Source organism: Streptomyces antnestii (assembly GCF_004005495.1).
GTDB lineage: Bacteria > Actinomycetota > Actinomycetes > Streptomycetales > Streptomycetaceae > Streptomyces > Streptomyces antnestii.
On record NZ_RZYA01000016.1, the window covers coordinates 55819 to 111305 of the forward strand.

Here is a 55487-nt window from a genome sequence, read left to right on the forward strand (position 1 = left end):
CGGCGGCTTTCCGAGGGCGATCCGGGACATTGACCGGCTCGCCGCGGAGGAGGTGGATGTGGCGGCTCGCCGTGTCGGGGAAGCGACGCGTGAACGGAAGGCCGCGCAGCGGACGGTGGACGCGACGTCCCGTGCCGTACGGCGGCTTTCCGAGGGCGATCCGGAACACTGACCGGCTCGCCGCCGAGGAGACGGACGCGGCGGCCCGCCGTGTCAGGGAGGCGACCCGAGAACGGAAGGCCGCACAGCGCACGGCGGACGCGGCGTCCCGTGCCGTACGGCGGCTTTCCGAGGGCGATCCGGAACACTGACCGGCTCGCCACGCGCCGCCCGTGCTCACAACACCGCGATGCCCAGCGGCCGGTGGCCCGCCGGCAGCCGGTGGGTCTTCCCGCTGTCCAGGTCCACGACGGTGATCCCGTCCCAGTACCCGTCCCGGGTGAAGCCTCCGGTGACGTAGGCGGTGCGGCCGTCGCGCGACACGGCGACGTCCTCGTGCGGGCCGTCGAGGGGGACGACCCGCTCCTTCCCGTCGGCGGTCCGGATCGTCAGCGACGCGTCGTGGTCGTCGGAGCCGATCGGACCCGTGCCCACCACGAGCAGGGTGCCGTCGGGGGTGAGTTGCGCGCCGTGCTGGTGCGTGTCGGCGGTCATCGGTTCGACGGCGACCTTGCCGGTCCGCGGGTCGAGGACGGCCAGCTTCTCGCCCTCGAAAGGCAGCAGGAGCTTTCCGTCGTCGCGTACGGCGGCGTAGTGCGGCTTGAGCCAGGAACCGAGCCCGCCCTCCGTGCCGTACGGGGCGACCTCGAACCGGCGCGCGGTGAGGTCGTCGGTGCGCACCGCGGTCACGTCGAAGGAGTCGTGGGCGGTGGCGTACACCTCGCCGCCGTCACGGGAGACGTCGACGTCGAAGGGGCGGCGGCCGACCGGAACGGTGTCCGTGACCTTCCGCGTCTCCGTGTCGATGATCTCCAACACCCCCTTCGCGTCAGGGACGTTGACACCCACGTACACATGCTCGCCGTCGGGCGCGAGGGCGATGCCCATGCCGCCGCCCCGGTACTCGCCGGTCGTGGCGGGGCCCGTCTTCGTGGTGTACGGGATACGGCTGAGGCTCGTGCGGGTCTTCGTGTCGACGACGGCGACCCCTTCGGCCGTCGCCACCCAGGCCCTGCCGTCCTTGCCGACGACGAGTCCGTACGGTGCGGTGCCCACCTTCACGGAGTCGAGAGGGCCGCGCTCCGGGTCGACGAACGTGACCGTGTCACCGCCGAAGTCCGCGACCAGCAGGGTGCCTTGGGCGGTACGGGCGGGGGCCGGGGCGGAGGAGGCGACCTCGCCGGCCTCCGGCGCGGGGGTGGTGGAGCCCGACGCGGAGGTCGAGGTGCACCCCGCCGCAAGAAGGACGAGGGCGACCGCTCCGAGGACGCCGCGTGCGCGCGCCGTCATGCCGCACCCGCCCCGACCAGGACGCGCGCGGCCTCGACGTGATCGTCGAGCGCCGCGAGCAGCAGGGGGGAGCGCAGTTCCTCGTCGCGGGCCTCCACCGAGGCCCCGGCGTCCAGGGCCGCGCGCACATCGTCGGCGGCACCCCTGCGGGCGGCGTCAAGGAGTCGGCGGTCGCGGTCGTGCATCTCGGTGCTCCATGTCCGTAGGGGAGGAGCGGTGGCGCATCCGGGTCCCCGCTCCGCCGTCCATTCTCGTGGCGCGGTACGGGCCGGCCGGTCGCCCTGAAGGCTGCTGTGCGGGGGTCCGACGGATGACACCGGGGTCGACCGATCGGCTGATGCACGCCTGGCCGGACGAGGTGGCCCGCGGGCCGGACGGGAGGAGAGGAGAGGCCGGAGGAGAGGCCCCCTCCGCGCCGGATGGGGAGCGGAGGGGGCCCGTGATGGAGGCCTGCCCTCAGGGTGTGCACCGGTTGCCGTCGCCACGACAGGAACCCGAAGACGTCCTCGGGTAGGTCAACGAGCCCGCAAGTGCCATGTTCTGCCATGGCCGCGAGGGACACCCGCACGGAGCTGTCCGGCGTGTCATGTTGACGGGCTCCATCGGATCACGTGGATTCCCGACCGTTCGGGGCGCGTAATCGATAGGTTGTTCCCCTACATCGGCTGCGTCGGTCCCGTGGGGAGCCGATGCCCTGAGGGGTGCGGCGTGGGAGGTCGGATGCGTTCGCGGGTCTCGGCGTATGCGATCGCCGTCACGCAGGAGCAGCTGCTGCTGACTCAACTCACGGACAGCTCACCGGTCTTCGAGCCGGGCCTGTGGCACCTGCCCGGCGGAGGGATCGACCCGCGGGAGCAGCCGCGCGATGCGCTGGAGCGTGAGCTGTACGAGGAGACGGGACGGGAGCTCGTCGACGCCCGGCTCGTCGACGCGCGGACGTACACCGCGCACCGGCTGGGGGTGGACCGGCATCTGGTGGGGCTCTTCTACCTCGTCGACCTCAAGCCGGGTCCTCTCGCGGTGACCAAGGCGGGCGACTCCACCGGCGCCGTCACCTGGATGCCCCTGTCCGGCTTGCGCGAATCCCGGCTCTCCCCAGCCGCCGTGGACGGCCTGGGACTGATCCGCGACCGGTGGAAGCGAACATGACCTTCCCCGGGAAAGGGGCATAAAATGCCGTGGGGAGCCTGGAGGCACTATGGCCGAGAAGCTTGTCCGCACCACACACCGGAGTTCCGGCTGACCGCCGACTCGTCCTCGACGGAATCGACGACATCCCGAAGGAGGCTGACCTTGTTCAGCCGTCCCTCGGACCCCGGCCGAACGGGGGAGGTGTCTGGATGGATGCGATCGGTTCGTCGCGGGGCGCAGCAGCGGCGGTGAACAGGGAATCCGAGCCGAGCGGCCTCCTGGACGCCCTCGCCGTGGCCGCGGTGATGCTGGACGCCGAGGGCCGGATCAGACTGTGGAGCCCCCAGGCCGAGGAACTGTTCGGCTGGAGCGCCCAGGAGGCGCTGGGCCGGTCCGCCGCACGCCTGCTGGTCGCCCCGGAGAACGTGGACCTCGTGGTCGAGCTGTTCGCCCAGGTCATGGCGAGCGGCGAGACATGGGCGGGGGTGTTCCCCGTCCGGGGCAAGGACGGCAGCACCCGGCTGGTGGAGTTCCGCAACATGCGCCTCCTTGACAAGCACGGAGCCGTCTACGCGCTGGGTATCGCCACCGACCAGACCCTCCTGCGCGAGGTGGAGCGGGACCTCGCCCTGTCCGTCCGCCTCGTGGCCCAGTCACCGATCGGCCTGGCGGTCCTGAACACCGACCTGCGCTACGTGATGGTCAACCCGGCGCTCGAACAGATCAACGCCCTGCCCGCCGAGCAGCACATCGGCCGCAGCGTCGGTGAGGCCCTGCCGTTCCTGGACGGCGACGCCATCGCGGTCACGATGCGCCAGGTTCTCTCCACGGGCATCCCGGTCCTCAACGAGTTCACCATCGGCCGCCCCGGCGGCGCCACCGACACGGAACACGCCTGGTCGGTGTCCTACTACCGCCTTGAGGACCCGTCCGGCCGGGTCCTCGGGCTCGCGATCTCCGTGGTCGACGTGAGCGAACAGCACCAGGCCTCGCAGGAGGCCGCCCGCGCCCGCCGCCGCCTCGCCCTCATCGCCGACGCGTCGACGACCGTGGGCACCACCCTCGACGTCGAGCAGACCGCCCACGAGCTGGCGGAGGTCGTCGTTCCCGGCCTCGCGGACCTGGCGGCGGTCGACATCCTCGACGCCGTGCTGCAAGGCCGGCGCCAGACCAACCACCTGGCCGGCGGACCGGCCCTGTTCCGTGCGCTCGCGGTGCGGGCGGCGTACTCCACCAACGCCCTCCACGCGGCCGACACACCAGGGCAGATCGCCAGCTACGCGGCCGACCGGTACATCACCCAGTGCGTGACCTCCGGGCGCCCGGTGCTGGTCGAGCACGTCAGCGAGGAAGACCTCCAGCGCATCGCCCCGGACCCGGAATCCGCCCGGCTCCTGGCCCGCGCGGGGCTGCACTCCTACATGGCGGTGCCGCTGATCGCCCGCGGTGAGGTGCTCGGCGCGCTGGACCTGGGCCGCGCGCGGAACATGGCCCCCTTCAGCCGGGACGACGTCGTACTCGCCGGTGAACTGGCGGCCCGCGCCGCGGTGTCCATCGACAACGCCCGCTCGTACCAGAGCGAGCGCCGCACGGCTCTCACGCTCCAGCGCCACCTGCTGCCGCCCAGGCCACCGCGGCGGCCCGGCCTGGAGATCGCCTACCGCTACGAGCCCGCGCAGTCGGCCAGCGAGATCGGCGGCGACTGGTTCGACACCATCCCGGTGGCCGGGGACAAGACCGCCCTCGTGATCGGTGACGTCATGGGCAGCGGCATCAACGCCGCCGCGACCATGGGCCAACTCCGCACCGCCACCCGTACGTTGGCCGACCTCGACCTCGCGCCCGCGGAGGTGCTGCGCCACCTCGACCACACCGCCGCCGAGCTCGACCCCGGGTTCGCCACATGCATCTACGCCGTGTACGACCCGTACCGCAGCGAGTGCCGGATCGCCGTCGCGGGTCATCTGCCGCCCATCCTCGTGCGGGCCGGCCTGCGGCCCGAACTGCTCGACCTGCCCTCGGGGACACCCCTCGGCGTCGGTGACGTGGCCTTCACGGAGACGACCGTGAAGCTGGAGACCGGTGACCAACTGGTGCTCTACACCGACGGGTTGATCGAGACACGCTCGGACGCCATCGACACCCGCATCAACACCCTGCTCGGCCTGCTCGCCGAGCCGAGGGTGTCCCTGGACGACACCTGCGACCATCTCCTCGCCGCGCTGCGGGACCGGGAGGACCATGACGACGTGGCGCTCCTGATCTTCAGGACCCGGCCGCCGGAGGCCGAGGAGTAGCGTCAGGTACCCGGTGGCGTAGCGGGACGTGGCCTCACGCGGCTTCGTAATGGTGGGCGCGTCCGCCGCGCCACTTCACCCACGCCGGGTCGTCGAGCACCAGCTCCGCGTCCGGCAGCCCGGCCTGGCGCAGGAACTCGACGACCTCCGCGTCGGAGTGCGCGAGACCGAGGATCTGTCCGCGCGCCGTCACCCTGCGCCCACCCGTGGGCGAGGGGCGGTGCACGACTATCGGCACGTCCATATCTCCAGGGTCATCCGAATGCCGGGCGCGTGCATCCGCTGGCCAGGAGCTTTTCCGGGATGATGGACACAGAGCCCCGCTCGGCCCACCCCCCCCCGGCCGGGCGGGGCTCGCTCCGTCCCCGGCCGCCGTCGGCCGTGTGTGACCCCCGGTTTCAGTCGAGCACTCCGAGTGCCGCGTCCGGGCTGCAGTGGGGGCAGCTGGGCACCTGCTCCCACAGGGCGCGTCGCGCCTGGTCCCGGGTGGCGCCCTGGGACCGTTTGCCCGCCATGTGGCAACCGCCCACGTGCACGTACACGGGGGCGCGGCCGCCGAGGCCCATCTCGATCAGCCAGTCCGGGGCCGGTGGCCGGTCGCGTTCGCCGCGCTGCTTCTCGGTCTCCTGCCGCTCCGCCTCCGCGATCTTGCGGCGGACCCTGTCCAGGGACAGCACGAGCCAGGTCTCCAGAGTGCGGAGACGTGGCAGGTCAGGCGGCAGTTCGGACATGTGTTCGAGTCTACGACGGTTTCCGGTCAGGTCGATACGCGGCGGCTGCGCGGTAGCTGCGTGGCAGGTCGGTACGCGGTGGTCAGGTGCCTCGAAGTGGCCCAATCATCAGGCCGGGAATTGCCCCAGAGGTGTGGGCCGATGCTCGCGTACTGTCCATGTCATGTCACAGCTGCTGCCGCCCGCCGGCCCCCAACGCACGCTCGCCCTGGCCCAGTTGAGCAATTCGCTGGGTGACGGCGCCTACTACGTGACCTCGGCGCTCTACTTCACCCACGTGGTCGGCCTCCCGCCCGCCCGGATCGGCCTCGGTCTCACGGTGGCCTGGGCGGTCGGCTCCGTCGTCGGCGTTCCGCTCGGCCGGATCGCGGACCGCCGGGGCCCGCGCGGCACGGCGGTCCTGCTCGCCCTCGCGACCGCCGCCGCGGTCGCCTCCTTCCTCGTCGTACGCGGTTTCCTCCCCTTTCTCGTGGCCGCCTGCCTCTATGCGACCGCGCAGTCCGGACTCGCGGCGGCACGCCAGGCGCTGCTCGCCGGCCTGGTGACCAAGGAGGAGCGCACGGGCGCGCTGGCCCACCTGCAGTCGACACTCAACGCCGGACTCGCCGTGGGAGCGGCCCTCGGCGGAGTCGCGCTGTCCGCCGGGACCAGGGCGGCCTATCTCGCGGTCTTCGCGGTCGACGCGCTGAGCTTCGTCCTCTGCGCCCTCGTCCTGCTGCGGCTGCCGCGCGTCGCACCGGCGCCGGCCGTGCGGGGCGCGCGGCTCGAAGTCCTGCGGGACCGCCCCTACGCCGCCGTGGCGCTCCTCAACACGGTCCTGCTCCTGCGGATGCCCCTGCTCAGCCTCGGACTTCCGCTGTGGATCAACGAGCGCACCGACGCCCCCGAGTGGCTGGTCTCCGCGCTCTTCATCCTCAACACCGGCGCCGTGATGCTCTTCCAGGTCCGCACCGCCCGCTCGGTCTCCGGCCTCTCGACGGCGGCCCGCGCCATCCGCCGCTCGGGCGCCCTGATGCTGCTCGCCTGCGGCGTCTTCGCCGCCTCGGCCACCGGACCCGTCTGGGCCGAGGCCGCAGCGCTGGTCGGGGGATCGGTGCTCCTGGTCGCCGCCGAGATGCTCCAGTCGGCCGGCTCCTGGCAGCTGGGCTTCGATCTCGCCCCGCCCGGACGCATCGGCGAGTACCAGGGCTTCTTCGGTACGGGCGTCACGGTCGCCCGCACGCTGGGCCCGCTGCTGCTGACCGCGCTGCTGCTGGGGATGGGCGTGCCGGGCTGGCTGCTGCTCGGCGGCCTGGTCCTCGCCGCGTCGTACGCGTTGGGGCCGGTGGCGCGGTGGGCGGCACGTACGCGCCGGGAACCGGCCCCCGAGCGGGTCGCGGCATCGACGGTCTGACGCCCGCTACGCGGCGTCGCCACCCGCCTTCGCCTTCACGTCCGCCTCGACGTCGTTCCTGGCGAGGCCCTCGTCCTTGGCGTACTCGGTGACGGCGGCCTGCACGTCACGGGCCAGGTCGCGCCACGCGCGCCAGGCAGTCTCGTAGGTCTGGGTCTGCGCCTCGCTCCACGGCTCGAGGCCCGGTGGACCGTAGGTGTCGCGCAGTCGCAGGACCTCGTGGTGTGCCGCGTTCGCGGCCTGCTGTCTCTCGACGAGCTCGTCGAAGGTGTGTGCCACGCAGCGGATCCTAGGTGGACGTCGTGACGATCGCGGTGACCGCTCGCCCGGGTGACTCGAATGCCGGAGAGGGGTGAGCGAAACGGGTGTCGGGGGCGGCACCGGACGGCACCGCCCCCGGGATCGGGCGGGGGCCCTCAGGACTGGGGACGCTTGCCGTGGTTCGCCGCGTGCTTGCGGCGGGCCTTCTTCTTACGGCGTCGTTTCGAGGACATCGCTACCTCCGAGGTGTCGCTGTTGGTTGTTCGTGACGTCGCCCATGCCACCACTCCCGCGGGGGATCGATGGGGCGGCGCGCCGCTGTGACCGTCGCACCCGCGCCCGGCCCGGCCTCCACGGTAGGTCCCGGACCCGCGCCTAATGCAGTCGTCTATTTGCCTATAGGTATTAGGCAGATGCATAATCGAGTTCGCTGATCGGGGAGAGAGTCATGGTGCGCGTAGGGCTGACGACGGAACGTCTCATCCGGGCGGGAGCCGAACTGGCCGATGAGGCCGGGTTCGACCATGTGACCGTCGCGGCGCTCGCCAGACGGTTCGACGTCAAGACCGCGAGCCTCTACTCGCACCTGAAGAGCTCCCAGGACCTCAAGACCGGCATCGCGCTGCTCGCACTGGAGGAACTCGCCGACCGGGGCGCCGCCGCCCTGGCCGGCCGGGCGGGCAAGGACGCCCTCGCCGCCCTCGCGAACGTCTACCGCGACTACGCCAGGGAACACCCCGGCCGCTACGCCGCGGCCCAGCTGCGGCTCGACCCGGAGACCGCCGCCGCGAGCGCGGGCGTGCGGCACGCGCAGATGACGCGGGCGATCCTGCGCGGGTACGACCTCACGGAACCGGACCAGACCCACGCCGTACGGCTCCTGGGCAGCGTCTTCCACGGCTACGTGAGCCTGGAGATGGGCGGCGGGTTCAGCCACAGCGCCCCCGACTCGCAGGAGACCTGGACACGGATCCTCGACGCCCTCGACGCCACCCTGCGGAACTGGCCCGCACCCTGACCACACTCCGGCCGACCGGGCCCATCGATCAACCGGCCCCATCGGCCAACCGGACCTATCGCTCAACAGGTTGAGGCATCACATGGCACCGCACACGGACGACAACTGGACCACCACCCCCGTCACCGCCGCCCTCGTGCGCGGCGCGTGCGAGCTGGAGCGCACCGAGTACGGCGTGCTGCCGCACCGGCTGCCCGCCAGGGCCCGGGCGCAGGTCTCCGACGGCCAGCTGGCCATGGCGGAGGCCCAGCCGTCCGGCGTGCGCCTGGTCTTCCGCACCAGCGCCACCGTCGTCGAACTGGACGCGCTGCGGACCAAGATGGCGTACGTGGGCGCGCCGCCCCGGCCGGACGGCGTGTACGACCTGCTGATCGACGGCGCTCTGGCGGCGCAGGCCCATGTCACCGGCGGCAACGTCATGACGGTGGACATGGCGACCGGCACCCGGGAGACCCGGCCGGGGCCCGTCGGCACCGTGCGGTTCGCCGGACTGCCCGACCGGCTGAAGGACGTCGAGATCTGGCTGCCGTACAACGAGATCACCCAGCTCGTCGCCCTGCGGACGGACGCACCCGTCGCGTGCGTGCCGGAGGGCGGGCGCAAGGTGTGGCTGCACCACGGCAGTTCGATCAGTCACGGATCGGACGCCGCGGGCCCGAGCTCGACCTGGCCCGCCCTCGCCGCCGGCCTCGGCGGGGTGGACCTGGTCAACCTCGGCCTGGGAGGCGGCGCCCTGCTCGATCCGTTCACCGCGCGCGCCATGCGGGACACCGCCGCGGACCTGATCAGCGTCAAGATCGGCATCAATGTCGTCAACGCCGACCTGATGCGTCTGCGGGCCTTCACCCCGGCGGTGCACGGGTTCCTCGACACCATCCGTGAGGGACATCCGACCGTGCCCCTGCTCGTCGTGTCGCCCATCCACTGCCCCATTCACGAGGACACGCCGGGCCCCAGCGCCCCGGACTTCGGCAACCTCATCGAGGGCAGGCTCCAGTTCCGGGCCGCCGGTGACCCCGCGGAACGGGCGGCCGGGAAGCTGACGCTGAACGTCATCAGGGACGAGCTGGCGGGTGTCGTCGAGCAGCGGGCGGCGGACGACCCGAACCTGTACTACCTCGACGGCCGCGACCTCTACGGCGAGGCCGACTTCGCCGAACTGCCGCTGCCCGACCAGCTCCACCCGGACGCCGCCACCCACCGCCGCATCGGCGAGCGCTTCCACGCACGGGCCTTCGGCACGGACGGGGCGTTCCGTTCTTAGCGTCACCGGTGGCGCGCGGGGGAGCGGCTGCTGGGGTCACGTCTTGGGGAACTCGGTCACGATCGCCTCGCAGAACGCCTTGAGGTCGTCCGGCCTGCGGCTCGTGATCAGCTTGCCGGAGGCGCGGTCGCAGACGCGGACCTGCTCGTCGACCCAGGTGCCGCCCGCGTTGAGGATGTCCGTCCGCAGGCTGGGGAACGAGGTGAGCACCCGGCCCGCGACGACGCCCGCCTCGATCAGGGTCCACGGCGCGTGGCAGATCGCGGCCACCGGGCGGCCGGCGTCGAAGAAGTCGCGGACGAAGGAGACGGCCCGCTCGTCCATGCGCAGCGCGTCGGGGTTCGCAAGGCCGCCGGGCAGGACGAGCCCGTCGAAGGACGCGGCCGACGTGTCGCCGACCGCCACGTCGATGGGGAACGTGTCGGCCCTGTCGAGATGGCGGAAGGCCTGGATCCGCCCCGGCCGCGTCGATACGAGGACGGGTTCGTCGCCCGCGTCGGCCACGGCCTGCCAGGGACGGGTGAGTTCGACCTGCTCGACGCCCCGGGGCGCCATCAGGAACGCGATACGCATCGCTGTCCGGGCTCCTCTCGGCTCCTAGCCGGGCTCCTGCCCGGGATTCTGCCTGGGCTCCTGTCCGGGATTCGTGCGGACCTTGGCGACCGTGGCGGCCAGCAGCTCCTGGAAGTCCTCCGGGAGCGGGTCACCCGTGACGGCGCCGACCAGTCCGCCGGCCACCCGGTGGAGCTTGGTGTTTGTATTCTGGGAAACGGAGACCAGTACCTGCCAGGCGTCCTCGGCGCTCAAGCCGAAGGACGCCATCAGGACACCGCGGGCCAGGTCGATCACAGGACGCGTCCGCATCGCCCGCCGCAGCTGGGCGAGTTCGGTGTACGGATCCTGCGCACTGCCGCTCTCGCTCCCGGCGGTGAAGAGGGGGAGCGTGCCCGTCTCCGAGAGGAGCGTGCTCATGTCCGCGCCCGGGGTCAGGATCGTGACGGTCTTGCCGTGGTCCATGGCGTGCCGGCGGACCCGGAGCAGGGCGTCGAGCGCGTGGGCGTCGCAATGGCCGACGGCGCCGAGATCAAGTTCGATGCCGCGAGGCGACTGCCGTACAGCTTCGTAGAGCCGGCCGCGCAAGGCCTGCGCGCTCGTCACGTCGACCGCTCCCGACACCGTCACCACGGTCCGGTCGTCGACGGTCCGCACCTGGACGACCAACGGTGATCGCGCGATTCCGGGCGGGCTGTAGCCCGACGCCGCCGGAGCGGCGTCGTCGTCCATGATCAGACGTGCGGAAAGGGTGCGTTTCGACATGGCGTGCTCCCGGGGCGCGTCCACCGCGCCTCTACCTCCTCCAGCCTCGCCCCGGCGTGCTTCACGCGTCAAGTGATACGGGAAATGCTATTCACCCTTTTGGATACGCGAATCGAAGCTCGTACTCTGGAGGGCATGGGTGGAGTACCTGAACCGCATACCGGTTGGACCTTTCTCACCAACCACGCCCGCGTGCTGGCCGCCGTCGCCGACGACCCCGCGACGCGCATCCGTGACATCGCCGCGCGCTGCCGGCTCACCGAACGGGCGGTCCAGAAGATCGTTTCCGATCTCGAAGAGGGCGGCTACCTCACCCGCACGCGGCAGGGGCGTTCGAACGCGTACCGCATCGAGGAAGGGACCATCCTGCGGCACCCGGCCGAGTCGGGGCTCACCGTCGCGCAGTTGCTGTCCCTGCTGGTCAGGCACGATGTCGAACGCGGCGACGCGGAGCGGCAGTTGCGGCTGACACCGCCGCCGCCGCGTGCGCGGGACCCGAAGCCCGCTCTGTGACGACGGGGTGTGTGTGGTTACACCGATTCGGCAACCGATGCCCATGGTTTGACGGTCCGTATGCATAATGCTCGGCATGAAGATGTTGATCTCCGCGTCTGGGACCCTGTCGGTTCGGACGTGTCCTGATCCGGGCTCGTGACGAGACTGACCGACTCCGGCCGAACGACCGGCGAGCCACGGGGGGCTCGCGACTTCCGAAGACGTGGAGAGAGTTAAACGATGCGCCCCCGGACGCTGTTGCGGGCCTTGCTGACGGAGCGGGGCTGCGGCCACTTCGCTACGTTCGAAGAAGAGTTCACCCGGTCCGCCCAGCTCGCAGCCGCGAAACTGAACCGTCCCGACCTGGCGACGGTCACCGCCTCCCAGGCCACCTGGAAACGCTGGCTCTCCGGCGACCAGATACCGCGCAGCGACGCCGGCGCCGTCCTGGAGTTCATGCTCGGCGTCGACGTCGAGACGCTTCTGCGGCCCGCGGCGGAACGCGGCGTCGTACTGCCGCAGATCTCGCCCAGCGCCGCGCGGGACGCGGCCCGGCTCCTCAACGCCATGTTCGACACGTCCTACCTGGACCCGATGGGCCGTGCCTCGGGCATGGAGGGCGTCTGGCACTTGGACGGCCAGGGGTTCTTCGACGGGACGTCCGTCGCCGTCCAGCTCTACGAGGCCGCCGAGGAGGGCGGCCGCGTCGTCATCGGAGCCCACCACCACGCCCACGTCCGGGCCTTCACTCGGGCAACCCGCCGCGCCCTGCTCCTGGGCACGCTCGGGGACGACGGTCTGTATGCGCTGGACGCCGCCCATGCCCGCCGTCAGTTAGCGGTCACGGCCGAGACGCTGCCGATCTCGACCCCGTACAAGATCGACGATCTGACGTACGGCCTGCTGTGGGCGATGCTCAACCTCGACGACAGCCTGCTGGCCAACGACCACGTGCTGCACGCCGAACAGCAGACCCTGGAACCCCTGTGGGCGCAGCGCCGCTCGGCTGTCGCGCGCTCCGCCGTCCCCGAACTCACCAACGTGGGCAGCGCCTGGCTCGGCATGTACTTCTGCGCCGAGCACATCATCCGGCGCCTCGACGAGGTGAGCCCGGCGCCCGTCTTCTGGACCCCGGTGCGGACGGGGGAGGAGGCTGCGGTCTGGCTGTTCTTCGCCTCCTGGACGCAGTTCCGCCACGCCCTCCACAAGCGCCTCGCCGAAGGGGAGGCCGCCACCGAGCGGGTGTTCTGCATCCCCGCGGGAGACTCCCGGGAGAGCCAGCCCTACGAGCGGATCCTGCTCTGGCTGGCCGTGGCGATGATGGAACGCGACGGGCAGACGATCTGGGTGTGCGCCGAGCCCGAGTACCGCGGCATAGACGGCTTCGTGCTGGTCCCCGGACGCCGCGTCATCTCCGCGAACTGGCTCGGGTCCGAAGGCATCTGGCACGTCGACACCACCGACAGCCTGGCCGACGTCAGCGCGTACGCCCAGGTCGTCGAGCACGCCCGCAGCCAGAGCGTCACCAAGGGCGACACCTCGGAGGAGCGGCTGAGCTCCCTCGCCGTCCATCTCGACCTCGACCGGAGCTGGCTGGTGCGGCGCTGCCGTGAGCTGGGCGCGTACGGCATCGCGGGGATGCTGCGCCCGCGCAGCCGCCTCATGGACGTCGAGGAACTCGAGCGAGTGCTGCGCTACGTGGGCGAGTTCGAGGACTGAGACAGGGCTGGGAAGGTGGCGCCGGGGTCGTTTGCGGGTCGTTGGGGGGTGCCGTCGGACTCCGGACCGGCAGTAACACCTTCCCGGAAACCGGACGGCGGGGATCCGGCAGGACGGGATCTCACACCTCTTCGAGGGAAACGACCCCGGAACGACCCTCCCCAGCCGTAGCTCCGCCCGGGTCGGACCGACAGAGTTGATGTTCGTCGCCGAGGCCGTTTTGCCACGCGACAGTCACCCTGGACAAGATGCACGCGAGTCACAACGGACCTCCGTCACAAGGAGGTTCGCACGACCGCGGGCGCGGCCGACCGTATGTCGGCGCGCGTGCGCAGCCCCTCCGCTCGTCTTGAGGACGCCTATGTCTCACAACTCGTCGGACGCCACCGCATCCGGCGCCCACCGCAGCAGCCGGAGAGCCGGCAAGGCCGCCGGTGCCGACCTGAGGACCGAGAGCGGTCTGCGCAAACGGGCCACGGTGCTCGGGATGGCTCCCGCCGGCACGGTCGCCGTCCTCGCGGGCGGCGCGTTCGCCGTCTCCGCGGCGGGAGCCTCCGGACCGTTCGTGTGGGGCGCGGGCGTGTCGGCCGGAGTGTGCTGCGCGGCCGTCCTGGCCGCGGCGCGGCGGGCCGCCCACAGCACCGCGGACGTGCTCACCCGGCAGCGCGCCGAGAACGACGCGGCGGTCGGCGAGTGGATCAGGCACCTGACGGCGCTCGCCGCCGAAGGGCACCAGAGCGTCGCTCACATCGCGGAGCAACTGCGCACCGGCGACCGCCCCGACAACCCCGCCCCGGTCCCCGAGACGGCCGCCGCGACCCACGCGTTCGGCGCCCTCGAACAGCACCTGCGGCACTTCCAGTACACGGCGCAGACCGCGGTGATCAAGGCGGGCACGCGCCAGCAGGTGGACGCCTTCGTCAACATCGCCCGGCGGCTGCAGCTCCTCGTGACGCGCTCGCTGAAGCAACTCGACGACGCCGAGCGGGTCGTGGAGGACCCCGAGCACCTCGACCGGCTCTACACGATCGACCACCTCGTCACCCGGGTCCACCGCTCCGTGGAGAGCCTCGCGGTCCTCGGCGGCGCCGTGCCCCGCCACTTCAGCTCCCCGGTGCCGCTGGCCACCGTGCTGCGCCAGGCCGTCGCCGAGATCGAGCACTACCCCCGCGTCCGTGTGCTGCCGCCGCCCTCCGGCTACGAGGTCCTCGGCCACTCCGCCGTCGAGATCATCCACCTGATCGCCGAACTCGCCGAGAACGCCACCAAGTTCTCGCCGCCCCACACCCAGGTGATGATCCGCGCCCAGATGGCCGCGTCCGGCATGGTCGTCGAGATCGAGGACCGGGGCCTCGGCATGCCCGCCGAGGTGCGCGACGAGATGAACCGCCTGCTCGCCCAGCCCGAGCTCTTCGACGTCGACCAGCAGCTGCAGGACGGCCGCACCGGCCTGTTCGTCGTCGCGAAGATAGCCAGGCGCCGCGGACTCGTGGTGCAGCTCCAGGAGAACCTCTACGGAGGCGTCCAGGCCGTCGTCGTCCTGTCGCACTCGGTCCTCACCGAGACCCGCGCCCCCCAGTCCTCGGCGCAGAAGGCCGCTCAGAAGGCCGCCCAGAAAGCCGCTCAGAAGGCGGCCGAGCAGAACGCCCAGCAGACCGCCCAGCAGACCGCCCAGCAGGCGGCCCCGGCTCCGGCGGCGCAGGCCCCCGCGGCGCCGGAGCCCCACCGGGCCCCCGCGCCGGTCGTGAACCGACAGGCGCAGCCGCTGCCCGCAGCCGTGGACCCCGCACGGCCCCACGCGGCACGGGAGGCCACGGCCGTGACCAACCCGCCCCTTCCCCAGCGGCAGGTCCCCGCCGCATCCGCCGCATCCGCCGCCGCGCCGTCCGAGGACCCCACCGGGCGCCCGGCCCTGGCCCAGCGGAACAAGGAACGCCGCACACATCTCTCCCCCCAACTGCGCGAGCAGGGGCCGGCCGCCGACGTCGGCGACGGCGAGTCGATCGACGCCGGCCTGCTCGCCCGCTTCACCGCGGGACTCGAACGGGCCGAGCACGACGACGGGGCCACCCCCGGATCTGCGGTGGCACCCACTCAGCGCTATGACTCCCAGGAGTACCGATGACCCAGCCATCATTCGACCAGGACCTGGACTGGCTGCTCGCCGACCTCGCCGCCAGGGTGCCCGCCGTGACGGGCGCGGTCCTCGCGTCCAGCGACGGCGTGATGCGCCACAGCCACGGTCTCGGCTTCGACGACGCGGACCGGCTGAGCGCCATCACCACCGGCATGTGCTCGCTCGGCGGCGGACTCGGCACCATCCAGCGGTCGTTCGGCGGGGTCGAGCAGGTCATCGTGCAGGGCGACGGCGGCTATCTGTTCGTCTCCCGGGCCGGCGTCAACGGCGTACTCGGCGTCCTGACGGACAAGAGCGCGGACGTCGGAGTGGTCGGCTACGAGATCGCGATGCTCGTGAAGAGCGTCAGGGGCCACCTCGGCACGCCCGCGCGCACCGCACCGGGGCCCTCCGGCGCGCTGGTCGACTAGCGGTGCAGGACTTCACCGACGAGCCCTGGATGGCCGAGGACACGGCCCACCTGCGGCTCTACGCACTCACCGGGGGCCGCACCCGCCCCGCCCGTGCCCTGGGCCTCGTGTCCCGGGTACGGGCGACTCCCGGCCTCGCGCCCTCGACCGTGGACCGGCTCGGCCCCGAGAGCGCCCAGGTGCTCGAACTGTGCGGCCGGGAACCGTGTTCGGTCGCCGAGATCGCCGGCCGCCTCGGGATCCCCGTACAGGTGACCAAGATCCTGCTGTCCGACCTGCTCGACGCCCACGTACTCGTTCCCGCGCTTCCCCCGCGAGAGGCGGACGGAAGCGACCCACTCCTCCTGGAGGCGGCACTTGAAGGCCTTCGAAGCCTCTGACGACATCCCCCTGACCGCGCTGAAGATCGTCATCGCCGGCGGGTTCGGGGTGGGCAAGACGACCATGGTCGCCACGGTCAGCGAGATCGAACCGCTGACCACGGAGGAGATCCTCACCACCGCCAGCGCGGCCACCGACAGCCTCGCCGGCGTGGAGAACAAGACCACCACGACCGTGAGCATGGACTTCGGCCGCATCACCCTGTGGCGCCAGCAGTTGCAGCTCCTGCTGTTCGGCACACCCGGCCAGGACCGCTTCTGGTTCATGTGGGACGACCTCGCGCTCGGCTCCATCGGCGCGGTCGTGCTCGCCGACACCCGACGCCTCGACGACTGCTTCAGCGCCGTCGAGTTCTTCGAGGACCGGGGCGTGCCCTTCGTCGTGGCCGTCAACGAGTTCGACACCGCCCACCGCTACACGGCGGAGGAGGTGCAGGCCGCCATCGAGCTGAACCCCGACGTCCCCGTCATCATGTTCGACGCGCGCGCCCCGTACTCCACCCAGCAGGTCCTGATCCGGCTCGTCGAGTACGCGCTCACGCTGTCGCTTCGCTCGTCCCCGGAGTCCGAGCCCGTGCTCGCCCCGCCCACACCCACTTCGCCCACCACCACCTTCGACGGGAACCCTCACCGTGCCCTTTGACGCAGAGACGGGTCTGCACATCGCAGCCCCCGACACCGAACTCGACGCGCGCGTCGCACGCCTCGCCCAGCTCGGCCTGGGCAAGGCGGACGCCGGCCTCGACGCACTCGCCGCCGAACTCGCGGACGCGGCGGGCACGCCGTACGCGATGGTCAACCTCATCACCGACCAGCAGTTCTTCGCCGGTCTGCACACCCCGCAGGGCCTGCCCAGCAATCTCGGCCCGCAGGACGCGATGGCAGGACCCGAGGTCGGCCGCGTCATGGCCCGCGACCACGGCTACTGCCCCGAGGTCATCAGCCGCCGCATCCCGCTCGTGCTGCCGGACGTGTACGCGGCGCCCCGGTTCGCCGGCAACCCGGTCGTCGACGAACTGGGCATACGCGTGTACCTCGGGGCGCCGCTCATCGACGAGCAGACCGGCATCGCCCTCGGCACCGTCTGCGCGGTGGGCACCGAGCCCCGCGGCCTGGCGACGGCGCGCGGCTCCCTCGAACTGATCAAGAGGTTCCGCGACCTGGCCATGGAGCGCATCTACGAGCGTGCCGGGCAGCCCCGCCCGTGACGTCCTACACGGCCGCCGCTTCGGGCACGCGCGGAGCGGCGAGCCGGCTCGACCAGTCGCTCAGGGACGTACCGAGCGCGACCTCGGCGAGCCGGTACAGCTGGATGTCGGACGTGCCGGCCGGGGCGTAGATGTGCGAGGCGTCCCGGACGAACCGCTCGACGGGCCGGTCGGGGAACAGGCCGCACGCTGCGTGGATCTCCATCGCGGCCCGCGCCGAGTCGATCGCCGACTCGACGTTGAGGTACTTCGCGTTCATCAGCTCCGCGTCGCAGGCGATCCCGGAGTCCAGCAGATGCACGGCGTGATAGGCGGCCAGCCGGGCCGTCATCAGACGTGACTGCATCTGGCCCAGCTTCTGACGGATCGTGGGCAGCGCGCTGAGGGGCTTGCCGTAGCGCAGCTGCTCCGACGTGTAACGGGTCGTCTCCTCCAGGAGCGCCTGGTGGATGCCGAGCGACACGGCGGTCAGGTTCGGCCGGCCGTAGAGCACGCTGGACGAGTACGCCACGTCGAGGCCCTGGCCCTCCACGCCGAGCAGGTTCTCGGCGGGGACCCGGCACTCGTCGTAACGGATCTCGCCGAAGCTGAACCCGTGCAGGCCCATCGCGGGCCGGTGCGGGGCCAGCGAGAAACCGGGGCGGTCGGACTCCACGAGGAAGGCGGACAGACCGTTCGATCCCTCACCGGTGCGCACCACCACGCCGTGCAGGTCACCGACATGGCTGTTGCCGACGAACACCTTGCGGCCGTTGAGGACGTACTCGTCGCCCTCGCGCCGCGCCGTCGACTCCATGCCGAGGACGTGTCCGCCGGACTGGGGCTCGGTCACCGCGATCGTCGGCAGGCAGTCGCCGGCCGCGACCGCGGGCAGCCACTTCAGCTTCTGCTCCTCGCTCCCGAAGTGGATGATCTTGGCCACGCCCAGCTGGGAGGCCTGGACCATGGCGCCCATCGCGCCACTGACCCGGGACAGCTCCTCGATGATGATCGTCTTCGCCAGGTGGCCCATGCCCATGCCGCCGTAGCCCTGGTCGATCGTGACGCCGAGCCAGCCCTCCTTGGCGATGAGCCGGGACAGTTCGTGCTCGACGTCGCGTGACGCCTCCATGTCCGCGACGCGGGGCGCCACCTTCGCCTCGGCGAAAGCGCGTACCTCCGCCCGCAGTATCTCGTGACGATCCGTCATGAAGTAGCCGTCCATCTGTAACCCTTCTTTGCGCGCAGGCCGTTGGATCCCGGTCCGGCACCTGATCGGTGCGCGGCCGGGCGGCCGTCTGGTGGACATACGAAATCGAGGAACAGGAAGACGTGTGGTTCGCGCACGGCCGGCCTCGGTCCGGCGCGCCGCACCGTGCGGCGGAACCGTCCGACGGCCCGTCGGTCAGGGGGTGAACTGCGCGTTCACCGGCGAGTGGCGGATCGGGGCCGTCCGCCGGGAGCTCTTCATCCGGAGGGCCTCCGCGACAGGAGGGACCGGTCGGGCGCGGGCGGGGGCGTGCCTGTGCGCTCGGCGCGGACATTCGCGTCGACGGCGCGCACCTGGATCACGTTTCGCCTCACACTCGCTCCCGTTGTCGGACCGGCACATGCTGAGGGTCACGGGGCGTGACCACTGCCGGAACTGTCCTGCGGACCCCCTCCCGGACGCGTTTTCGCACCTCGGGGGAGGGCCTGCCTCTACGGTGACCATCCGGCGGCCGGTTTTCACTACATGCCCGGGGTCGTTTGAGGGTCGTTCTGCCGAGGCGGGGGCGTACGCGGACCTCGCGGGGGGTGTGCGCGTGTGCGACCGTCCGCGACCTCGCCGCGAGCCGCAGATGCGAGACCGGTGGCCGGTCTTACCTCGCATCAGCCGCTCGGAAGCCGCTCATTGCTACGCAGGTGTGTTTGCCCGGGGGTGCCGTCCGGGTAGCGTGCTGCGGGAGGTGGTGGCCCATGAGCCGGCCCGTCGTGGACGCCGATCAGACGGCGAAGGTGACCCTGAGCGGAGATCTCGCACGCCCGGCCCGGCTGTCGGTGCCCGATCTGCTCGCCTGGCCGCAGCACCGGGTGCGCGTCAGCTTCGACTGCGCCACCAGCGGGGTGCAGCACCACCGGTTCGCCGGGCCGCTCCTGCACGACGTCCTCGGCGACGCGGGACCCGGCTTCGACCCGGCCCGCCGCAAGGACCGGCTGCGCTTCCTCGTCGCGCTGACGGGGGCGGACGGGCATCACGTCCTGCTGTCCTGGGCCGAGATCGACCCCGACTTCGGCGCCGCACCCGTCCTGCTCGCCACCACGATCGACGACACCCCGCTCGACCGGGCCGACCTCAGCTCGTCCTGCCCCAGGACCGGTGCGGCGCCCGGCACATCAGCGGGATCAACGCGATCCGCGTGGACGGCCGTTACGGCCCGTGGACGTGACCTGCCCGAGAACGTCCGGGGCACGCCGAGCGGGCTCCTCGCGCGGTCGGTCGGCTACGTCCTGACGCCGACGGGACGCACCGTGCCCGTTCGCCGTCGTCTCCGCGGCTTTCCGCGGCCGACGGCGTGAGCGAGGCGCTGACGGGTGTGTGGCCGCTGCTCGCGGTGGGGGAGCCAGGCGACCCGCTGCACGCGGGCGTCGGCTCCCCGGCGCCCGCGCCCGCCGACCTGAACGGGGCGCTGTCCGAGGCCCGTTATGCGCTCTGCTCGGCCCGCGCGACCGCACCCCATGCCTCGCACCTGACCGACACGTCCGCGCTCACCGGCCTCGAACGCTGCTGACCGGCGTGCCCGCCGACGTGCACGTCAACACCGTCCACCACCGCATCCGACGCATCGAGCACTTCACCGGCCGCGACCGCGACCTGTCCCGGCTCCACGACAGCACCGACCTCCGGGCCGCGCTGCTCAGCCGCGAGGACCCGGTTACGCGCGATCGACGTGCACGCTCGTCGACTTCACGCGCGCGGTGACGGTGACCCCGACCTCGAGCCCCAGCTCCTCGACGGCCTCCCGCGTCACCATCGACACCACCCGGTGCGGGCCTGACTGGATCTCGACCTGGGCCACCACGTCGTCGGTCCTGACCGCCGTGACGATCCCCGTGAACGCGTTGCGGGCCGACGTGTGCGACGGCCCGTCCTGGCCCTGGCCGGCGTCCCTGGCCCGGCGTGCGGCGAACTCCGCGAGTCCGGCGCCGTCGATCACACGGTTCCCCGACCCGTCCCGCCCCATCGCGAGCCGGCCGCTGTCGGCCCACCGGCGCACGGTCTCCCCACTCACCCCGAGCAGGCGCGCGGCCTGGCCAATGCTGTACGACGACACATCGGCACTCTAGCCGCGCCGACCGCGCGGACCTCCCGGCGACGGCTACGAGGGATCGACGCGCGGCTTGGCGCGGACGTGCATCCGTTCTCCCTGCCGCCCGAAGAGGCTGAGAAGCTCGACGGGCCGGCCGTCCGCACTCGTGAACCAGTGGGGGACCCGCGTGTCGAACTCGGCGGCCTCGCCGGGGCCCAGCACCAGGTCGTGCTCGGCGAGGACGAGCCGCAGCCGCCCGTCCAGCACGTACAGCCACTCGTAGCCCTCGTGCGTCCGCAGATCGGGCTCGTGTCCCCGGTCCGTGATGACGAGCTTGTACGCCTGGAGCGGGCCGGGTGTCCGGGTGAGCGGGACGAACGTGCCGCCGTTCGGCATGGGCCGGGGCGACAGCCGGACCCGGGGGTCGCCCACTTCGGGCGCCCCGACCAGCTCGTCCAGGGGCACCCCGTACGCGCCGGCCAGGGGCAGCAGCAGTTCGAGGCTCGGGCGGCGCTGGCCCGATTCGAGGCGGGACAGGGTGCTCTTGGAGATGCCGGTGGCGTCCGCGAGCGCGGCCAGGGTGAGGCCGCGCCGGTCGCGCAGCCGTCTCAGCCGCGGGCCGACCTCGTCGAGGACCGCTCGGTAGGGGGCTTGTTCGTCCATGTCGTCGTCCACGCGGGCATTTCACCCCGCTGTCCCGGAAACGGCAACACAGATTGCCATCGTCTCCCGGCGGGTGCACGCTCCTGGCCATGAGCGCACACACCAGTTCCGAGCAGAGCCACGGCCACGGGTCCGGACAGGGACACGGGCACGACCACGGGCACGACAAGGGTCACGGGCACGACCACACCGACATCGACTGGGAGGCCATGGCGGACACCCTGGAGGACAACGGCGAGCTCCACCTCCCGGCCCTGCGCCGGGTGGCGACCCGGCTCGGCGAACTGTTCACCCCCGGCAAGGAGGTCCGCCGCGTCCTCGACATCGGCAGCGGACCGGGCGTGATGACGTGCGCGCTGGCCGAGGCCTTCCCGGACGCCGAGGCCGTCGCCGTGGACGGCGCGCCCGCGCTCCTCGACCGCGCCCTGGCGCGCGCGGACCGGGCCGGACTCGGCGGCAGGGTGACGGCCCTGCACGCGGAACTGCCCGGCGGCCTGGAGGGCGACGGGCATGGGGGAGGAGGCCTCGGCGAGGCCGACCTGATCTGGAGCAGCAAGGCCGTCCACCACCTCGGCGACCAGCAGGGAGCGCTCGACGCGCTCGCCGGTGTGCTGCGGCCGGGCGGCCTGCTCGCCGTGGCGGAGGGCGGGCTGCCGATGCGCTTCCTGCCGCGGGACATCGGCATCGGCAGGCCGGGCCTGCAGTCGCGCCTCGACGCCGTGCAGGATCACTGGTTCGAGATCATGCGGTCCGAACTGCCGGGCAGCGTCAGCACGGTCGAGGACTGGCCCGCGATGATGGAGCGCGCCGGACTCACCCGCGTCACCAGCTTCACGTACCTCGTCGACCTGCCGGCCCCGCTGGACGGGACGGCCCGCTCCTTCCTGCACCACCATCTGACCCGGCTGCGCGACGCGATGAGCGAGACCCTGGACGCCGACGACGTCAAGACGCTGGACGCGCTGCTCGACCCCACGGCGCCGGAGGGCATCCTGCGACGCCAGGACGCCTTCCTGCTCTCGGCGACCACCGTCGTGGCGGGTGTGCGCCCGGAGTCCTGAGGTCCGCCGGGGCACGTGCTCCGTCCGCGTGGAACGTGGGGGCTCGTTTGTGTGATGCGCCTGTGTGGCTGTCACGTTCCACGTTCCCGGCTGTGCTTACCGTGGACGCTCGTCGAGGGTTGGGAGCACGCATGCCCGAGCAGGAATGTGAGTCGGAGCCGCGGCGGGAGCTGTCCGTGCCGTTGGGCGTCGGGGTGCGGCGGGCCACGTTGGACGACGGTCGCGTGGTGACCATCGTGTGCGAGGCGGGGCTGCCTCAGAACGAGGTGAACGCCATCGCCGCCCGCCTGGCCGAGTCGAGCCTGCCGGGCTGACGGCTGTGCTCCCGGCGGGCGTTCAGTGCCGGAGCAGGGCGCAGACCAGCTGGTCCACTGGTCCAGCTGACGCTGGAGGGCCTTGTCGCGAGGCGGCGGTGAGGGAGTCCCCGCCGCCTGCGCGGGCACGACCAGGCCACCGAGGGCGGCGACGGCGAGTCGTCGACCCGACCGGGAACGGCGGCGGGTCCGATGGGGTGCCAACACAGATTCCTCCTGAGGGTCGTCGGGCGTCGAGGCCCGAACCGGCTGACCCAGCATCAGATGTCCCCGTGGCACCCGTCTTCGCGGTGCGCCATCCGGCCCAAGCGACGACCGGCGGCCCGGCGCCACCGCCACCGCCGCCTCCGCGTCAACCCAGCAGGGCCGTGGGACGCGACGTCAGCCAGCGGCGGACGGCGAGGGCGACCGTGTCGTCGAGGGCGCTGAGCGCGTCGATGGCCCTCATGTCGTCGGGGTGGGGCGGGATCCCGGCGGTGGTGAGCGTGGCGTTCAGGCTGAGCCGGTGCTGGTCGCGCGACGTCAGCGGCGCGCGGGCCGGCGGCGCCATGTCCAGGCGCTGCGCCGGGTCGGGCAGGGGGAGCAGGAAGTCGGCGCCCGCGGCGCGGTCGGTGGTCGGCAGGACGGTGGCAGGAGAAGTCATGGCACTTCCTCACGACGGTCGGGTGATGTCTGTGTGTCGGTGTGTGTCTGAGTGTTTCTGTGTCTGCCTGTCTGTGGAGCTATGTCGGACAGGAGGCGTGAGGAGGTTCCTTCGGTTGCGTTCTTCGCGGGACGACACCCGAACGCCGTAACAGTTGCGCCGTGAGGGATATCAACTGCCTTTTCCCAGCGGCCCCGTCACCTCGGGATTCGAGAATTTCCAGCCATCGCGCCCTATGTTCTGTGATCTTGCGGTGAAGCTCTCCTTCAGCAGTACGAAGTGTCGTTCGCGCACCTGTCGTATTGGCCAAACGGCCCCGCCGCTCTTGTACGGATCCGACGTTGAGTGCGCGCCCCCGGTGCCGCAGCATCCCCCGCAGCCCCTCGCGATCTGCCGCGGGGCGCGGACACCCAGGAGGACGTATGCGCGTGACGGCCCGTCAACTCTGCCGCCGCAAACCGCTGGAGAGCTGATCGCCGAGGCGGAGGGCGAGGCGTCGGGGCCGGGCGGTCTGCGGCGCAGTATGGGGCTGACACAGCTGACCCTCCTGGGGATCAGCTCCGTCGTGGGCACCGGCATCTTCTTCGTCCTCGGCACCGCCGTCCCCAAGGCGGGCCCGGGCGTCGTGCTCTCCTTCGTGGTGGCCGCGGTCGTCGCGGGACTCGCGGCGCTCTGTTACGTCGAACTGGCCGGCGCGATACCGGTGGCCGGCAGCACGTACTCGTACACGTACGCGTCCCTCGGCGAGGGGGCGGCCTACCTGGTCGCCTGGTGTCTGATCCTCGAGTACGGCGTCGCCGTCTCCACCGTGGCGGTGAGCTGGGGGCAGTACCTCAGTGAACTCACCGACGCGCTCTTCGGGTTCACCCTGCCCGACGGGATCAGCCAGCCGCCCGGCGCCGGGGGCCTGGTGAACGTCCCCGCGCTCGTGGTGGTGCTGCTCTGTTCCCTGCTCCTCGCGCGCGGCACGCGTGAGTCCGCCCGGCTCAACGCCGTCATGGTCTGCGTCAAGCTGGGCGTCCTCGTGCTGTTCCTGGCCGTGGCGTTCACCGCCTTCCGCTCCGGCAACTTCGCCGACTTCGCCCCGCACGGCGCGTCCGGCATCGGTGCGGCGGCCTCCGCCGTCTTCTTCTCCTACGTCGGCTTCGACACCGTCGCCACCGCGAGCGAGGAGGTCGAGAACCCCCGGCGCACCATCCCCCTGGCGCTGCTCCTGACCCTCGGCGCGGTCACGGTCCTGTACATCCTGGTGTCGCTCGCGGCCGTCGGCGCACAGCCCACCGGCCGGTTCGGCGCCCAGGCGAACGCGGGCGAGGCGGTCCTCGCCGAGATCCTGCGCGACGTCACCGGCGCCGGGTGGCCCGTCGTGCTCCTTTCGGCCGGCGCCGTGGTGTCCATCTTCAGCGTCGTCCTCGTGACCCTGTACGGGCAGACCCGCATCCTGTTCTCGATGGCGCGCGACGGGCTCGTCCCGGAGGTCTTCCGCCGCGTCGACCGCAAGCGGCACACGCCGGTCGGCAACACCTGGATCGTGGGCGCCGCCGTGGGAGCCCTGGCCGCGTTCGTGCCGCTCCAGTACCTGGCCGACCTGACCAGCATGGGAACCCTCGTCGCCTTCGTGGCCGTCGCCGCGGCGGTCGTCGTCCTGCGCCGGATCGCCCCCGACGCGCCACGCCCTTACAAGGTGCCGCTGTACCCGGTGGTCCCGGTCGTGTCCGCGCTGTCCTGCCTCTACCTCGCCTGGCTGCTGCCGGGTGTCACCTGGCTGCTCTTCGGCGGGTGGCTGGTCGTCGCGGCGGTGCTCTACCTGACGTTCGGCCGCCGGCACTCGGCCCTGCGCGAGCGAACCGGCGCGGACGAGCCCGAGCGGGCGGAAGCCGACCTCGCAACTACCCCTGTGCGAGCCTGAGTTCGAGCCTTCGCTGTGCGCCCCGGCCGTCGGCGACCTTCTCGCCGTGCCGGTCACGGCGAGGCGCGCGCGGTGGTCCGCCGTGAGACGTACGAGGACCTGCTGCGCCACGACATGTGACGCCGCGCCCCGTTCCTACGCCGGCCGTGCCACCGCCGCCACCACCTCGGCGGTGGCACGGCCGACGGCGCGGACGGCGGCGTCGGCCGCCTGCACGCAACGGCCCGCCCCCGGGTCGTACACGCAGCCGAGCACCCCGGCGTGATCGGTGACCGGTTCGCTGAGCGAGGCGTCCCAGCCCCGCGCGAGCAGCGCCTCGTGCAGTTCCCTCGACGACTCGACGGGGACGGCGGCATCCCGTGTCCCGTGCACGAGCCGGACGGGCACGCGCGCCGTGGTGCCCCCCAGAGCGTCGAGGGGTACGACGCCCGTGGTGCGGGCCGGGCGCCGGTAGCCGCCCGCGATGCCCACGACCGCGGCGGGCGGCGGGCCGTCGCAGAAGCCTGGGTCCAGGGCCACTCCCAGCGCGGCGCCCGCGCCCGCCGACCAGCCGGCGACGACCAGGCGCCCGGACGCTCCGGCGAACTCGCGGGCGAACCGCAGCGAGTCGGTGAGGTGCGCACGGCCCACGTCGGGGGTGTCCGAACGCCAGTCGGGCACGAGGACGGTGGGACCCGACGCGGCGATGTCGCGGGCCAGCGGGGAGACCTCGCCGCGCTCGTCCGGTCCGACGCCGTGCCACAGGAGCACGTAAACCCCGTCACCCCGAGGGGAGTTGTAGACGTCGAGAGACTTGTGCTCCCCGCCGGTGGGATAGGACACGGTGCGGACCGTCGCGCTCAAAACTGTTCCTCCGGGCCGAGAGAGTGCTGCGTCACGCCCCCATCCTCGCCGCACATTCGCCGCCTTGTCCGCCCGAGCATCCGGAACGGACGCCCGAGTGTCCGGAACGGTCACCCCGGGTCCCGCCGCAACCGGACAAAGTACGCTGGATACGCGAATCCGAAGGAAGACGTGGCGGGGCCATGAGACGGACCGGACCGGACGGCGACGGTGTGCGGGAGCGGCTGGGCAAGAGCCTCTTCGCCCGAGTCGCGGGCCCGGAGGGGCCGCGGAACCGTGCCCTCATCCACGACACCCCGGGACCCCGCTGGTTCGGTCCCGAAAGCCCCATCCGCACGGTGCACGGAGACGCGTCCATGTTCATCGGCGGCATCTCGGCCCTCCTGCTCCAGTCGCTCCACCCGGTCGCCATGGCCGCCGTGTCCGCCCACTCGGGCTTCCGTGGCGACCCCTGGGGCAGGCTGCAGCGCACGAGCACCTTCCTGGCGATGACGACGTACGGGCCCGCGACCGGCGCGCAGGAGGCCTGCGACCAGGTGCGGGCCGTCCACGCGCGCGTGCGCGGAGTGACCGCGGAGGGAGAGCCGTACCGCGCCGCGGACCCCCGTCTGCTCGGCTGGGTCCACATCGCCGAGGTCGACAGCTTCCTGCGGGCTCATCAGCGGTACGGCGCCCACCCGCTGACCGGGGACGAGTACGACGGGTACGTCGCGGACACGGCGCGCGTCGCCCTCGCCCTCGGCGTCCTTGACCCGCCGGCGAACCGCGCCGAACTCGCCGCGCAGCTCACCGCCTACCGTCGCGAGCTGCGCGCGACCCCGGAGGCGCGCGGCGCGGCGCGCTTCCTCCTCCTCAACCCGCCCCTGCCGCCGGCCGCCCGGCTTCCCTACAGCGTTCTCGCGGCGAACGCGGTCTCCCTGCTCCCGCCCTGGGCAGCGGCCGAACTGCGCCTGCCCCGGCTGCCGTTGCTCGACACCGTCGCCGTGCGGCCGCTCGGCCGAGGCGTCACCTCGGCGGTCCGCTGGGCCATGGCACCCGCCCACCGCGCCTAGGGCCTCTCGTCCTGACCAGGACCGACTGAGCGACCGGCTCGCCATTCGCCGAAGGGTTTTGCCCCGTACACTCGCGCATGTCCGCTTGAACCCGCGCCCCGCCGCCCCCAGCATGGTCGGGCCGACGAAGCTCGAGGATGCGGCGGCAGGCCGCGAGGAGGGGTTCCCATTTCTGGAGCGGGCGAGAACCGGAATCCCCGGGAGCGGCGCCGTGTGCGGCGGAGGCTCACGTACCTCGGTGCCCTGAGCGGACTGCTGGCCGGTTACGCGGCCCTGGCCGCCGCCGCGTTGGTGGCCTCCCTCACCCGCCCCGAGGCGGGCCCCGTGATCGCCGTCGGGGGCGCGGCCATCGACCGCACGCCGGGCGCGGTCAAGGACTGGGCGATCCGGTACTTCGGGACGAACGACAAACTGGTGCTGCAGTTCGGCATTCTCGTCGTCCTGGCGCTCCTCGCGGTGATCCTGGGCGTCGTGGCGTCGCGCCGCCGCCGCGCCGGGTCCGCCGGTGTCCTGCTGTTCGGGGTGATCGGCGCGCTCGCGGCCACCACGCGTCCCGACTCCACGAGCCCCGCCGACGCCCTGCCGTCCGTGATCGGCGCGGTGGTGGGTGCCTGGCTTCTCTACTCGCTCATCGGCCGCGCGGAGGCCCCGGCTCCCGTGGCGCTGTCCGAGGCGGGTTCCGCGCCCGACTGGGACCGGCGCGGGTTCGTCACCGTAGCCGCGGCCACCGCCGTCGTCTCCACCGGCGCCGGCCTCCTCGCCCGGACCTCCGGCGGTACTCAGGACCAGAACGCGGTGGCCTCGCGCAGCGGCGTCAGGCTGCCCGCCCCCAAGTCACCGGGCAGGCCCACCCCGGCGAACGCCCAGCTGCACGTCCCCGGGATCAGCCCGTTCACCACGCCGAACAAGGACTTCTACCGGATCGACACCGCCCTGGTCGTGCCGATGGTGGACGCCGCGAAATGGCGGCTGAAGATCCACGGTAAGGGCGTCACCCGCCCCGTCACCCTGACCTTCGACGACCTGCTGCGAAGGCCGCTCGTGGAACGCGACATCACCCTCACCTGCGTGTCGAACGAGGTCGGTGGCCCCCTGCTGGGCAACGCCCGCTGGCTCGGCGTCCCCCTCGCGGACCTGCTCGCCGAGAGCGGCGTCAGACCACCGTCGAAGGGCGGCCCCGCGAACCAGCTGGTCGCCCGCTCCGTCGACGGCATGACGATCGGTACGCCGGTCGAGGCGGTCATGGACGGCCGGGACGCGATGCTGGCCCTCGGCATGAACGGTCAGCCGCTGCCGTTCAAACACGGCTTCCCCGTCCGCATGCTCGTCCCCGGCCTGTACGGCTACGTGTCGGCCTGCAAGTGGATCCGGGACATCGAACTCACCACGTTCGACGCCTACGACGCGTACTGGGTCCAGCGGGGCTGGGCCCAACAGGCGCCCGTCAAGACGGAGTCCCGCATCGACACCCCGAAGCCCTTCGCCTCCCGCAAGCCCGGCACGGTCATGGTCGCCGGGGTGGCCTGGGCCCAGCACCGAGGGATCGAGAAGGTGGAGGTCCGTGTCGACGACGGGCCGTGGCGGACGGCCACCCTCGCGGCACAGGACTCCCGCGACACCTGGCGCCAGTGGTCGTACCCGTGGCAGGCGACCTCCGGGCGGCACCACCTCACGGTCCGGGCGACCGACGGCACCGGCCGGACGCAGCCGAGCAAGCGCACCGGCCCCGTCCCTTCGGGCGCGACCGGTTGGCACTCGATCCTGGTGGAGGTCGGCTGACGCCGACGCTCATGATGCGGCCCGGCGGGCGACCGGGCCGCGGAACTTCGGCCGTCGGTCAGTGCCGCCCGGTGAGGAACACCGAGCGCAGCTTGAGGCGGTCGGTCGCCGGGCGGCCGTGCGGACGGAGCGTCCACGAGTCCCCCGTGCAGTCGGGCTCCGTGAAGACCATGACCCACTCGTCCGTGTCGTTGTGCGGCGCGAAGGCGGGCTCGGAGGCACCCGGGTCCGCGACTTCCGGGAGGGTGAGGCAGGCCGGGCTCGCCGGGTCGTGCAGGGTGACCGACTGCGCCTGGCCGTTGAGGCCGACGAACTGGTAGGAGAAGTCGCCGGTGGCGGCCTGGGCGGACGCCGGCAGGGCCAGCGCGAGAGCGAAGGCGGCGAAGGAAGCGGCGACGGTGGTGCTGCGGCGCATGGAAGTCCTCGTCATTCGGTACGGGGAGAACGGGCCTTGGCAGCTTCACCCATGTGTTCGCCGATCACGCGAGCGACAGAAGCCGAAAGGATTCACTGTCGCCTGTTCGGCGGTACGTCGGTCGGGCGGCGCAGGCCACCGGACCTCTGCCACTTGGCGCAGGCCACCCGGACGTGACGAGGCCGCCCTCGTCGACGCGCCAGGACCCTTACTCCGTACGGCCGTTGACGGAAAGACGGTCGGCGACCTGGGACGGGAGCGGTGCGAACCCCAGCAGGCCGCTCACGATCCGCCCCGTCTGCCGGTGCCAGGAACCGGCCTGCCGCAGCATCGCGTGGTCGCCGCCCGGCAGCAGCAGGGTGCATGTCCGGGCGCCGGCCGCCGCGGCCCGCGCCGCGAAGTCGACGGAGGCCGCGGGATCGGTGGTGCGGTCCCGGTCGCCGTGCAGGAGCACCACGCGCCGGCTGCGTAACTGAGTCACCGGCTCACCCTCAGGACACCAGGGCGCGAGCCCCACCACCCCTCGTACGAGCCGATGCCCACCCGCGCGCAGCGCCGCACGGCCGCCCATGGAATGGCCGACCAGCACCGTCGGCAGGTCCCCGGCGCGCAGAGCCAGGTCGTCGAGGGCCCGCAGCGCGTCCCGGAGCGGGTCCTCGCGGTCACCGTTCCAGCCCCGGCAGCGGTAGCGGACGCTCCCGATCAGCAGGCCGTGCCCGGCGCAGGACCGCTCGACGGCGCGGACGAACGGACGCATGCGCGCCCCCGCGAGGCTCCACGGCGGCACCGCCCCGATCCCCTCCGAGCTGCCTCCGTGCAGCAGGAGCACCGCGGCCCGGGGTGACTCGGGGGCCTGGTGCACCACGAGTGCCGGTCGCCGGTCGTCGTCCCAGACGAGCACGCTCTCTCCTTCTTCCCGGGTCCCGGCCGTGCGGCCGCCCGAAGCGCGGCCGGACCAGGAGGTTTCGACCGCGGGGCAGAGGCTACTCGGCTCCGCAGTCCGCCTTCAGCAGAGGAGTCGTCGTGGTCGTGATCCCTCTCGTCCTCCCCGCCGTGATGCTGGGCCTGATCGTCGCTCTCGGCCGCTACGAAGACCTGCTCCTCGGAGCCGTCAAGGAGACCAAGCACCGCGGGCCGCGCAGACGTCACCTGCACGCCGTCCCGCCCCTGCTCCCGTCGGACCGCCACACCCGCCCCCGCAGCCGACCGCGCCACGCGGCATGAAAGCCGCCTCCGTCAGCGGCGGGCGAGCTGCCGTTCACCGTTCGCCCCGGTCTTGTACGGCAGACCGTAGTACTGGAACAGGGGTTCCTCGTCCTCGGCGGGCAGGACGTCGTCCGTGCCGATCGACGGGCTCTGCTTCACCAGCGTCTTCTCGTAGCCGACCTTGACGTAGCCGGGTCCGACGATCGCGCCGTCGAGGGGGACGAACACCAGCCTGTGCCGCGTCAGGAGTCCGATCAGCACGGTCGCCATGGCCGGCTCGTCCGTCCTGGTGCTGACGTACACGGACTCCAGGGTGCCGATCTTGTGGCCGTCCTGGTCGACGACGTCGTAGGTGCGCCACTCACGGATGTCCGCGGGCTGAATCATCGCGGTGCCCCTTCCTCCAGCGGTCGTCCCGCCGGCGGTCGCCGTCTCTACTCAGCCTGCCTCTGACGGCCCGGAGACACCAGCCAGGGCTCGGGGCTCGGTTCGGTGAAGTAGTCGGGGTCCTTGGGGCGTCCCGGGGCGCGGCGGTTGGGCTGCTGCGCGGGTTCGAGATGGGGGATGTGCTTGGAACAGTGGACGTACGCCTCGTGGACGGTGATCTGTATCCACATCTCGGCCTGCCGCCCGGGGGCCGGGTCCTTCGGCAGCGTCGGGCAGGCGGCCCGTAGCTCGTCATCGCCGACCAGCCGCGCCGATCCGTTGACGTGCAGACCTATGCGGTCCCGGGTGAAGTCCATGAAGAGCAGGCCCACATGAGGGTTCTCCGTGATGTTGCCCGCACTGGCCATCACCCCGTTGCCGCGGTACTCCGGGTAGGCCAGGTGGAGATCGTCCAGGACCACGACGAATCCGGGCGGGCCCGCCCGGAAGCTGGCGTCGCAGTGTCCACGGCCGTCCGCCGTGGACAGGAACACCATGCTCTGCAGACCGATGAACTCGCACATGGCCGGCGTCAGCCGGGGCTTGACCTGACGGTCGTAGAAGTCGTCGGCCCGGCCACTCGTACCGAGGTGTGCCTGCAGGGCGCGTTCACCCTGGGACGGCGCGAGGTGGGGGGCGGTGGGGCGGAGGGGCATTCAGTGATCACGTCGCATTCACAGAGGATGAGCATCGGGCAGGCGGGGGACCGGCCCGAACTGTGGGCCCACGCTAGGCCATTGGGCCCCCGTGTGGGATCGCTCACCGCGAATCGAACGGGACAGCACTTCACCCCACACCATGCGTCACACCGACGTCCACCCCACCCCCACGCCGAACGGCGTGCCCTTCATCACGATTTTTCGCCGCCCGCGGCTACGCCTTGACCTCCGCGGGCGCGGCGGCCGCACCGGCCCCGTCCTCCACGGCTGTGGCGCGTACGGCAGGGATGACCGCCGCGATCAGCGCGGCCACGAGTGCGACACCGCCGCCGACCAGCAGGGCGGTACGGAAACCGTCCTCGGAGGGGAAGCTGTGGCCGCCCATGGTGGTGGTCAGCTGGGAGAGGATCACGCCGGTCACCGCGGCGCCGACCGAGGTGCCGAGGGAGCGCATGAGCGTGTTGAAGCCGTTGGCGGCGGCGGTCTCCGCGAGGGGGACCGAGCTCATGATGAGCGCGGGCATGGAACCGTAGGCCAGTCCGACGCCGCTGTTGATGACCATGCAGACCACCATGAGGCCCGGGCCGGACCCCATCAGGGCGAGCGAGAGACCGTATCCGGCGGCGATCACCAGGACACCGCAGATGAGCGTGAACTTCGGGCCGCGGGCGTCCGTGAGCTTCCCGCCGAGCGGGGAGACGATCATCATCATGATGCCGCCGGGCGCCATCCACAGACCGGCCGCGAGCATCGACTGGCCCAGGCCGTAGCCGGTGGCCTCGGGGAACTGCAGAAGCTGCGGGATCACGAGCATGCTCGCGTACATGCCGAAGCCGACGAAGACCGAGGCGACGTTCGTGAACAGGACGCGGGGGCGGGCCGTGGTGCGCAGGTCGATGAGCGGGTCCCGGGTGCGGGTCTCCCACAAGCCCCAGCCGAGCAGTACGAGGACGGCGGCGGCGAAGAGTATGAGGGTCGTCGCCGAGCCCCAGCCCCATTCGGCGCCCTTGGAGACCGCGAGCAGCAGGCAGACGAGGCCGACGCCCAGGCCGAGCGCTCCGGGTGCGTCGAAGCGCTGGCCCTCGGCGCTCGGCGGGACGTCGGGGATCAGGAACCAGATCAGTGCGGCGATCACCACGGCCAGCACGGCCGAGCCCCAGAACAGCACCCGCCAGTCGGCGTACTGGGCGACCGCGGCGGCGATGGGCAGGCCGAGGCCGCCGCCGATGCCCATGGAGGCGCTGACCAGGGCGATCGACGAGCTGAGCTTCTCCTTCGCCACGACGTCCCGCAGCAGGGCGATACCCAGCGGCACCATGCCCATCCCCATGCCCTGCAGACCGCGTCCGACGATCATGGGGACGACGGAGGACGACAGCGCGCACACGACGGAACCCGCCATGAGCGGGACGGAGCAGGCGAGCAGCATGCGGCGCTTGCCGATCAGGTCGCCGAGGCGGCCGGTCACCGGCACGCAGACGGCCCCCACCAGCAGCGTGACGGTGATGACCCAGGCGGCGTCGGCCGAGTTCGTGTGGAGGATCCTGGGCAGTTCCGCGATGAGTGGGGTGACCAGGGTCTGCATGATCGCGGCCGTGGTGCCGGCGAAGGCCAGCGTGGCGACCACGCCGCCGGCGCGTGCCGTCGGCTGGGGGGCGTCCATCAGGGGACTCCTCTGGGGGTTGTGTGCGAATGGGGGTTGTGTGTGAAGGCGGTGCGTCTGTGAAGGCGGTGCGTCCGAGAAAGCGATGTGCATCGTACACATCACATGTAGGGCGCACATTATGTGGCGGCTACATGAGTCTGTGCGAGCATGGCCCGGGGGTGGGGGCGAACGCGCGGCGCGAGGCCGCGGCACGACAGCAGGAGGCGGCAGACGCATGGCCAGGCCCACGCACGATCTGGAGTACGAGCAGATGCTGCTCAGCCGGCACAGTCTCGTCCACCGCAAGGGAGGGCGACCCCGGAACGGCAGCCTGGAGCGCAGCGCCTACATCCTGCTGAGCCGCATCCGCATCCAGGGCCCCATGTCCATCGGGGAGCTCAGTGACGCCTTCGAGCTCGACGCCTCCACCCTCAACCGGCAGACCGCCGCGGCGATGCGCGCCGGACTCGTCGAACGCATCCCGGACCCCGCCGGCGGCATGGCCCGAAAGTTCCGGATCACGGACGAGGGCGCGCGCATCCTCGACGAGGAACGCGAGCTCATGGTGGAGGGCCTGGACCGGGTCATGGACGCCTGGGCGGACGAGGACATCGCCGCCTTCACCGCCTACCTGAGGCGCTTCAACATGGACATCGAGCGCCTGGCGGGCCGACCCTGGCCCCGCCCCTGACCGAACGTGGATGACCGGACGCGGGTGACCGTGAAGGGCCGGGAGGCGGAGGGAATCGAGGCGTCAGGCCCGTCCCGGCGGCCTCTCGGATTAGAATCCCCTGTCATGTCGAACCCTGACGAGCTGCTCGTCGACATCGCCGGCATGGTCGAGTCCGGGCAGAGCAATCAGATGTCCCTGACCGTGGTCACCAGTGGCGCCGTGATCACCGGCCGCCTCGCCCCGGAGGCCGTGTGGAGGGAACGGGTCTCGGAGGTCCTCACGGACTCGGACCGCCTCGGCTCCTTCTCTGGGATCTTCACCGGAGGCGGCAAGGGCGACGACAAGGGCGGCGGCGGCCTCGCTCCCCCCACCCATCTGCACTTCCACGTGGCCCGGATCCTCCAGGGTGCCGTCGGCATCCCCGAGACGGGCGGCATGTACCGCGTCGCGATCCAGGACGTGAGCGCCTGGACGGTGGGCGAGTTCAGCTACTCCGACCACTGATCGGTTCACCCTTCACCGGCGCAGCGCGCCCGGCCGTGGTGGGCGCCAGCCGGGCGCGAGGGCGGCGCGAGCGGCAGCCATAAGGCTCACCGATGACCAGCCATAAGCCAGCCTTATGTCGTCATAGGTCCGGGCCGACTACTAACTAAGGCTTGCCTTAGCTTAGGGTTGCCGTCGAGTGACCAGCCACGAAGGGAACCTGATCATGTCTCGCCCTCTGCGGGTAGCCGTTGTGGGAGCCGGCCCCGCCGGTATCTACGCCGCTGACGCGCTGCTGAAATCCGCGGTGGCCGAAGACCCCGGCGTGTCCATCGACATCTTCGAGCGCATGCCGGCCCCCTTCGGTCTGATCCGTTACGGCGTCGCACCCGACCACCCCCGGATCAAGGGCATCATCACGGCCCTGCACCAGGTCCTCGACAAGCCGCAGGTCCGGCTCTTCGGCAACGTGGACTACCCGGGCGACATCAGCCTGGACGACCTGCGCACCTTCTACGACGCCGTGATCTTCTCCACCGGCGCGACGGCCGACCGCGCGCTCGACATCCCCGGCATCGACCTCGACGGCTCGTACGGCGCGGCCGACTTCGTCTCCTGGTACGACGGTCACCCGGACGTCCCGCGGACCTGGCCGCTCGAGGCGGAGAAGGTCGCGGTCCTGGGCGTCGGCAACGTCGCGCTCGACGTGGCCCGCATGCTCGCCAAGACCGCGGACGAGCTGCTGCCGACCGAGATACCGCCGAACGTCCACGACGGCCTCAAGGCGAACAAGGCCCTGGAGGTCCACGTCTTCGGCCGCCGCGGTCCGGCGCAGGCGAAGTTCAGCCCGATGGAGCTCCGCGAGCTCGACCACTCGCCGAACATCGAGGTCATCGTCGACCCCGAGGACATCGACTACGACGACGGCTCGATCGCGACCCGGCGCGCCAACAAGCAGGCCGACATGGTCGCCAAGACGCTCGAGAACTGGGCCATCCGCGACATCGGCGACCGGCCCCACAAGCTGTTCCTGCACTTCTTCGAGTCGCCCGCCGAGATCATCGGTGAGGACGGCAAGGTCACCGGCCTGCGCACCGAGCGCACGGCCCTCGACGGCACCGGGAACGTCAAGGGAACCGGCGAGTTCAAGGACTGGGACGTCACGGCCGTCTACCGCGCCGTGGGCTACCTGTCCGACGAACTGCCCAAGCTGCCCTGGGACATCGCGTCGGGCACCGTCCCGGACCAGGGCGGACGCGTCATCGAGGAGTCGGGCGAGCACCTGCGGTCGACGTACGTCACGGGCTGGATCAGGCGCGGACCCATCGGCCTGATCGGTCACACCAAGGGCGACGCCAACGAGACGGTCGCGAACCTCCTGGACGACCACGCGAACGGTCGTCTGCACGCTCCCGACGCGCCCGCGCCGGAGGCCGTGGAGGCGTTCCTCGACGAGCGGAACGTCCGCTTCACGACGTGGGACGGCTGGTACCGCCTCGACGCCGCGGAGAAGGCGCTGGGCGAGCCCGAGGGCCGCGAGCGCGTGAAGATCGTCGAGCGCGAGGACATGCTCAAGGCGAGCGGCGCCTGATAGTCGACCGGTTGATCGGGCCGGAACCGGGTGCGGGCACCTGGTTCCGGCCCGATGCGTTCCGGCCCGACGCCGGCCCGACGCGTTACGCGGAGGGTGTGGGCGACGGTATCCGTTCGCCCACGATGCGGCTCGCCAGCTCGGAGGCCAAGTCCGGGACGGTGAGGCGCAGTTCGGCCTCCGCCGCGGCGCGCTGCGCCGCGATGCGGGCCTGGCCGTCGGCGAGGAGCGCGTCGCGTTCCCGAAGTCCGTCCTCGCGGGCGGCCGCGATCAGCGCGGTCCCCTCCTCGCGGGCAGCCTGCCTGATGTGTGCAGCGTCGCGCCGGGCCTCGGCAAGCACGGCCTGGGCCGCGGCGTTCTCGTCGGAAGCGGCCGCGCGGATCGCCCCGGCGCGCTCCAGAGCCCCTTCGGTACGGTCCGCGCGCTCGTCGAGCACCCGGTTGATCCGGGGCAGGAGACGCGTGACGCACAGGAGGACGAGGGCGAAGAGGACCAGAGCGACGGCGAGTACTTCTACTTTGGCGTTGAGCGGTCCGAAATTCGTCGGCAGTAGATACATGCTCTCGACCTACCCGCTCATCCGTGCGAATCAACGCCCTTTCGTGCCCGATCGGCGCTCGCCGGACGCGGGCCCCCTCGGTTCGCCCCGGCGCACGGAACCGGGCGCGCGGCCGACGGGACGGTTCGCGCGGGCGGACGACGTCAGCTGCCACGGCACGCTGGTCACCATCACCCCGGGCGTGAACAGAAGGCGGCTCTTCAGCCAGAGCGCGGACTGGTTGTGCAGCAGGTTCTCCCACCAGTGGCCGACCACGTACTCGGGGATGAAGACCGCGACGATGTCGCGCGGGCTCTCGCGGCGGATGGCGCGCACGTACTCGACGACGGGCCGCGTCACCTCGCGGTACGGGGAGTCGACGACCTTGAGCGGTACGTCGATCCCGTACGCGTCCCATTGCTCGCGCAGGTCGGCGGCCTCGTCGCGGTCGACGGAGACGTTCAGCGCCTCCAGATGATCAGGGTGCGCCGCCCGGGCGTAAGCGAGGGCTCGCATCGTCGGCTTGTGCAGCCTGGCGACCAGGACGATCGCCAACACCCTTGAGGGGGAGGTGAGTTCGGCGGCCGGGTCGGACACCGCGAGCTCCTCCGACGTCGTGTCGTAGTGGCGGTGGATGCCGCGCATCATCACGTACAGCACCGTCGCGGCGAGCACGGCCAGCCACGCGCCCTCGGTGAACTTGGTGGCGAGCACGATCACCAGGACGAGCCCCGTGACGCAGCCGCCGAGCGCGTTGATGGCCCGGGCGGAGTGGTGGCGGCGGCGCAGCACCGGGTCGCGCTCGGTGCGCAGCTCCTGGTTCCAGTGCCGGACCATGCCCAGTTGGGACAGGGTGAACGAGGTGAACACACCGAGGATGTACAGGTGGATGAGGCTGGTGACGTTCGCCTTGTAGCCCCACAGGAGCACGCCGGCGACGACGGCCAGGGCGAGGATCCCGTTCGAGAAGGCGAGCCGGTCCCCGCGGTTGTGCAGCTGGTGCGGCAGATAACGGTCCCTGGACAGGATCGACGCCAGCATCGGGAAGCCGTTGAACGCGGTGTTCGCGGCCAGGATCAGGACGAGGGCGGTGGCGGCCTGGACGACGAAGAACCCGATGCTGTGCTCACCGCCGAACACGGCGGCCGCCACCTGCGCGATGACCGTGCGCTGCGTGTAGCTCCCGCAGTCCGCTTCGAGCCCTGTCAGCCGGCACGCGTCGTCGGTGAGGTGCACCTTCGAGATCAGCGCGAGCGTCGTCACGCCGACGAACATCACCACCGCGATGGTGCCCATGGCCGCCATCGTGGCGGCGGCGTTCCTCGACTTGGGCTTACGGAAGGCCGGCACGCCGTTGGAGATCGCCTCGACTCCCGTGAGGGCGGTGCACCCCGAGGAGAAGGCGCGCAGCACCAGCATCACCAGGGCAAGACCCGCGAGATGCGCGTCGGAGGGCTGGGGGGCGATGCCGTACGCGGCACTCTCGGCGACCGGGGCGTCTCCGAACGCGTAGCGGATCAGACCGGTGACGACCATGATCAGCACGCTGCCGATGAACAGGTACGTGGGTGCTGCGAAGGCCCTGCCCGACTCGCGGACGCCCCGCAGGTTGATCGCGGTCAGGACGGCGACGAAACCGACGGCCATCAGGACGCGGTGCGGGGCGAGCTCCGGCAGCGCCGAGATGACGTTGTCGACACCGGAGGCGACGGACACCGCCACCGTCATCACGTAGTCGACCAGCAGCGACGCGGCGACCACCAGACCGGCCGACGGGCCCAGGTTGGTCGACGCGACCTCGTACGAGCCGCCACCGCTCGGATACGCGTACACGACCTGCCGGTACGAGAGGACGACCACCGTCATCAGCGCCACCACCGCAGCGGCGATCCACGGGGTGAAGTGCAGATAGGTGAGCCCGCCGAGGGTGAGCACGAGGAGGATCTCCTGCGTCGCGTACGCCACCGACGAGAGCGGGTCGGAGGCGAAGATCGGCAGGGCGAGCCGCTTGGGGAGCAGCGTCTCGTGGAGCTCTTCGCTGCGCATGGCGCGGCCGATCACCAGGCGTTTGAGCAGAGCCGTCATGTTGAACACGCCGTGAGCGTATGGCGGACCGTGCCTCCGTTCGAGCCTGAGGCGGCTCAGGGGCCGGCGTGTCCCTGCAGCGCGAGCGCGAGGCCCTGCTGAGCGTCGTCGGTCAGGGCGCGGTGGTACGCCGTGTCGTAGGCGCTGTCCCCGGCCGACTTGCGTGCCAGCTGCTCCCACTGGTCGCGGATCTCGGAGAGCTCCGGGGTGCCGCGGTTCGGGTGGCCGAGCATCCGCCAGTAGGCGTGGCCGGTGCCCGAGGTGCGGGCCGCCTCGACGCCGTTGCCCTGGGCCGCGTTGGCTCCCGTGAGCAGGTCGAGGCCGAGGGCGATGCCCAGGTTGTCGTTGAGGTTGTGCTTGCTGGTGAGCATGGCGCGGGCGTGGATCTCGGCCTCGTGGGGGCGGCCCTGGAGGAGGTTTATGAACGCGAGCTGGTGGTCCGCGTACGAGCGGGCCCAGTGCTCGCCGTACGCGTGGCTGAGGCGGCGCAGGCTTGTGGCCTTCTCGTGGGCCTCGTCGAGACGGCCGAGGGCCGAGAGGGCGAAGGCCCTGATCACCATGCAGCACAGCTGCGGGGCGCCGGTCGGCGGGTCGGTGGCGCAGGTGTTGAGGGCGTGCTCACTCACGTCGTAGGCGTCCTGCGGGTGCCCGGTCATGAGGTGCGTGAGGCCGAGGGTGTGGGCCGCGAAGAGTACCGATTCGGGGGTGCCGTCCCGCTGCGCGGCGAGCGCGCACTCCTCGCCGACCCGCAGAGCGGTCCGGTGGTCGCCCTGCAGCGTGAGGGTGATGCCGAGCGCCCACAGCGCGCGCGTGCGGGACGGGCCCTCGGGGGTGTCGAGAGCCAGTGCGCGTTCCAGGTAGTCGCGGGACTCGTGGAGGTGTCCGCAGCAGGGCCAGAACAGGCCCGTGCGGCCCGCCATCTCCACACCGGTGTCGGCGTCCTGCGCGAACAGCACGTCGAGTGCCGCGCGTACGTCGGCGTGGCTGTCGGAGATTTTCGTGTACCAGGTGACCTGCTGGTCGCTGAGCCAGCCGGCCTCGGCCTGCTCGACGATGTCGGCGAAGTGGGCGGCGTGGCGCTCGGTCAGGATCTGCCGCTCGCCGAGTTCTTCGAGCCAGAGGAACCCGTACTCGCGCACGGTGTCGAGCATCCGGTAGCGGGTGCCGTCCCGTTGGAGGACCGACTGGTCGGCGAGCTGCTCCAGGATCGTGGGGATCTCGTCGGCGTGGAGGGGGCCGCCCGCGCAGACGGAGCGGGCGTCGGCCTCGTCCACGGGGCCGTGGAAGACGGCCAGCCTCGCCCACACGAGGCGTTCCAGCGGCGCGCAGAGCTCGTGGCTCCAGCCGATGGCGGTGCGCAGGGCACGGTGGCGTTTGGGCCCGACGGTCTCGTCGACGAGGGTGTCCAGGCGCGAGGTCAGCCGCTCGGCGATCTCGGTGAGGCTGTTCTGGCGCAGCCGCGCGCAGGCGAGCTCGACGGCGAGGGGGATGCCTTCGAGGCGGCGGCAGATGCGGGCGATCGTCTCGGCGGCCTCGGGGGAGTCGAGGGGGACGTCGGGCGCGTCCGTCGCACATCGTTCACGGAACAGGCGTACGGCTTCGTCATCGCCGCCCTCGTCGTCGCCGGTGGAGAGCGGCGTCACCTCGACGCAGTGTTCGCCGCGGACGGCGAGGGGCTGCCGGCTGGTCGCGAGGACGGTCAGGTGCGGGGCGGCGGTGAGCAGTTCGGTGACCAGCTCCCAGCTGGCGTTCAGGACGCGCTCGCAGCAGTCGAGCACGAGGAGGACCCGGCGGCCGGTCAGCCACTCGCTCAGGGCCTCGATGGGAGCGCGCGGATTGTGGTCGAGGAGACCAAGCGCGTCGGAGACCGTGGCGGTGAACAGCCGGTCGTCGTAGAGGTGGGACAGGTCCGCCCACCACACCCCGTCGTCGTACTCGTCCCGCACCTCTTCGGCGGCGCGCAGGGCCAGCCGGCTCTTGCCCACACCGCCGCTGCCGGTGAGGGTGACGAGGCGGTGTTCTTTCAATGCCTGGCCGACAGCGGCCAGTTCGCTGTCGCGGCCGACGAAACTGGTCGTCATGACGGGGAGGTTGCCTACCACGGGCCCATCTTGCCGTGCGGCCGCTCGGGACCACACCCTCTCGCGAGAAGCGGTCAAAAACGATCAGATTCAGATGTCGATCGATCCATCGGGTGAGCTTCCCCAGGTGAGAGGCAAACACGCCCCCGCCTCGGCCGATCGTCCCCCGCGAGCCCTGGTCCATCCGGACCGGCCCTCACCACGATCGTGGCGTGCGCCCGTGAGGCACGTTGACTTCCGCCGTGGGCCACCGCGTAGTGAAAGCCGGATGTTCCGCACGAGAGGCGCGCCGGCGCCCCGGGGAGTGGGAGACACAGTGACGCGTCGTGGCGGCGATTCGCCGATGCCCCGCTCCGGCCGGGCGGTCCTGCCGGTCCTGGCCGGAGCGGTGCTCGTGGCCGCCGTCTTCGCCGGCCTCTACGCCTTCGGCCGGACGCACACCCCTGACTACACCGCGGCCCTGTTCGGGCGCCGCGGCGACGACGCGAACGGGCTCAAGGCCCGGCTGGGCAGCGCGCTGATGGGCCTCGCGGTCGTCCAGGTGCTGCTCGCGCTGTGGATCTACGGACGGCTCCCGCTCGTGAGCGCGGCCCCCAGGCAGGTCGCCCTCGCCCATCGGGCCGTCGGCTACGTCGCGTTCCTGGTGTCCCTCCCCATCGCCCACCACTGCATCACCGCGTACGGGGTGCAGCTCGGCGAGACCCGGACCGCGCTGCACTCCGTCACGGGGTGCGCCCTCTACGGCGCGTTCGTGGCCAAGGTGCTCGTGGTGCGCAGCCGCCGGCTCCCGGCCTGGGCGATCCCGGCGGCCGGCGGTCTGCTCTTCGTGACGATCGGCGTGCTCTGGTACTCGGCCGCGCTCTGGTTCCTCGACGGGTACCGGGTGCCCGGCCTGTGAGGGCGAGGCTCAGCCGCTGACGGACGCGGCGCCGGTCTCGATGTGGCCCGTGTAGCGGCGGGACCAGGTCGTGTCCGTGCCGGACGTGACCGTGAAGTCGTACCAGCCGTTCTGGTAGGCCACGGCGTTGAAGAAGTCCTCGGTCGAGCCGCCCGCGGGCACGGTGTACGTCCAGGGGCCGTCCGTGCGGTAGTTGTTCGAGGTGATGGTGAACTGGGCTGCCGCAGAGCCGGAGTTGGTCAGTTTGAAGTAGATCGCGAGCTTGCCGGTGCCGGGCTCGACGGCGTACCGGGCGGTGGCCTCGATCGCCTTGCCCGCCTTCGTGGCGTCCCCCTTGAAGCGGCGCAGGAAGCGGTTCGGGCCGGCCATCGTGATGTCGTACGCGCCCGCTCCGTACCCGGTACCGATGTTGAAGAAGTCCGTGGCCGTACCGCCCGCGTCGACCGTGTACTGCCACGGTGTCGTGTCGCGGTAGGCGTTCGGGTGGATGGAGAGGTGCGCGGCGCTGGTGGCCGGGGTGCCCTGGTTGGCCATCGCGAACCAGGCGAGAATCTTGCCGTTGGCGCCGAACTCGAAGTGGTCCAGGTTGCCGTTCGGCTGGTACGGCAGGGCGCGCGCGGGGCGGGTGCCGGGCTCCTGGGCGGGCAGGGCGTTGTCCTGCGGCGCCGGGTTCGGAAGCGGGCCGCAGGTGCTGTACCCGATGACCTTGGTGGCGGGGAGACCTGACGGCATTCCGTACACGGGGCGGGTGAAGTCGAAGACTCCTGTCAGGTCGCCGGTGACCTTGCGGCGCCACGCGCTGATGTTCGGGCACGTCGCCGGGGTGCCGAGCGCGGACGTCCACGTCTCCAGGAACCGCAGTACGGAGGTGTGGTCGAAGACCTCCGAGGACACCCAGCCACCCCTGGTCCACGGGGACATGACAAGCATCGGGACGCGGAAGCCGAGGCCGTACGGGGTCGAGTTGAGGAACTCTCCCGCCGTGCCCGCGGGCGGTGACGGTGGCGGGACGTGGTCGAAGAAGCCGTCGTTCTCGTCGTAGTTGAGGAAGAGTGCGGTCGAGTCGAACACCTCCGGCGAGGCGGCCAGGGCGCGGTACACCAGGTCCACGAAGTGGGCGCCGTCGCCGGGCGGGGCGTACGGGTGCTCCGAGAACGCCTGGTTGGCGACGACCCAGGAGACCTGGGGGAGGGTGCCCGCCAGGGCGTCCGCCTTGATGGCCGCCGCGATGTCGTCGGGCGTGGAGCCGGTCACGGCCGGGACGGAGGCCATGCCGCGGTCGTGGAGCGGGTCGCCGGGCTTGGCGCCGGTGAACTTCGAGAAGTAGGCGAGACCGTTGTCGCCGTAGTTGTCATTGGCATTCTGGTAGACCTTCCAGCTCACGCCGGCCCGCTGAAGGGCCTCGGCGTACGTCTCCCAGGTCAGCCCCGACTCCTCGCCGCCGTCGTAGCTGGAGCCGTCGACCTTGCCGCTCCACAGGTACGTGCGGTTGGGTCCGGTGGCGCTGAGCGTGGCGCTGAAGTAGGCGTCACAGATGGTGTAGTTGTCGGCCAGCGCGTAGTGGAACGGTATGTCGTCGCGGTCGAGGTAGCCGAGGGTGCGTATGTTGCCGACGCCGGAGACCCAGTTGTCGAGGCGGCCCTTGTTCCACGCGGAGTGCTGGGAGGACCAGCTGTGCGGCAGGTCGCCGTTGCACTGGGCGAGCGTCTCGCCGTCGACGCCGCCGGCCGGCGGGGTGGAGCTGAATTTCCAGGGGTACTGGCGGCCGGTGCCGTTCGGCTGGTTGAAGACGGGCTGCCCGCCGGAGAGCGTGATGCCGCTGCGGTCGCCGAACCCGCGGACGCCCTTGAGGCGCCCGAAGTAGTGGTCGAAGCTGCGGTTCTCCTGCATGAGGATCACCACGTGCTTGACGTCCTTGATGGTGCCGGTGGTGGCCGCGCTCGCTCTGGTGGCGGGCAGCGCGGCCCCCGCCGCGATTCCGGCGCCCAGCGCGACAAAGCCTCTGCGGCTGATCGGTGTCATCGTTTCACCCTCGTCTCACGCGTACGACCCGAACACAACGGGCGCAAGAGTGGCGGCAGTTAATGGTCTACGGCTAGACCTCTACGGCGTCGAGTTTGTGAACGGGGGGTGCCGGGGTGCCGGAATCAGCCAGCCTTGTCCAGCGGTGCCGGGATGACGAGGGCGTCGACCGCGAGGGCTCCTTCCGGCGAGACGCGAACCGGGTTGATCTCGATCTCGGCGATGTCGCCGCGGCCGGCGATCACCTCGGAGACGGCGACGACGACGGCGGCCAGCGCGTCGACGTCGACCGGCCGGCTGCCGCGCCAGCCGTCGAGCAACGGCCAGGACCGGAGCCGCCGGATCAACTCGTGTGCGGTGGAAGGGGAACAGGGCGTCAGGGCGAGCGCGAGGTCCTGGGTGAGTTCGGCCTGGACCCCGCCGGCGCCCACCATGACGACCGGCCCGAACGACGGGTCGCGCCGCGCGCCGACGATCATCTCGACGACGTCGGCACGCCGGTCCATCTCCTCGACCACGTACCGGTGCGGCCCGAGCCGCGCGACCATGTCGTCGTAGGCGGCGACGAGCGCGGCGGGGTCCTGGATCCCCGTGACGACGCCGCCTTGCTCCGACTTGTGCTCAAGCCAGTCGGCCTTGAGCACGACCGGAGCCGACAGGGACCGCAGCGCCCCGCGGGGATCGAGGGTGCCCGGCGCGATCTCGGCCGCGGGCGGGAACGGGACACCCGCGTCGGCCAGCAGCCGCCGGGCGGCCCGGTACCCCGACCCCGGCTCGCGCGGCGGAACGAGCCCTTTTGGTGCGGGCTGCCGCCGAGCCCTCGGGAGAGGTGTCTGGCCGAAACGGCGCGCTGTTGTCACGGCTCGCAGCGCCGACTCGATGTCGGAGAATGTCGGTACCCCCGAAAACCTCAACTGCCTGATGGTTTCCGTGTGTTGGGCCATCGAGTGGACGACGACCGGCGTGGCGTGCGCCGTGGCCGTCGCGCCGATGGCCCGCGCGACCTCGGACTCGGCCGCCTGGTGCTCGGGGATGTCGCGGCCGTAGCTGCCGAAGTACCCACTGAGCACGACGGCGTCGGCGACCTCGTGGTCCGCGAGGACCGCCGGAGTCGAGGCGTACGTGGTGATGTCCTCCTCGCCCGCGCCGGCGAGGTCGACCGGGTTGGCCACCGCGGCGTGCGCGGGAAGGAGCTTCGACAGTTCCCGTCGGACCTCCGGCGGGAACTCCGTGACGCTCAGGCCGAGCCGGGCCGCGGTGTCGGCGGCGACGGCGCCCTGACCGCCGCTGTCGGCCACGATCGCGACGCGGCTCCCCCGCACGGGAGCGCTGCGGGCCAACACCTGTGCAGCGTCGACCAGTTGGGCCGGGGTGTCGACGCGTACGGCGCCGACCGTGCGGCAGGCCGCGTCCACGACGTCGAGCGCGGACGTCATGGACCCGGTGTGCGAACGGGCCGCCCGGCGCGCCGCCCCGCTGGCCCCGACCGTCAGCAGCAGCACCGGCTTGCCCGCCGCCCGCAGCAGGTCCAGGGCGTCGAGCAGCCGTTCGCCGTCGCCGAAGCTCTCCAGGTAGAGGGCGACGACGCGGGTGGCCTCGTGCCCGGCCAGGTCGGCGAGCAGTTCGGCGGCGCACACGTCGAGCTGGCTGCCGACGGACACGAACCTGGAGACACCGATCCCGGCATCCGCGGCCATCCCGGCCAGTTCCAGGCCCAGTTGACCGCTCTGCGAGACGATGGCGAGGGCGCCCGGAGTGAACCGGCCCCAGGCCAGCTCCAGTTCGCCCGGCGCGTCGTAGAGCCCGAGGCAGTTCGGCCCGACCAGGCGGGTCCGGCTCGCCGCGATCATGTCGGCGATCGCCGCCTCGTCCTCGACGCCCGCGGTGATCGCGAGCAGACCGGGCACACCGAGCGCGACGGCCCGGGCGACATCGGCGGCGAGAGCCGGCGCGGGGACGGCGAAGGCGACCAGGTCGGGGACCTCGGGCAGCGCGTCGAGGCCGGGGTGGGCGGGGCGGCCCAGGACCTGGCCGCCCCGCTTGTTGACCAGGTGCACGCGGCGCCGGTGCTCGCCCGCGACGGCGCCACGGGCGAGCCAGTGACCCCACTTGGCCGGGTTTTCGGTGGCGCCGACGACAGCCACCGAGCCCGGGGTGCGGAAGACGTCGAGTGTCGTCATGACTTGGCGAGCGCCCGGGAGATGACGAGTCGCTGGATGTCCGAGGTGCCCTCCTCGATCTCCTCCAGCTTCGCGTCCCGCATCCACTTCTCGGCGAGGAACTCCTGCGAGTAGCCCCAGCCGCCCAGCGTCTGCACGGCGGCCCAGGTGTTGAACATGGCGTTCTCCGAGCCGGTCAGCTTGGCCATCGCGGACTCCGCGGTGACCTTCTCGCCCTGGTCGAAGAGGCGCGCCGCGCGCATCGTCACCAGGTGGGCGGTGTCGGCCCGGGTCGCCATGTCGGCGAGCCGGAACGCGACGGCCTGGTGCTCGATGATCGGCACGCCGAACTGCACGCGTTCGCGGGCGTACTCGACGGCCAGGTCCAGGGCGGCCCGGCACAGGCCCGCGCAGGACGCGCCGATCAGGATCCGGGAGGCGTCGAAGGTCCGCATCAGGCCCGAGAAACCCTGGCCCTCCGCGCCGAGCCGGTCGGCGACGGGCACGCGGACGTGGTCGAGGAACACCTCGGCGTTCACGATGGCGCGCTGCCCCATCTTGCGCATCGGCCTGCCCACGGTCAGTCCCGGTGTGTCCCGGTCGATGACGAAGGCCGTCACGCCGCGCGAGCGGAGCGCCGGGTCGACCGTCGCGAAGACGACGAACCGCTGCGCGTAAGGGGCGTTGGAGATCCAGGCCTTCTGGCCGGTGAGCACATAGTGGTCGCCGTCGCGCACGGCCCGGGTGCGGATGCCGGCGGCGTCAGAGCCATGGTCGGGCTCGGTGACGGCGAGCGCGGTCAGCGGGGGAGCGTCGGTGGTGAGAGGCCGCAGCCACCGCTCCTTCTGTTCCCGCGTGCCGAGTGCGAGCACGGGGTCGGCGAAGAAGCCGCTGGATGTCAGCAGGTTCCCGATGCCGATGTCGCCGTGGCACAGCTCCTGCTGCACGAGGACCTGCGTGACCATGTCGGTGACTCCGCCGCCGCCGAACTCCGCCGGGATCATGAAGGCGGCCAGGCCCGTCCTGGCGGCCTTGTCCCACAGGTCGAGCGGTGACTCGGTCTGGGCGTCGTCGACGGCGCGGGCGCGCGGCCGGATCTCGGCGGCCGCGAAGTCGCGGGCGAGCCGGATGAAGTCGTGCTGCTCGGGGGAGAGGCCGAGCGCGTCACGTACGGGGTAGTGCATGGCGGACTCCAGGAGGGTCACTGCGGAATGGGCTGGTGCGGCGGCGCGGGCTCGGTGACGGGTTCCTGCGGTGCACCGGTGAAGAACCGCGGTGCGCGCCGGGCGTAGGCCAGCATCAGCACGTAGCCGAGGGCGAGGGTGCCCACCCCGATCACGAAGACGCCGCCGACATGCCAGTGCGGGGCGAACGGAAGCGTCCAGGACGTGTAGCTGTTGGCCGGGTCCCAGTCGTTCCTGAGGCTCCACAGGCCGGCGGCGACGAGCACGAGGCCGCCGATCGCGGGCAGGGTGACGCGCAGCCAGAAGTCGGCGGCGCTGCGGCGCCACTGGGCGCGGTAGGCCCAGGCCGAGGTGATGCCGGTGAGCCCGTAGTAGAACGCGATCATGAGTCCGCAGGAGGACACCGCGTCGCCGATGACCTGGCCGTGGCTCAGGAAGTTCATGACGACGTAGGCGACCGCCCCCGCGACTCCGGTGGCGATGGTGCTGACCTGCGGGATGGAGTAACGGGGATGGACCTTCGCGAAGACGCGGGGCGCGGCTCCCCGGCCGCCCATCGCCAGGAGCGTGCGGCCCAGGGACAGGACCGTCGTCTCGGTGGACGCGGCGGCGGAGGACAGCACCATCAGGACGAGCAGGTGCCACAGGAAGGAGCCGAGGCCGCTGTCGCCGAAGACGGACCTGCCGATGGCGGAGAAGACGTCACCGAAGTTGTCGGGGTTGCCGAGCCCGTCGCCGGTTGTGCCGATGCCGGCGAAGGACAGGGTCGCCACGGTCGCGACCAGGTAGAGCACGAGCAGCATCACCGTGGAGGCGATGGCGGCGACGCCGGGCGTGCGGTGCCGGTCGGTGGTCTCCTCGTTGACGGTGAGCGCGGTCTCCCAGCCCCAGTAGATGAACAGCATCAGGACCAGGCCGCTGACGAAGGCGCTGGGTGAGGAGATCTCGAAGGGGTTGAGCCACGACAGGTGCGGATGCCGGGCGCCGGGACCCGCGTGCCCGGTGTAGACGCGCACGAGGGCGACCACCGAGAAGACTGCGAGCATCGCGAACTCGAGGAAGAGCAGGGCGCGTTGGACGGCCGCCGCCACTTCGATACCGCGGTAGCAGACGGCCGTCATGAGCGCGATCCAGCCGAGTCCCACCAGGAGGACCCAGGGGCTGGCCGGGTCGGACCCGATGCCCTTCGCGCCGAAGAGGATGAACACGTACTGCCCGGCGACCTGGGCCAGGCTCGCCATCACCAGGATGAACGAGGTGATGATCGCCCAGCCGCCCATGAAGCCGACGCGCGGGCCGAGCACACGGCTGGCCCAGGTGAAGATGGTTCCGCAGTCCGGTTCCTGGCGGTTGAGTGCGGCGTAGCCGAAGGAGACGAAGAGGATCGGGACGAACGCGAGCAGGACGATCGAGGGTGCCTGGAACCCGACGAAGGCCACGATGAACGCGAGCGTCGCGGCGAGGCTGTAGGCGGGGGCGGCTGACGCCACCGAGAGGATCAGGCTGGTGGTCATGCCGAGTGCGCCGGTCCGCAGGCCCTTGCCCTGCGCGCTGTCCGGTGCGGTGTCTGGTGCGATGTCTGGGGTGGTGTCCGGGGACGTTGCCATGGTCGGACCCCCTGTCCGGGGTGGGTGGCGGATCGCAAGATTGATTCGTGGGTCAATGATGCTGACCCGGGGGACCCTGTCAAGGTTTCCGGACCGACTCATCGCAAGGATTGACTCACCGGTCAGTCTTGCGACATGCTCTGCGGCCATGTGGGAACAGACCGAAATGGACCTGGTCGAATCCGAGGTCGTCATCGTGGGCGGCGGCTACGCGGGCCTGGCCGCCGCACTCCAACTCCACGACAGCGGGATCGACTTCACGCTCATCGAGGCCGCCGACCGGGTGGGCGGCCGCGTCCTCACCGAGATCTCGCCCGCGGGCGTGACCCTCGATCACGGCGGACAGTGGGTCGGCCCGACCCAGACACACCTGCGCGCCCTCGCGGACCGCTTCGGCTGCGCCACCTTCCCCACCTGGGAGACCGGCAAGCACGTGGAGGTGTGGCGCGACGGCACCACCGTCCCCTACGTCGGCGCGGCCCCCGCCGACGGCCCCGGCATCGCGGAGTACCACCGCGTGGCCGGCCTCCTCGACGAACTCGCCCGGACCGTGGACACCACCCACCCCTGGCGCACCCCCCGGTTCGCGGAGTGGGACGCCCAGACCGCCGAGTCGTTCTTCCGTGCGCAGACCGGCGACGTGGACGCCCGGCGCCGCCTCGCCCTCTCCGTCCAGGGCCTGTGGTGCGCGGAGCCGTACGAGATCTCCCTGTTCCACGTGCTGTTCTACATCGCCGCGGCCGGCGGCTACGAACAGCTCATGGAGACCCGGGGCTGCGCCCAGGACAGCCGGTTCACCGCCGGTGCGGCCGGTCCGGCGCGTGCCGTCGCGGACCTGCTCGGCGACCGCGTCCGCCTCGACACAGCGGCCCTGTCGATCGAGTACGACGAGGACAGCGTCCGCGTCCACACCGCGTCCACCGTCTTCGAGGCCCGCCGCGCGATCGTCGCGCTCCCGCCGCAGGCAGTCCGGACCGTCCGCTTCAGCCCCGGACTGCCCGTCAGCAGGGAGGGCTGGCTGTCCCACAGCCCGATGGGCCGCGTCGCCAAGGTCCACGCGGTCTACGACACCCCGTTCTGGCGGGACGCGGGCCTCTCCGGCGTCGCCACCCTCTACGACGACGGCCCCGTGGGCGTCGTGTTCGACAACTCCCCGCACGACGCCTCGCACGGTGTGCTCGTCGGGTTCGTGTACGGCGACCGGGTCTCCGGCTGGTGCGAACTGGACGACGCACGGCGCCGTGAGGCCGTGCTGACGAGCTTCACGTCCGTCGTCGGCGAACGCGCCGCCCACCCGCTCGACTACACGGAGAAGACCTGGTCGCAGGACCCCTTCGCGCGGGGCGGCTACGAGGCGTACGTAACTCCCGGCGGCTGGACGGGATATGGGCGGCGCGGCTGGCGGGAACCCACTCAGGCCGTGCACTGGGCCGGAACGGAGACGGCTACTGTGTGGAACGGCTACATCGACGGCGCCATCTCGTCGGGCCGGCGAGCGGCAGGTGAAGTGGCCGCCGCACTCTCATCGCAACCGGAAGGCTGAACGGACCCAGCGCATGACGTCGATCCAAGGCGGGGGAGAGGACGGCGCGGGCGACACCGCGACCCTGGCGGACCGGGCGCGCCTCGTGGTCCTTTCGGCGCCCATCAGCCAGCGGGAGTTCGCCGACCGCGTGGGCATGGATCCCACCGCGCTGTCCAAGGCGTTGCGCGGCAACCGGCGCCTGCGGGACCACGAGGTCGCCGCCATCGCGCAGGTGGGCCGGGTGTCGCAGCGCTACCTGCGCACCGGCGAAGGGAAGGCCCCCGTCGCCCGCGGCGGCACGGGGGGCGGGCAGGCCGTGCGCCGCCGCGCCGACGCCGTGGACGCCGACCTCCGCCGCGCCCAGATCCTGGAGGCCACCGCCCGGCTCATCGCCCGCCGAGGCTTCCACAAGGTGCGCGTGTCCGACATCGCCCGCGCCTGCGGCACCAGCACCGGCACCGTCCACTACCACTTCCCGACGAAGGACGACGCCCTGCGCTCCGCCCTCGTCTTCTACGCGGAACGCTTCCACACGCGCCTGGAAGAGGAGTTCAAGACCGCCGACAGCACGGTCGAGAAGCTGCGCCGCCTGATCGAGGTGCAGCTGCCGACCACCGAGGAGGACGCCGACGAGTGGTCGGTCTGGGTGCAGTCGTGGAACGAGGCCGTCCTCGACCCGACCCTGCGGGAGGGGCAGCGGAGCGTCTACGCCCGCTGGCGGCAGATCGTCGTCGACCTGCTGCGGACCTGCCAGCGGGAGGGCATGGCCGAGGGCGCGGACGCGGAGGCCATGGCCGGCCGGTTCACCAGCATGGTCGACGGCCTCGCGATCCAGGTCCTCGCCGGGACCGGGGACATGGACGCGGCACGGATGCGTGAGCTGCTGCTCGACGCGTTCGAGCCGTACATCACGCTTCGTTAGAGGTTAGAAGTTAGAGGTCCGCGGGTCCTGACCCCACGTCAGACGTCGGCCGCAGGTCCCCTGACCCCACGTCAGGCGGCGGCCGCGGCCCGTTCGATCGCGGAGATCACGGCTTCCATCGTGGTGTCGTACAGCAGCTTCCGGCTGACGGAGCCGAGGTGGTCGATGTGCGCCCGGGTGGCCGGGTACTCGTCCGCCGGGAGATGGGCGTAGATCCGGGTCCAGGCGGTGGCGTCCTTCTCCTGGACCTCGGGGTCGAGCGAGCTCAGCGCGGCCGAGTGAGCGCAGAGCCCCAGGGACGTGTCGACGAAGGTCCGGTAGTAGAGGACGGCCTGGTCAGGGGCGAGCCCCGAGCGGGCGAGCGTGGCGAGCTGGAGCTCGACCAGGCGGGCCTCGAAGGGGCCACCGGTGGTGCGGGCGAAGGTCAGCGTGGTGATCGCCGGGAAGCGCGTCTGGACCTGCCAGGTGGCCTCGGCGATCCGGCGCAGCGTGTCCTGCCACGACTCGTCGCCGGGCACCTCGCCGACCTCGGTGACGATGGTCTCGATGGTGCGCTCGCACACGGCGAGCAGCAGCTCGTCCTTGTCGCGGAAGAGGCGGTAGAGGACGGCCGCGTCGACGTTCAGTTCCTGGCCGAGCCTGCGCATCGTCAGGCCCGCGACCCCTTCACGCTCGGCCAGCGTGAACGCGGCGTTCACCGCGGCCTCCTGCCGCAGGGTCCTGCGCTCCCGCCTCGTCGGCTGCCGGGTGGCGTCACCTGTGGACCGCTGGGCCCGGGACGCGGTCGCGGTGTTCTTCGCCATGGCAGGACTTTACCAATTTCCGGCAGCAGAAATGACAACACCGTTGACATCAGTGTTGAACGTCGGGTTCGGTGTCCCCGTCACACCGATCGGCCGGCACCCGTGCACCGCCGGTCCGTCCACCAGAGTCAGGAACCCACCCTCATGAGCCGGCACCTACGTCTCGCCCTCGTCCAGGCACCAGCGGAAACCTTCGAGCAGTTCGCCGAGGGCCTGCGGACGCGCATGAAGTCGCCCAACGCGGCGGACCTCGTCGTCTACCCCGAGGCACATCTGTACTCGCTGGGCATCGAGTCCCTGACCGAGGAGGAGATCTACGAAGCCCACGCGGAACCCCTGGACGGACCGCGCGGCAAGGCGCTTGGCGCCCTCGCGCGCGAACTGGGGATCTGGCTCGTACCCGGCACCGTCCTCGAACGCGACGCGGACGGCAGCGTCTACAACACCGCGGTGGTCTACAACCCGGACGGCGAACTCGTCGCGAGCTACCGGAAGATCTTCACCTGGCGGCCCTACGAGCCGGTGTGCGTGGGCCGCGACTTCGTCGTCTTCGACATGCCCGGCTACGGCCGCGCCGGACTCTCGATCTGCTACGACAGCTGGTACCCGGAGCTGACCCGGCACCTCGCCTGGATGGGCGCGGAACTGGTGATCAACGTGGTCCAGACGCCGACCGCCGGCCGCGCCCAGGAGATCCCGGTCAACCAGGCGAACGCGATCGTCAACCAGGTCTGGGTTGCCAGCGTGAACGGAGCCGGCCCGACGGCACACGGCCGCAGCATCCTCGTGGACCCCGAGGGCCACATCCAGGTCGCCGCCGCGGGCATGGAGGACGTCACGCTCACCACCGTCGTCGACTTCGACCGCGTCGCGGCGGCACGCAAGTTCGGCACCAGCGGCGACTCCTGGCCCTGGGACCACTTCACCGCCGGTGACACCCCGCTGGAACTGCCGCTCTACAACGGCCGCATCGACCCCGCGACCTGGCGTCCGGCCATCTCCCGCGAGACTCCGGACGCCCTGCGCCCCACCGCACCCGTCGTCTTCGAGCGTCCCGCCGAGGAGTCCGGCGATGAGTGAGACGACCGTGAGCCTCACCCCGAAGCTCTCCCTGACGTCCGTGGTCACCTTCGGCCTCGCCTACATGGCACCGAGCCTGGTGATGGTGATCTTCGGCGTGATCTCCGCGGCCAGCGGGGGCACCGCGCCGACCGCGTTCCTCGTCGCCACCGGCGCCATGTTCCTCACCGCGCTCAGTTACGCGAAGATGGCCCGCCACTACCCGACCTCCGGCTCGGCGTACGTCTACACCAGGAAACTGCTCGGCTCACCGGTCGGTTTCCTCGTCGGCTGGGCGGTGCTCCTGGACTACCTGTTCCTGCCGATGGTCGCCTGGCTCGTCCAGTCGATCTACCTGAACGCGCAGTTCCCCGCCGTCCCCGTGTGGGTGTGGATGCTCCTCAACGCCGGACTGACCACACTCGTCAACATCATCGGGCTCACCCTGACCGACCGCGTCAACAAACTCCTGACCGGCCTGGCCGTGTTCATCGTGCTGCTCTTCGTCGCCTACTGTCTCGTCCACCTCGGACACCACGCGCCGACGTCCTACACGAGGCCACTGTGGAACAGCGGCAGCAGCCTCGGCGGCATCTCCGCCGCCGCGGCCATCGCCGCCTACTCCTACCTCGGGTTCGACGCGGTGACCACGCTCTCCGAAGAGACCCGCGACGCGCGGCGCACCATCCCCCGCGCCGTCGTCCTCGTCATCGCGACCGGCGGACTCCTCTTCGCCGCCGTGGCCTACATCATGCAACTCGTGCACCCGGGAGGCCTGTTCGACGACCCGGAGACCGTCGCATACACGATGTCCATCGAGATCGGCGGCCAGACGTTCGCCGACTGGACGAACATGGCGGGCATCGTCGGCGGCTTCGCCTCGGGCCTCGCCGTGCAGCTCAGCTCCAGCCGCCTGCTGTACACCATGGGCCGCGACGGCGTACTGCCCCAGCGGTTCTTCGGGACGCTCCACCCGAGGACGAAGACCCCGGTGCTGTGCCTCCTGCTCACCGGTGCGATGTGCCTGCTGGGCCTCGACATCTCCCTCGCCACCGCGACGTCGTTCATCAACTTCGGGGCGTTCCTGGCCTTCACCGCGGTCAACGTCGGCGTCGTCGTCCACTTCGTACGCAACCGCCGCGCCGGCGTCACCAAGGTCCTTGGTTACGTCGTCGCCCCCGCACTCGGCGCCTGCGTGACCGTCTACCTGATGACCCAGCTAAGCGTCGTCGCCCTCACCATCGGACTGTGCTGGCTCGCCGCCGGGTTCGCCCATCTGCTGTGGCTCACCCGAGGCTTCAGCCGGCCCACCCCCGAGCTCAGCATGGGGGAGACCCCGGACGGGACGGAGGCGGACCGGACACAGAGCCCGGTGGAAGCCTGAGTCCCGGTGGAAGCCGGAGCCGAGGTGCGGGCCGTCCCCGCCGGTCACTGGAGCAGGTCGAGGGACAGCTCGCACCACACCGTCTTGCCGTTGCCCCGCGGCTCCACGCCCCAGGCGGTGGCGAGTTCCTCGATCAGCATCACACCGCGCCCCGACGTGCTCTGCTCCGTCGCGGCCCGGCGGCGGGGCGACGCGGTCGAGGTGTCACTGACGGCCAGGCGCACGCCCCGGCCGCTGTGCCGGACCGGCCGGGCCGTCAGGGTGGCGCTGCCGTCGGTGTGCAGCAGGGCGTTGGTGGCCAGTTCGCAGGCCAGCAGCTCCGCCGTGTCACCGAGGGCTTCGAGGGACCAGCTCTGCAGTGCCTCGCGCAGCGCGTTCCGGGCGTTGCGCAGGGCGTCGGGGTCGGTGGGGGAGATGACGGCCTCCATCCGCGGGGCCGGGGCGGCCTTGCCCCGGCCGCGCCGCAGCACGAGAAGGGCCACGTCGTCCTCCTCGCCGGTGTAGGCCGCCATGACGTCCAGCAGATGGTCGGCCAGCTCGTCCGGCGGGCCGGGTCCGGCCGCCAGCGCGTCGAGCAGCCGCGCACGCCCCTCGTCGAGGTCCTGGGCCCGCGCCTCGATGAGCCCGTCCGTGCACAGGACAAGCGTCGAACCCGGTTCGAGGACCGTCTCGAAGACGGGGTACGCGGCCTGGCCGCCGGGCGCGGTCAGACCCAGGGGCAGGCCACCGGGCGTGTCCAGCCAGACGCAGCGTCCGTCCAGGCAGCGCAGCACGGGTTCCGGATGACCGGCGCGCACGATCGACGTCAGGCCGGTGAGCGGGTCGATGAGGGCGAGGAGGCATGTGGCGAAGCGGTCGGTGTCGAGCTCGGCCAGGAACGCGGAGGCCCGCGCCATGGCCGTGGACGGCGGGTGTCCCTCGGCCGCGTACGCGCGCAGGGCGATGCGCAGCTGTCCCATCACGGCGGCGGCCGTCACGTCGTGGCCCTGCACGTCGCCCACGACGACGGCGATCCGGCCGTCCGGCAGTGTCAGGGCGTCGTACCAGTCGCCGCCGATCCCGCCCCGGGCCCGCGTGGGCCGGTAACGCGTCGCGAGATGCAGGCCGGGCACGTGCGGCAGGATCCCGGGGAGCATCGCCGTCTGCAGTCCCGCGGCGAGCTCGTGCTCCTGGTCGTAGAGCAGTGCCCGCTGGAGGGCCTGCGCGATGACCTTGCCGAGGGCCGTCAGGACGGCCCGCTCGTCGGGCGGGAAGCTCGCCCGGCCCTCGTAGGTGAGCCCGACGGCGCCGATCGGGGTGTCCTGGGCGATGAGCGGCAGGTACACGGCGGCCGCGGCCTCCGGGAACTTCGACAGGTACGGCGCGAGCGCCGGGTAGCG

At 71.6% G+C, this 55487-nt stretch carries 54 protein-coding genes and 1 pseudogene (1 of these 55 running past the window's edge); 28 read left to right on the forward strand and 27 right to left on the reverse strand.

From position 1 onward, the window contains the following. Positions 1–336: 336 nt before the first annotated feature. Together EOT10_RS28235 and EOT10_RS28240 are read right to left on the reverse strand one after the other, a co-directional pair. Positions 337–1449: a YncE family protein gene (locus EOT10_RS28235; protein WP_127831162.1), complete on the reverse strand. Its 1113-nt coding sequence runs from the start codon at positions 1447–1449 to the stop codon at positions 337–339. After that, a complete protein-coding gene (locus EOT10_RS28240) occupies positions 1446–1634 on the reverse strand; it encodes a hypothetical protein (RefSeq protein WP_431313330.1) in 189 nt (62 codons plus the stop codon). The genes EOT10_RS28235 and EOT10_RS28240 overlap by 4 nt, the downstream gene beginning before the upstream one ends. Positions 1635–2169: 535 nt before the next feature. Here EOT10_RS28240 and EOT10_RS28245 point away from each other — a divergent pair. Both EOT10_RS28245 and EOT10_RS28250 read left to right on the forward strand, forming a co-directional pair. Then, the gene (locus EOT10_RS28245) at positions 2170–2598 is read left to right on the forward strand and encodes an NUDIX domain-containing protein (RefSeq protein ID WP_223281258.1); all 429 of its coding nucleotides are present in this window, start codon (positions 2170–2172) and stop codon (positions 2596–2598) included. Positions 2599–2789: 191 nt separating this feature from the next. Further along, positions 2790–4877, forward strand: a complete 2088-nt coding sequence (locus tag EOT10_RS28250) for a SpoIIE family protein phosphatase (protein ID WP_127831164.1) — start codon at positions 2790–2792, stop codon at positions 4875–4877. A gap of 34 nt (positions 4878–4911) precedes the next feature. Here EOT10_RS28250 and EOT10_RS28255 read toward each other — a convergent pair whose 3' ends face one another. Beyond that, positions 4912–5121, reverse strand: coding sequence for a hypothetical protein (locus EOT10_RS28255; RefSeq protein WP_127831165.1), 210 nt, complete (start codon positions 5119–5121; stop codon positions 4912–4914). Between the two features lie 154 nt (positions 5122–5275). Continuing rightward, complete coding sequence (locus EOT10_RS28260; protein ID WP_127831166.1) at positions 5276–5608, reverse strand: DUF6233 domain-containing protein; 333 nt, start codon at positions 5606–5608, stop codon at positions 5276–5278. Positions 5609–5771: 163 nt separating this feature from the next. Here EOT10_RS28260 and EOT10_RS28265 point away from each other — a divergent pair, with 163 nt between their 5' ends. Beyond that, positions 5772–7001, forward strand: coding sequence for an MFS transporter (locus tag EOT10_RS28265; protein WP_127831167.1), 1230 nt, complete (start codon positions 5772–5774; stop codon positions 6999–7001). Between the two features lie 6 nt (positions 7002–7007). Here the strand turns inward: EOT10_RS28265 and EOT10_RS28270 are convergent, their stop codons facing one another. Both EOT10_RS28270 and EOT10_RS43380 read right to left on the reverse strand, forming a co-directional pair. Then, positions 7008–7280, reverse strand: a complete 273-nt coding sequence (locus EOT10_RS28270) for a hypothetical protein (RefSeq protein ID WP_127831168.1) — start codon at positions 7278–7280, stop codon at positions 7008–7010. A 137-nt stretch (positions 7281–7417) separates the two neighbouring features. Then, entirely contained in the window at positions 7418–7681 is a 264-nt protein-coding gene (locus EOT10_RS43380; RefSeq protein ID WP_488803552.1) for a hypothetical protein, read from the reverse strand. A gap of 29 nt (positions 7682–7710) precedes the next feature. Between EOT10_RS43380 and EOT10_RS28275 the strand changes: the two genes are divergently transcribed. Beyond that, entirely contained in the window at positions 7711–8280 is a 570-nt protein-coding gene (locus EOT10_RS28275) for a TetR/AcrR family transcriptional regulator (protein WP_127831169.1), read from the forward strand. A gap of 82 nt (positions 8281–8362) precedes the next feature. Further along, positions 8363–9544 carry a GDSL-type esterase/lipase family protein gene (locus tag EOT10_RS28280; RefSeq protein WP_127831170.1) on the forward strand — a complete coding sequence of 394 codons (1182 nt, stop codon included), beginning with the start codon at positions 8363–8365 and terminating at the stop codon, positions 9542–9544. A 36-nt stretch (positions 9545–9580) separates the two neighbouring features. Here the strand turns inward: EOT10_RS28280 and EOT10_RS28285 are convergent, their stop codons facing one another. After that, on the reverse strand, positions 9581–10117 hold the full coding sequence (locus tag EOT10_RS28285) for a type 1 glutamine amidotransferase domain-containing protein (RefSeq protein WP_127831171.1): 537 nt from the start codon (positions 10115–10117) through the stop codon (positions 9581–9583). A gap of 24 nt (positions 10118–10141) precedes the next feature. Beyond that, positions 10142–10861: an ANTAR domain-containing protein gene (locus EOT10_RS28290; RefSeq protein WP_223281259.1), complete on the reverse strand. Its 720-nt coding sequence runs from the start codon at positions 10859–10861 to the stop codon at positions 10142–10144. Positions 10862–10996: 135 nt separating this feature from the next. On the opposite strand from EOT10_RS28290, the gene EOT10_RS28295 reads away from it, so the two are divergent. The 7 genes from EOT10_RS28295 to EOT10_RS28325 all read left to right on the forward strand — a co-directional run bounded on the left by EOT10_RS28295 (position 10997) and on the right by EOT10_RS28325 (position 17210). Further along, the gene (locus EOT10_RS28295; RefSeq protein ID WP_127831172.1) at positions 10997–11374 is read left to right on the forward strand and encodes a MarR family transcriptional regulator; all 378 of its coding nucleotides are present in this window, start codon (positions 10997–10999) and stop codon (positions 11372–11374) included. Between the two features lie 222 nt (positions 11375–11596). After that, positions 11597–13075, forward strand: coding sequence for a hypothetical protein (locus EOT10_RS28300; protein WP_127831173.1), 1479 nt, complete (start codon positions 11597–11599; stop codon positions 13073–13075). A 361-nt stretch (positions 13076–13436) separates the two neighbouring features. Further along, a complete protein-coding gene (locus EOT10_RS28305) occupies positions 13437–15200 on the forward strand; it encodes a sensor histidine kinase (protein ID WP_127831174.1) in 1764 nt (587 codons plus the stop codon). After that, positions 15197–15622 carry a roadblock/LC7 domain-containing protein gene (locus EOT10_RS28310; RefSeq protein ID WP_127831175.1) on the forward strand — a complete coding sequence of 142 codons (426 nt, stop codon included), beginning with the start codon at positions 15197–15199 and terminating at the stop codon, positions 15620–15622. The genes EOT10_RS28305 and EOT10_RS28310 overlap by 4 nt, the downstream gene beginning before the upstream one ends. Before the next feature lie 2 nt (positions 15623–15624). After that, on the forward strand, positions 15625–16002 hold the full coding sequence (locus tag EOT10_RS28315) for a DUF742 domain-containing protein (RefSeq protein ID WP_317617366.1): 378 nt from the start codon (positions 15625–15627) through the stop codon (positions 16000–16002). Continuing rightward, a complete protein-coding gene (locus EOT10_RS28320) occupies positions 15980–16645 on the forward strand; it encodes a GTP-binding protein (protein ID WP_127831176.1) in 666 nt (221 codons plus the stop codon). The genes EOT10_RS28315 and EOT10_RS28320 overlap by 23 nt, the downstream gene beginning before the upstream one ends. After that, a complete protein-coding gene (locus tag EOT10_RS28325; protein ID WP_127831177.1) occupies positions 16635–17210 on the forward strand; it encodes a GAF domain-containing protein in 576 nt (191 codons plus the stop codon). Before EOT10_RS28320 ends, EOT10_RS28325 begins: the two co-directional genes overlap by 11 nt. A 4-nt stretch (positions 17211–17214) precedes the next feature. Here EOT10_RS28325 and EOT10_RS28330 read toward each other — a convergent pair whose 3' ends face one another. Then, positions 17215–18414 carry an acyl-CoA dehydrogenase family protein gene (locus tag EOT10_RS28330; protein ID WP_127831178.1) on the reverse strand — a complete coding sequence of 400 codons (1200 nt, stop codon included), beginning with the start codon at positions 18412–18414 and terminating at the stop codon, positions 17215–17217. Positions 18415–19148: 734 nt separating this feature from the next. Between EOT10_RS28330 and EOT10_RS28335 the strand changes: the two are divergent. Continuing rightward, positions 19149–19618 (forward strand): annotated as a pseudogene (locus tag EOT10_RS28335) (molybdopterin-dependent oxidoreductase). A gap of 126 nt (positions 19619–19744) precedes the next feature. After that, positions 19745–19960 carry a hypothetical protein gene (locus EOT10_RS28340; RefSeq protein ID WP_127831179.1) on the forward strand — a complete coding sequence of 72 codons (216 nt, stop codon included), beginning with the start codon at positions 19745–19747 and terminating at the stop codon, positions 19958–19960. Between the two features lie 144 nt (positions 19961–20104). Here the strand turns inward: EOT10_RS28340 and EOT10_RS28345 are convergent, their stop codons facing one another. Together EOT10_RS28345 and EOT10_RS28350 are read right to left on the reverse strand one after the other, a co-directional pair. Further along, positions 20105–20503 carry a TOBE domain-containing protein gene (locus EOT10_RS28345; protein ID WP_127831180.1) on the reverse strand — a complete coding sequence of 133 codons (399 nt, stop codon included), beginning with the start codon at positions 20501–20503 and terminating at the stop codon, positions 20105–20107. Positions 20504–20548: 45 nt separating this feature from the next. Next, positions 20549–21142 (reverse strand): helix-turn-helix domain-containing protein, encoded by a 594-nt coding sequence (locus EOT10_RS28350; protein ID WP_127831283.1) that lies wholly within the window; start codon positions 21140–21142, stop codon positions 20549–20551. A gap of 89 nt (positions 21143–21231) precedes the next feature. Here EOT10_RS28350 and EOT10_RS28355 point away from each other — a divergent pair, with 89 nt between their 5' ends. Both EOT10_RS28355 and EOT10_RS41415 read left to right on the forward strand, forming a co-directional pair. Beyond that, on the forward strand, positions 21232–22203 hold the full coding sequence (locus EOT10_RS28355; protein ID WP_127831181.1) for a class I SAM-dependent methyltransferase: 972 nt from the start codon (positions 21232–21234) through the stop codon (positions 22201–22203). A 131-nt stretch (positions 22204–22334) separates the two neighbouring features. Beyond that, positions 22335–22517 (forward strand): hypothetical protein, encoded by a 183-nt coding sequence (locus EOT10_RS41415; RefSeq protein ID WP_189492183.1) that lies wholly within the window; start codon positions 22335–22337, stop codon positions 22515–22517. 352 nt (positions 22518–22869) lie between these two features. Here EOT10_RS41415 and EOT10_RS28365 read toward each other — a convergent pair whose 3' ends face one another. After that, positions 22870–23160: a hypothetical protein gene (locus EOT10_RS28365; protein ID WP_127831183.1), complete on the reverse strand. Its 291-nt coding sequence runs from the start codon at positions 23158–23160 to the stop codon at positions 22870–22872. Positions 23161–23683: 523 nt separating this feature from the next. Between EOT10_RS28365 and EOT10_RS28370 the strand changes: the two genes are divergently transcribed. Further along, the gene (locus tag EOT10_RS28370) at positions 23684–25069 is read left to right on the forward strand and encodes an APC family permease (protein WP_127831184.1); all 1386 of its coding nucleotides are present in this window, start codon (positions 23684–23686) and stop codon (positions 25067–25069) included. A gap of 135 nt (positions 25070–25204) precedes the next feature. Here the strand turns inward: EOT10_RS28370 and EOT10_RS28375 are convergent, their stop codons facing one another. Then, a complete protein-coding gene (locus EOT10_RS28375) occupies positions 25205–25891 on the reverse strand; it encodes an alpha/beta hydrolase (protein WP_127831185.1) in 687 nt (228 codons plus the stop codon). Positions 25892–26094: 203 nt separating this feature from the next. Here EOT10_RS28375 and EOT10_RS28380 point away from each other — a divergent pair, with 203 nt between their 5' ends. Next, positions 26095–26964: an oxygenase MpaB family protein gene (locus EOT10_RS28380; RefSeq protein WP_127831186.1), complete on the forward strand. Its 870-nt coding sequence runs from the start codon at positions 26095–26097 to the stop codon at positions 26962–26964. 213 nt (positions 26965–27177) lie between these two features. Then, positions 27178–28743 carry a molybdopterin-dependent oxidoreductase gene (locus EOT10_RS28385; protein WP_223281260.1) on the forward strand — a complete coding sequence of 522 codons (1566 nt, stop codon included), beginning with the start codon at positions 27178–27180 and terminating at the stop codon, positions 28741–28743. Positions 28744–28801: 58 nt separating this feature from the next. Here the strand turns inward: EOT10_RS28385 and EOT10_RS28390 are convergent, their stop codons facing one another. Together EOT10_RS28390 and EOT10_RS28395 are read right to left on the reverse strand one after the other, a co-directional pair. Then, on the reverse strand, positions 28802–29158 hold the full coding sequence (locus EOT10_RS28390) for a hypothetical protein (RefSeq protein WP_127831188.1): 357 nt from the start codon (positions 29156–29158) through the stop codon (positions 28802–28804). A gap of 208 nt (positions 29159–29366) precedes the next feature. Further along, positions 29367–30059, reverse strand: a complete 693-nt coding sequence (locus EOT10_RS28395; protein ID WP_223281261.1) for an alpha/beta hydrolase — start codon at positions 30057–30059, stop codon at positions 29367–29369. Positions 30060–30181: 122 nt separating this feature from the next. Here EOT10_RS28395 and EOT10_RS28400 point away from each other — a divergent pair, with 122 nt between their 5' ends. After that, positions 30182–30382 (forward strand): hypothetical protein, encoded by a 201-nt coding sequence (locus tag EOT10_RS28400; protein ID WP_127831189.1) that lies wholly within the window; start codon positions 30182–30184, stop codon positions 30380–30382. 12 nt (positions 30383–30394) lie between these two features. Here EOT10_RS28400 and EOT10_RS28405 read toward each other — a convergent pair whose 3' ends face one another. The 3 genes from EOT10_RS28405 to EOT10_RS28415 form a co-directional block, all read right to left on the reverse strand. Then, positions 30395–30751 (reverse strand): PRC-barrel domain-containing protein, encoded by a 357-nt coding sequence (locus tag EOT10_RS28405; protein WP_127831190.1) that lies wholly within the window; start codon positions 30749–30751, stop codon positions 30395–30397. 47 nt (positions 30752–30798) lie between these two features. Then, positions 30799–31446 (reverse strand): pyridoxamine 5'-phosphate oxidase family protein, encoded by a 648-nt coding sequence (locus EOT10_RS28410; protein WP_127831191.1) that lies wholly within the window; start codon positions 31444–31446, stop codon positions 30799–30801. Between the two features lie 217 nt (positions 31447–31663). Then, complete coding sequence (locus EOT10_RS28415; protein WP_127831192.1) at positions 31664–33112, reverse strand: MFS transporter; 1449 nt, start codon at positions 33110–33112, stop codon at positions 31664–31666. 217 nt (positions 33113–33329) lie between these two features. Between EOT10_RS28415 and EOT10_RS28420 the strand changes: the two genes are divergently transcribed. From EOT10_RS28420 to EOT10_RS28430, 3 genes are all read left to right on the forward strand, one after another. Next, the gene (locus EOT10_RS28420; protein ID WP_127831193.1) at positions 33330–33785 is read left to right on the forward strand and encodes a MarR family winged helix-turn-helix transcriptional regulator; all 456 of its coding nucleotides are present in this window, start codon (positions 33330–33332) and stop codon (positions 33783–33785) included. A 105-nt stretch (positions 33786–33890) separates the two neighbouring features. Then, complete coding sequence (locus EOT10_RS28425) at positions 33891–34271, forward strand: hypothetical protein (protein WP_127831194.1); 381 nt, start codon at positions 33891–33893, stop codon at positions 34269–34271. A gap of 205 nt (positions 34272–34476) precedes the next feature. Then, entirely contained in the window at positions 34477–35841 is a 1365-nt protein-coding gene (locus EOT10_RS28430) for an FAD-dependent oxidoreductase (protein WP_127831195.1), read from the forward strand. Between the two features lie 85 nt (positions 35842–35926). Here EOT10_RS28430 and EOT10_RS28435 read toward each other — a convergent pair whose 3' ends face one another. The 3 genes from EOT10_RS28435 to EOT10_RS28445 are packed head-to-tail and all read right to left on the reverse strand — an operon-like array spanning position 35927 to position 40545. After that, positions 35927–36400, reverse strand: coding sequence for a F0F1 ATP synthase subunit B family protein (locus tag EOT10_RS28435; RefSeq protein ID WP_127831196.1), 474 nt, complete (start codon positions 36398–36400; stop codon positions 35927–35929). Positions 36401–36430: 30 nt separating this feature from the next. Next, complete coding sequence (locus EOT10_RS28440) at positions 36431–38464, reverse strand: APC family permease (protein ID WP_223281275.1); 2034 nt, start codon at positions 38462–38464, stop codon at positions 36431–36433. A 56-nt stretch (positions 38465–38520) separates the two neighbouring features. Further along, the gene (locus EOT10_RS28445) at positions 38521–40545 is read right to left on the reverse strand and encodes an ATP-binding protein (protein WP_127831198.1); all 2025 of its coding nucleotides are present in this window, start codon (positions 40543–40545) and stop codon (positions 38521–38523) included. A gap of 343 nt (positions 40546–40888) precedes the next feature. Between EOT10_RS28445 and EOT10_RS28450 the strand changes: the two genes are divergently transcribed. Beyond that, on the forward strand, positions 40889–41443 hold the full coding sequence (locus EOT10_RS28450; protein ID WP_189492186.1) for a DUF6529 family protein: 555 nt from the start codon (positions 40889–40891) through the stop codon (positions 41441–41443). 9 nt (positions 41444–41452) lie between these two features. Here EOT10_RS28450 and EOT10_RS28455 read toward each other — a convergent pair whose 3' ends face one another. The 4 genes from EOT10_RS28455 to EOT10_RS28470 all read right to left on the reverse strand — a co-directional run bounded on the left by EOT10_RS28455 (position 41453) and on the right by EOT10_RS28470 (position 48415). After that, positions 41453–43465: a phosphocholine-specific phospholipase C gene (locus EOT10_RS28455; protein WP_127831199.1), complete on the reverse strand. Its 2013-nt coding sequence runs from the start codon at positions 43463–43465 to the stop codon at positions 41453–41455. A gap of 125 nt (positions 43466–43590) precedes the next feature. Then, a complete protein-coding gene (locus EOT10_RS28460) occupies positions 43591–45645 on the reverse strand; it encodes an acetate--CoA ligase family protein (protein WP_127831200.1) in 2055 nt (684 codons plus the stop codon). Next, positions 45642–46808: an acyl-CoA dehydrogenase family protein gene (locus EOT10_RS28465; RefSeq protein WP_127831201.1), complete on the reverse strand. Its 1167-nt coding sequence runs from the start codon at positions 46806–46808 to the stop codon at positions 45642–45644. Before EOT10_RS28465 ends, EOT10_RS28460 begins: the two co-directional genes overlap by 4 nt. A 17-nt stretch (positions 46809–46825) precedes the next feature. Next, entirely contained in the window at positions 46826–48415 is a 1590-nt protein-coding gene (locus EOT10_RS28470) for an APC family permease (RefSeq protein ID WP_127831202.1), read from the reverse strand. Between the two features lie 148 nt (positions 48416–48563). Here EOT10_RS28470 and EOT10_RS28475 point away from each other — a divergent pair, with 148 nt between their 5' ends. Both EOT10_RS28475 and EOT10_RS28480 read left to right on the forward strand, forming a co-directional pair. Next, positions 48564–49958, forward strand: coding sequence for a flavin monoamine oxidase family protein (locus EOT10_RS28475; protein ID WP_317617367.1), 1395 nt, complete (start codon positions 48564–48566; stop codon positions 49956–49958). 13 nt (positions 49959–49971) lie between these two features. After that, a complete protein-coding gene (locus tag EOT10_RS28480) occupies positions 49972–50862 on the forward strand; it encodes a TetR/AcrR family transcriptional regulator (RefSeq protein ID WP_127831203.1) in 891 nt (296 codons plus the stop codon). A gap of 71 nt (positions 50863–50933) precedes the next feature. On the opposite strand, the gene EOT10_RS28485 is transcribed toward EOT10_RS28480, so the two are convergent. Beyond that, a complete protein-coding gene (locus EOT10_RS28485) occupies positions 50934–51665 on the reverse strand; it encodes a TetR/AcrR family transcriptional regulator (protein WP_127831204.1) in 732 nt (243 codons plus the stop codon). 144 nt (positions 51666–51809) lie between these two features. Between EOT10_RS28485 and EOT10_RS28490 the strand changes: the two genes are divergently transcribed. Beyond that, the gene (locus EOT10_RS28490; protein WP_127831205.1) at positions 51810–52745 is read left to right on the forward strand and encodes a carbon-nitrogen hydrolase family protein; all 936 of its coding nucleotides are present in this window, start codon (positions 51810–51812) and stop codon (positions 52743–52745) included. Further along, a complete protein-coding gene (locus EOT10_RS28495) occupies positions 52738–54108 on the forward strand; it encodes an APC family permease (protein WP_127831206.1) in 1371 nt (456 codons plus the stop codon). Before EOT10_RS28490 ends, EOT10_RS28495 begins: the two co-directional genes overlap by 8 nt. 44 nt (positions 54109–54152) lie before the next feature. Here EOT10_RS28495 and EOT10_RS28500 read toward each other — a convergent pair whose 3' ends face one another. Then, positions 54153–55487 carry the 3' portion of a SpoIIE family protein phosphatase gene (locus EOT10_RS28500; protein WP_127831207.1) on the reverse strand. It continues 750 nt past the right edge of the window, so 1335 of the gene's 2085 nt are visible here — the last part of the coding sequence; its start codon lies off the right edge, out of view; the stop codon is at positions 54153–54155.

Bases quoted from the DNA above. Each gene is read 5' to 3' on its own strand.
- EOT10_RS28235 (WP_127831162.1), bottom strand. From the start codon at position 1,449: ATGACGGCGCGCGCACGCGGCGTCCTCGGAGCGGTCGCCCTCGTCCTT.
- EOT10_RS28240 (WP_431313330.1), bottom strand. From the start codon at position 1,634: ATGCACGACCGCGACCGCCGACTCCTTGACGCCGCCCGCAGGGGTGCC.
- EOT10_RS28245 (WP_223281258.1), top strand. From the start codon at position 2,170: ATGCGTTCGCGGGTCTCGGCGTATGCGATCGCCGTCACGCAGGAGCAG.
- EOT10_RS28250 (WP_127831164.1), top strand. From the start codon at position 2,790: ATGGATGCGATCGGTTCGTCGCGGGGCGCAGCAGCGGCGGTGAACAGG.
- EOT10_RS28255 (WP_127831165.1), bottom strand. From the start codon at position 5,121: ATGGACGTGCCGATAGTCGTGCACCGCCCCTCGCCCACGGGTGGGCGC.
- EOT10_RS28260 (WP_127831166.1), bottom strand. From the start codon at position 5,608: ATGTCCGAACTGCCGCCTGACCTGCCACGTCTCCGCACTCTGGAGACC.
- EOT10_RS28265 (WP_127831167.1), top strand. From the start codon at position 5,772: ATGTCACAGCTGCTGCCGCCCGCCGGCCCCCAACGCACGCTCGCCCTG.
- EOT10_RS43380 (WP_488803552.1), bottom strand. From the start codon at position 7,681: ATGCATCTGCCTAATACCTATAGGCAAATAGACGACTGCATTAGGCGC.
- EOT10_RS28275 (WP_127831169.1), top strand. From the start codon at position 7,711: ATGGTGCGCGTAGGGCTGACGACGGAACGTCTCATCCGGGCGGGAGCC.
- EOT10_RS28280 (WP_127831170.1), top strand. From the start codon at position 8,363: ATGGCACCGCACACGGACGACAACTGGACCACCACCCCCGTCACCGCC.
- EOT10_RS28285 (WP_127831171.1), bottom strand. From the start codon at position 10,117: ATGCGTATCGCGTTCCTGATGGCGCCCCGGGGCGTCGAGCAGGTCGAA.
- EOT10_RS28290 (WP_223281259.1), bottom strand. From the start codon at position 10,861: ATGTCGAAACGCACCCTTTCCGCACGTCTGATCATGGACGACGACGCC.
- EOT10_RS28295 (WP_127831172.1), top strand. From the start codon at position 10,997: ATGGGTGGAGTACCTGAACCGCATACCGGTTGGACCTTTCTCACCAAC.
- EOT10_RS28300 (WP_127831173.1), top strand. From the start codon at position 11,597: ATGCGCCCCCGGACGCTGTTGCGGGCCTTGCTGACGGAGCGGGGCTGC.
- EOT10_RS28305 (WP_127831174.1), top strand. From the start codon at position 13,437: ATGTCTCACAACTCGTCGGACGCCACCGCATCCGGCGCCCACCGCAGC.
- EOT10_RS28310 (WP_127831175.1), top strand. From the start codon at position 15,197: ATGACCCAGCCATCATTCGACCAGGACCTGGACTGGCTGCTCGCCGAC.
- EOT10_RS28330 (WP_127831178.1), bottom strand. From the start codon at position 18,414: ATGGACGGCTACTTCATGACGGATCGTCACGAGATACTGCGGGCGGAG.
- EOT10_RS28350 (WP_127831283.1), bottom strand. From the start codon at position 21,142: ATGGACGAACAAGCCCCCTACCGAGCGGTCCTCGACGAGGTCGGCCCG.
- EOT10_RS28355 (WP_127831181.1), top strand. From the start codon at position 21,232: ATGAGCGCACACACCAGTTCCGAGCAGAGCCACGGCCACGGGTCCGGA.
- EOT10_RS41415 (WP_189492183.1), top strand. From the start codon at position 22,335: ATGCCCGAGCAGGAATGTGAGTCGGAGCCGCGGCGGGAGCTGTCCGTG.
- EOT10_RS28365 (WP_127831183.1), bottom strand. From the start codon at position 23,160: ATGACTTCTCCTGCCACCGTCCTGCCGACCACCGACCGCGCCGCGGGC.
- EOT10_RS28370 (WP_127831184.1), top strand. From the start codon at position 23,684: ATGGGGCTGACACAGCTGACCCTCCTGGGGATCAGCTCCGTCGTGGGC.
- EOT10_RS28380 (WP_127831186.1), top strand. From the start codon at position 26,095: ATGAGACGGACCGGACCGGACGGCGACGGTGTGCGGGAGCGGCTGGGC.
- EOT10_RS28390 (WP_127831188.1), bottom strand. From the start codon at position 29,158: ATGCGCCGCAGCACCACCGTCGCCGCTTCCTTCGCCGCCTTCGCTCTC.
- EOT10_RS28405 (WP_127831190.1), bottom strand. From the start codon at position 30,751: ATGATTCAGCCCGCGGACATCCGTGAGTGGCGCACCTACGACGTCGTC.
- EOT10_RS28410 (WP_127831191.1), bottom strand. From the start codon at position 31,446: ATGCCCCTCCGCCCCACCGCCCCCCACCTCGCGCCGTCCCAGGGTGAA.
- EOT10_RS28415 (WP_127831192.1), bottom strand. From the start codon at position 33,112: ATGGACGCCCCCCAGCCGACGGCACGCGCCGGCGGCGTGGTCGCCACG.
- EOT10_RS28420 (WP_127831193.1), top strand. From the start codon at position 33,330: ATGGCCAGGCCCACGCACGATCTGGAGTACGAGCAGATGCTGCTCAGC.
- EOT10_RS28425 (WP_127831194.1), top strand. From the start codon at position 33,891: ATGTCGAACCCTGACGAGCTGCTCGTCGACATCGCCGGCATGGTCGAG.
- EOT10_RS28430 (WP_127831195.1), top strand. From the start codon at position 34,477: ATGTCTCGCCCTCTGCGGGTAGCCGTTGTGGGAGCCGGCCCCGCCGGT.
- EOT10_RS28435 (WP_127831196.1), bottom strand. From the start codon at position 36,400: ATGTATCTACTGCCGACGAATTTCGGACCGCTCAACGCCAAAGTAGAA.
- EOT10_RS28440 (WP_223281275.1), bottom strand. From the start codon at position 38,464: ATGACGGCTCTGCTCAAACGCCTGGTGATCGGCCGCGCCATGCGCAGC.
- EOT10_RS28445 (WP_127831198.1), bottom strand. From the start codon at position 40,545: ATGACGACCAGTTTCGTCGGCCGCGACAGCGAACTGGCCGCTGTCGGC.
- EOT10_RS28450 (WP_189492186.1), top strand. From the start codon at position 40,889: ATGCCCCGCTCCGGCCGGGCGGTCCTGCCGGTCCTGGCCGGAGCGGTG.
- EOT10_RS28455 (WP_127831199.1), bottom strand. From the start codon at position 43,465: ATGACACCGATCAGCCGCAGAGGCTTTGTCGCGCTGGGCGCCGGAATC.
- EOT10_RS28460 (WP_127831200.1), bottom strand. From the start codon at position 45,645: ATGACGACACTCGACGTCTTCCGCACCCCGGGCTCGGTGGCTGTCGTC.
- EOT10_RS28465 (WP_127831201.1), bottom strand. From the start codon at position 46,808: ATGCACTACCCCGTACGTGACGCGCTCGGCCTCTCCCCCGAGCAGCAC.
- EOT10_RS28470 (WP_127831202.1), bottom strand. From the start codon at position 48,415: ATGGCAACGTCCCCGGACACCACCCCAGACATCGCACCAGACACCGCA.
- EOT10_RS28475 (WP_317617367.1), top strand. From the start codon at position 48,564: ATGTGGGAACAGACCGAAATGGACCTGGTCGAATCCGAGGTCGTCATC.
- EOT10_RS28480 (WP_127831203.1), top strand. From the start codon at position 49,972: ATGACGTCGATCCAAGGCGGGGGAGAGGACGGCGCGGGCGACACCGCG.
- EOT10_RS28485 (WP_127831204.1), bottom strand. From the start codon at position 51,665: ATGGCGAAGAACACCGCGACCGCGTCCCGGGCCCAGCGGTCCACAGGT.
- EOT10_RS28490 (WP_127831205.1), top strand. From the start codon at position 51,810: ATGAGCCGGCACCTACGTCTCGCCCTCGTCCAGGCACCAGCGGAAACC.
- EOT10_RS28495 (WP_127831206.1), top strand. From the start codon at position 52,738: ATGAGTGAGACGACCGTGAGCCTCACCCCGAAGCTCTCCCTGACGTCC.